Source organism: Pseudomonas sp. LBUM1668, assembly GCF_059695715.1.
The window spans coordinates 1321574-1377045 of the sequence record NZ_CP166787.1; the positions used below are offsets into that span (position 1 = coordinate 1321574).

Below are 55472 nucleotides of genomic sequence, written 5' to 3' on the forward strand. Positions count from 1 at the left end.
TACTCCGTGCGCTTGTCACGCTGGATTTCATCGATGCCGGCCAGGTTCTGTTGCGCACGACCGTTGGATTGCACGTTCATGAACGGGTTGAGCCCGGCAAAACCGTAGCTGAGCCAGTCCCGGGTCACGCTGTCCGGCAGGTTGCCGAGCGCGAAGACGTTGACCACGTTCGCGCCGACGCCACCGACCACCGCTACCGCACCCAGCGGAATCTCGTAGACCTCGCGCCAGGGTTGGTAAGGCGTGTAACGATCGTAACGGCGGGTGACTTCGAACTCGGTGACTTCGAAAGTCTTCTGCTCGTTGATCTTCACGCGTCGCTGCGGCAGCTCAAGCACCTTGGGCTCACCGACATCAATCTGCAGGCGGTGATCGAGCAGTTTTCGCTCGACCCGCTCTTCGTGCTCACTGCGTTGTGACATGTGATTGGCACAGCCGCTGACCAGCAGGGCACCGCACAAGGCGGTGCCTCCGAGGCCCAAGGTGTTTCGCTTGAACATGACGTCTCTATCTGGTTTCAGCGGCGGATACGGGCCTGAAGGAAGGACAATACGTCAGCCACCGGCAGCGCTTGCGCCTCGCCCTCGGTACGGCTCTTGTATTCCAGGTTACCTTCGGCGAGGCCGCGGTCACTGACCACGATCCGGTGTGGAATGCCGATCAGTTCCATGTCTGCGAACTTGATGCCCGGGCTGGTTTTCTTGTCGCGATCATCCAGCAGCACTTCGAAACCGGCCGCAGTCAGTTCTGCGTACAGCTTGTCGGTGGCTTCGCGCACCTGCTCGGTTTCATAGCGCAGCGGTACCAGAGCGATCTGGAACGGTGCCAGTGTGTCGCTCCAGATGATGCCGTTGGCGTCGTTGTTCTGCTCGATGGCCGCAGCCACCACGCGGGACACGCCAATACCGTAGCAACCCATTTCCAGGGTGACAGGCTTGCCGTTCTCGCCCAGCACTTCGCACTTCATCGCTTTGCTGTACTTGTTGCCCAGCTGGAAGATGTGCCCGACTTCGATGCCGCGCGCGATTGCCAGGGTGCCTTTGCCGTCCGGGCTTGGGTCGCCTGCAACCACGTTGCGCAGGTCGGCAACGGTTGGAACCGGCAGATCGCGCTCCCAGTTCACGCCGAAGTAGTGCTTGTCGTCGATATTGGCACCGATACCGAAGTCGCTCATCAGTTCGACCGAGCGGTCGATGATGATCGGCAGTGGCAGGTTCAGCGGGCCGAGCGAACCGGCGCCGGCGCCAATCGCGTCACGCAGTTCGGCGTCGGTGGCCATGACCAGCGGGCTGGCAACGCCAGGTTGCTGGGCAGCCTTGATCTCGTTGAGTTCGTGGTCGCCACGAATCACCAGAGCGATCAGCTTGCCTTCTTCTTCGGCGCGCACGATCAGCGTCTTGATGGTCTTCTCAATCGGCAGATTGAATTTTTCCACCAGCGCGGCAATGGTCTTGGTGTCTGGCGTATCGACCAGGCGCAGCTCTTCGCTCGCAGCCGGGCGCGAAGTTTCGCGTGGCACTGCCTCGGCCTTCTCGATGTTCGCCGCGTAGTCGGAACCGTTACTGAAAGCGATATCGTCTTCGCCAGACTCGGCCAGTACGTGGAACTCGTGGGAACCGGCGCCACCGATCGAGCCGTTGTCGGCCTCAACCGGGCGGAATTTCAGGCCCAGGCGAGTGAAGATGTTGCAATACGCCTGGTGCATGCGGTCATAAGTGACCTGCAGCGACGGCTGATCGGCGTGGAAGGAATACGCGTCCTTCATGATGAATTCACGGCCGCGCATCAAACCGAAGCGTGGGCGGATTTCGTCACGGAATTTGGTCTGGATCTGGTACAGGTTGATTGGCAGCTGCTTATAGCTGCTCAACTCGTTGCGCATCAGATCGGTGATCACTTCTTCGTGGGTCGGGCCCGCGCAGAAGTCACGACCGTGGCGGTCTTTGAAGCGCAGCAACTCAGGGCCGTATTCTTCCCAGCGCCCCGATTCCTGCCACAGCTCGGCCGGTTGGGTGCTCGGCATCAACACTTCCAGAGAGCCGGCGGCGTTCATTTCTTCGCGAACGATGGCTTCAACCTTGCGCATTACCCGCAAGCCCATGGGCAGCCAGGTGTACAGGCCCGAGGCGAGTTTGCGGATCATGCCGGCACGCAGCATCAGCTGGTGGCTGATGACGACCGCATCGGAAGGCGTTTCTTTCTGTGTGGCGAGCAAAAATTGACTGGTGCGCATGGTTGGCCGTTGTCGGTTGCTATGACTGGAAATGACGGAGCAGTGTACCGGCGAGTTTTGCTGACGTACAGAAGTGCGGCCGGCAGTGAGGTTCAACGGCGGGATTCCTCCCGCCGTTGGCGAAACGTCTTACGATTCTTCCGCAAGCGGCGTCGGCGCAGGCTCGGGCGTTGGCGTCGGGCCTTCGCGGCGGCTTTCCTGGAACCAGTGCACCGCGATCAGCACCAGGGTCGGCACGCCGAGCAGTGCAGTGATCAGGAAGAAGTTGTGGTAACCGAATTTCTCGACCATTACCCCGGAATAGCCGCCGATCAGGCGCGGCAGCAGGAGCATGATCGAACTGAGCAGCGCGTATTGCGTCGCGGAGAACTTCAGGTTGGTCAGGCTCGACAGATAAGCGACAAATGCAGACGTCGCCAAGCCGGAGCTGAAGTTGTCCAGGGAAATGGTCACCATCAGCATCTGCAGGTTCGGGCCCATGTCGGCGAGCATCAGGAACAGCAGGTTGGTGCCCGCCGACGCTGCGCCGCCGATGAGCAGGATCGGCAGAATGCCGAAACGCACAATCAGCAATCCGCCCATGCCGGCGCCGACGAGGGTCATGATCAAGCCGAATATCTTGCTGACACTGGCAATCTGATCCTTGGTGAACCCCTGGTCGATATAGAACACGTTGGCCATCACGCCCATCACCGTGTCTGACATTCGATAGGTGGCAATCAGCCCGAGCAGCAGCAGCGCTTGCCAGCGGTAGCGCAGGATGAAGTCGTTGACCGGCGTCAGCACCGGTGCCAGCCCGCGACGCCCCATGGCCGACAGGCACAATGCGGTGAGCAGCGTATAGAGGATGGCGCGCAGGAAGGCACGGTCTTCCAGCAGCAGGTCAAGCAGGCTGGCGCCTTCGAACAGCACGCTGGCGAAATCGGTGTTGTAGAGCTGGGTGAACATCGCTGGCACGGACACCAGCAAGACGATCAACACGAACACGGACATCAGCTGATGCATAAAGGTGTAGCGCCCGGCCTGCAACTGCGTGCGCAACGGTACAGGCGGTTCGCGCATGAACAGCGTTGTCAGCAGGGCAGGGACCATTAGCGCGCCAAACAGCAAGTAGGTGCCGGCCCAGGCCGAGTGCTGATAGTTGAAACCGGTTGAGCCAAAACCTTCAGCGAAAAACAGTGCGCCGGCAGTCGCCAGCAGCGCTGCTATGCGATAGCCGGACATATAACTGGCAGCGAGTGCGGCTTGCCGGCTGTCATCGGCAATTTCCAGGCGATAGGCGTCGACCGCAATGTCTTGGGTAGCGGAAGCGAAGGCAACGATCACGGCAATGGCGATCAGCCAGGACAGGTGCTTCTGCGGATCGCAGAAACCCATGCCGATCAGGCCCAGGATCACCAGTGACTGCGAAAGCACCAGCCACGAACGTCGACGGCCAAGCTTGCCCAGCAACGGCAAACGCCATTGGTCGAGCAGCGGTGACCAGACCCATTTGAATGCGTAGGCCAGACCGATCAGGCTGGCATAGCCGATGGTTTCACGGGCCACGCCGGCTTCACGCAGCCAGACCGACAGCGTTGAGAACACCAGCATGTACGGCAGGCCGGCGGCGAAACCCAGCAACAACAGCACGAGCGTCGAAGGACTGGCATAGGCGGCGAGCGCGGCGCGCCAGGTTTTACGGGGCATGGGCTGAAGTCTGCCTCAAGATTGCGGGAACAAAGCGCGCACTCTAACCGCTGTGCTCTACCGGACGCCAGCCATGGCGTTGAATATCCACACGATTGTTCAGGACGGTGATGCCCTCCATGCGCAATCGCGCGCGTTGTTCATCGCCCGATGGACTGCCCACCGGCAGGCTGATCCGACCGCCGGCACCGAGAACGCGGTGCCAGGGCAGTTTGGTATCGCCGGGCAATTGGCTGAGCGTGCGGCCGACCCAGCGGGCGGCGCGCCCCAACCCGGCGAGGTCAGCCAATTGACCATAGCTGACGACTTTGCCGGCGGGCACTTGCGCAAGGGTCGAGTAGAGCGCCGTGCGTCGGATTTGCGCCTCGCTGTCGCCTTCGTGGATCGGGTCTGTCACGTACGCAGTTCCTGAACAGGATCGAATTAATGCATGAAGCGTAAACCCTGATCGGCCAGTTGAGAAATGAACTCAATGGAAATAGTCCGGTCAGTCCTTGTCAGGGTCTTATTCCTCCGGATAATGCCGATCCTTTTACGCAAACTTGAGCCCTCGATTCGCTTATGTTTTCCAGAACCTTGCTGTGCCTTGCTGTTTGTAGCGCATCCACGCCCTTGCTTGCCGACACCGTCTGGATGAAGAACGGTGACAAGCTGACCGGCACTATCACTGTGTTCGACGGCGGCAAGCTGTTGATCCAGACCAAATATGCCGGGGCGGTCACGATTGACTGGAAAGAGGTCAAGACCCTGGACAGTGATCAGCATCTGCTGGTCAAGCAGGACGCCTACACGGGTGAAGTCTCGAAGTCGCTGACCGCGGCTGAAGACGGCAAGGTCACCCTGGCCAATGGCGAAGCACCCAAAACCGTGGAACTGGCGAGCATTCAGCAGATTCTCAAGCCGAAGCCGGTGGTCGAGGATCTGGTGTGGAAGGGTAATGTTGATCTGGCGCTGGACTATCAGCGTGCGGAAAAGGACACCGACGATTACGACGTCGGCTTCAAGACCTCGGCGCGTCATGGTCGCTGGCGGCACATCGCCGAAGGCGAATACAACCGTGAAGTGCAGGATGACGTGACCACCACTGACAACTGGCGCGCCGAGTACTCCCTCGACCGCTTCCTGACCGATCAGTGGTTCTGGCAGGGACGTCTGAACTATAAGCGCGATCACATTGAAGAGCTGGCGCGCCAGCGTGTTGTCGGTACCGGTCCGGGCTACCAGTTCTGGGATGATGAATTGGGTGCGTTCTCGCTGGGCTCGCTGCTTAACCGCACTGATTACGAATACAAGGATGGCAGCAAGGACAACTTCTATTCCGTTGCCATGAAATGGGACTACAACCGCTACCTGATCGGCAAGAAGGTCGAGTTCTTCACCAACGGCGAAGTTGGCAAGCCGTTGTCCAACGTGGCCAATTATGCGCTGGATGCCGAGATGGGCTTGCGCTACAAGGTCACCGAGTGGGCCTCGCTGAACCTGAAGGCCGAGCGTGACATCATCAGCGGCACCAATGATGCAGATTTGAACAAGACCCGTTATACCGCTGGGTTTGGCGTGGCCTGGTAACGTAAAGCAAAAGATCGCAGTCTTCGGCAACTCCTGAAGCAGGAGGAGTTGCTGAAGGCTGCGATCTTTTTTTGCGCCTGCAAAACAGACGCCCACAAAAAAGCCCCGCTTTTAAGGGCGGGGCTCTTTTCTAAAAAAGCTACAAGTTAGATAACTTGTACTTCCTCAGCTTGCATGCCTTTCTGACCGCGGGTAGCGATGAAAGAAACCTGTTGGCCTTCTTTCAGGCTTTTGAAGCCGTCGGATTGGATAGCTTTGAAGTGAACGAACAGGTCGTCACCGGATTGTGGAGTGATGAAGCCGAAGCCTTTTTCATCGTTGAACCACTTAACGGTACCGGTTTGGCGATTAGACATGGTGTAACTCCTTGAACAAAGATAACTGCGACGCAGGAATTGCCCTGGCCGAGACTGAGTGCAAAGAGCAGGAAAAATTCTTGTAGATGGTTGGATCGAAATTCAACATATCGTGTAGAGATTCTCAGTGACACAAGCAACACAGTGACGCCACCTTAACCGGTTTTTCGGAACGTGCCAATGTTTCTTGCAAAGGTTTCTGTGATTTCAGGATCAGCGGTTCTGCGGATCGTCGCCACGCCCCGTATTTCCGGGGAGTTCGGCGAGAATTGCTCGACGGACTTTGAACGCGGCGGCGCGCCCGGTAAGATGCCGGACAGAATTTTTCCACCTCGCTATTCAGGACACCCGCCATGAGCATCAAATCGGACAAGTGGATTCGCCGCATGGCGCAGGAACACGGCATGATCGAACCGTTCGTCGAGCGCCAGGTGCGCGGCAACGATGACAACCGTGTGATTTCCTACGGTGTGTCGAGCTACGGTTACGACGTGCGTTGCACCAACCACTTCAAGGTGTTCACCAACATCAACTCGGCCATCGTCGATCCGAAAAACTTCGACGCCGGCAGCTTCGTCGACATCCACAGTGACGTTTGCATCATTCCGCCGAACTCCTTCGCCTTGGCCAGCACCGTCGAATACTTCCGTATTCCACGCAATGTACTGACCATCTGCCTGGGTAAAAGCACCTACGCGCGTTGCGGCATTATCGTCAACGTCACCCCGCTCGAGCCTGAGTGGGAAGGCCACGTGACTCTGGAATTCTCCAACACCACCAATCTGCCGGCAAAAATCTACGCCAACGAAGGCGTGGCGCAGATGCTCTTTCTTGAGTCTGACGAGGAATGTGAAGTTTCCTACAAGGATCGCGGCGGCAAGTATCAGGGCCAGCGTGGCGTGACTCTGCCGCGGACCTGATTCGTCCATCCGGCGGATGTCGGGAATTCTTTGGCGGGCAGACACTCTATGGGGTGTACTGCCCGTTTTTGTTTCTGGCAAAACGGGCCTTCGCCGAGGAGTGCCCCATGAAGATCGATCCGCATATCAGTGCCGAACTGGCAAGGCTTGAGCCCAATCAGATTGGCGTTTTGGCCTGGTCCTTGTTGGCACATCCGCCCATTAGCATGGCCGGCGGGATTCCTGGTCAGCCTGATCCTGATACCCCCAACGAACAACCGACCGAGCCGGGCGAACCGACCCTTCCGGATGAGCCGCCACCCGCACCTGTCGCCTGACTTGCATTAAAAAACGCGCTAAATGACGCGCTGAATGAATGGTCAGTCAGTAGGGGTCTATCAAGACTTCAACTGACTGGCCATATTTCGTTGTCACCAATGACAAAGATCCTGCAGCTCTCGTCGCGTTCGACCCGATAACCACCGGTAAACGCACCGAACGCTGGCATCAGGCTGATGCGTTCGCCCAGTTTGAAACAGGCCAGGCGCAAGCTCTGCCGGCCTTTGCCGTGTAGCCGATAGACCGGGTGCACGTGTCCGGCCAGCACATGTCTTTCGGCGTGGGGATCGGGTTCGTGTTGTAAGGCGAACGGGCCGAGCAACAGTGGCTCCGGCACGACGCGAATGTTCAACGATGCGGGCGGGTCACCTGCGCGTTTGTCGTGATTGCCACGAATCAGCGTCATCGGCAGATCAGCGTGGCGCGCCCGCCAATCGGCCAGCGCAGCTAAAGTGCCCACCGCGTGAGAGCCGGGCCCATGCAAAAAATCGCCAAGAAAGATCAGTTGTCGGCAGGGCAGTTTCGCCAACAGTCGATCAATCACGGCGATGTTGCTCGCCGTCGTGCCCTGCGGGACCGGCTGGCCAAGGCTGCGATAGGCGGCAGCCTTGCCGAAATGCACGTCGGCGATCAACAGCGCTTGTTGCTCCGGCCAATACAGAGCCTTTTCCGGTAACAACCAGAGTTCCTCACCAGCCAGACGAACCGGGTAGGGCGCATTCATTAGGCCTTGCCCTTGTCGGCTGATTGCTCCAGATCACCGACCATCCGTCTGATTCGGTCAGCGAGTTTTTCCGAACTCATGCTCTCGCGCATGCGCTCCACCAGCAGCGGAAACCCCAAGGGTGTAGGACGTTTGATCAGGTGTACGTCGAGTTTCATGCGATTGATGTGCTCCAGCGTCTGTTCAAGCCTGTGAATATCCAGTTCCTCTCGTAGGACTTCTTCCCCGGCCTGCGCCAGCAGCAGGTTGTCGGCGTCATATTGTTTGAAGACCTCGAAAAACAAACCGCTGGAGGCCTGCACCTGGCGAGTACTTTTTGGCGCGCCGGGGTAGCCGGCGAACACCAGCCCGGCAATTCGGGCGATTTCGCGAAAGCGCCGCAGAGCCAATTCGCCGGCGTTGAGGCTGGCCAGAACATCGCGCAGCAGATGTTCGGGGCTGAACAGTTCGGCATCGAGTTGCTGCGACCAATCAACCGGTGTGGCGCTGAGCAACTCCAGACCGTAATCGTTGACCGCAATCGAAAACGTCACCGGCTGGCGCTGACTGGCACGCCACGCGAGCAGGCTGGCAAGCCCCAAATGCACTTGGCGACCGGCAAACGGATAGAGGAAAAGGTGCCAGCCTTCGCGGGATTTCAGCACCTCGACCAGTAAGTTGTTCGTCGTGGGCAGGCCAGACCAGCGCGCCTGGGTTTCCAGCAAAGGGCGCAGGGCCTGCATTTCCGGCCCGACAAAATCACCCTGTGCAGCGGCGGTGAAGCGTGTCACTACTGCCTCGGCCAATTCATTGGAAAGCGGCATGCGCCCGCCATTCCAGCGTGGTACAGCGGCTTTTTTCGCGGTGCTGCGTTTGACGTAAGCGGTCATGTTCTCCACGCGTACCAGCTCCAGCAAACGTCCGGCAAACAGAAAGCCATCGCCTGGCTTGAGCCGCGCAATAAAACCTTCTTCGACGCTGCCCAACTGCTTGCCACCGCCACCCTTGCTCCAGAACTTCAGCTGAATGCTCGCGTCGCTGACGATGGTGCCAATGCTCATGCGGTGCCGCCGCGCCAGCCGCGCATCTGGCACGCGCCAGACGCCGTGCTCATCCGGTTCGACTCGTCGGTAATCCGGATACGCCGTCAGAGACATTCCGCCATGGCGTACGAAAGCCAGCGCCCACGCCCAATCCGCTAGTGTCAGGTCGCGATAAGCCCAGGCGCCGCGGACTTCTTCGTACAGCGCCTCGGGTATAAATCCGCCCCCCAGCGCCATGCTGACCAAATGTTGTACCAGCACATCCAGTGGTTTGTGCGGTGAGCGTCGCGGTTCGATACGCCGTTGCGCCACGGCATCGCGGGCAGCGACGGCTTCGATCAGCTCAAGGCTGTGGGTCGGCACCAGCGTCACCCGCGAGGTGCGTCCCGGTGCATGGCCGGAGCGCCCGGCGCGCTGCATCAGGCGGGCGACTCCCTTGGCCGAACCGATTTGCAGCACGCGCTCCACCGGCAAAAAATCCACGCCCAGGTCCAGACTGGACGTGCAGACCACTGCCTTCAAATGGCCGTCCTTCAACGCCTGTTCCACCCAGTCGCGGGTGTCGCGGGACAGCGAGCTGTGATGCAAGGCGATCAACCCGGCCCAGTCCGGCCGCGCTTCAAGCAGCGCCTGGTACCAGATTTCCGACTGCGCCCGGGTGTTGGTGAACACCAGGCTGCTGGCGCAGGCGTCGAGTTCGGCGACTACTTGCGGCAGCATCTTCAGACCGATGTGTCCGGCCCAGGGAAAACGCTCGATGGTCGGTGGGAGGAGGGTGTCGACCTTGAGGGATTTATCACTCTGGCCCTGAATGCTGACGCCACCGCCCTGTGGGATCAGCACCTGCTCGGCGTGGGATTGATTACCGAGCGTGGCGGAGACGCCCCAGACGATCAGGTCTGGCTGCCAGTAACGCAGGCGGGCGAGGGCCAGTTGCAGTTGCACGCCGCGTTTATTGCCGAGCAATTCGTGCCATTCGTCCACGACGATCATGCGCAGGGTCGACAGTGCGCTTTGTGCGTCGGCGCGGGCGAGCAGCAGCGTCAGGCTTTCCGGAGTGGTAATCAGCGCGGTCGGCAGACGTCGGCTCTGGCGCGCACGTTCGCTGCTGCTGGTATCGCCGGTGCGCAGGCCGATGCTCCACGGGATCTGCAGATCGGTCACCGGCGTTTGCAAAGCGCGGGCGGTGTCGGCAGCGAGGGCGCGCATCGGCGTAATCCACAGCACGGTCAGCGGTTCGGCAACGGGTTTGCGTTTGCGCACAATTTCAACAATAGGCGCGGATCGAGCAAAACGGTTGAGCGCGGCAAACCACACCGCATAGGTTTTACCGGCGCCGGTGCTGGCGTGGAGCAGTCCGGATTGGCCGTTTTTTACCGCGGCCCAGACCTGTTTCTGAAAGACGAAGGGCTTCCAGGCGCGGTTGCTGAACCAGATTTTTGCAAGGTCGGGGGATTTCGCCATGCCGGCTGCGCGCGCTCTGGAGGTGTTCTTCCAGTGACCGCGCGGAGATGGCAAAGGTTTAATAACAGCGCAAATCCCCTGTAGGAGCTGCCGAAGGCTGCGATCTTTTGATGTTGATATTTAAAAACAAGATCAAAAGATCGCAGCCTTCGGCAGCTCCTACGGGGGGGATACCGTAGGTACGGGGGTTATTTGAGGTTGCCGCTAAGAAATTGCTTCAGGCGTTCGCTTTTTGGATTGCCGAGTACGTCTTCCGGGGCGCCTTCCTCTTCCACCAATCCCTGATGCAGAAACAACACCTGGCTGGACACCTTGCGGGCAAAACTCATCTCGTGCGTCACCATGATCATCGTCCGGCCTTCTTCTGCCAGGCCCTGAATCACCTTGAGTACTTCACCCACCAACTCCGGATCGAGCGCCGAGGTCGGTTCGTCGAACAGCATGACTTCCGGCTCCATCGCCAACGCTCGGGCAATTGCCACGCGCTGTTGCTGGCCACCGGAAAGAAACGCCGGGTACTGATCCGCCACGCGCGCCGGCAAGCCGACCTTGTCCAGATAGCGCCGCGCGCGATCCTCGGCTTCCTGTTTGCTGCAACCCAGCACCCGGCGCGGGGCCATGGTGATGTTTTCCAGCACGGTCATGTGGCTCCACAGATTGAAGTGCTGAAACACCATCGCCAGTCGCGTGCGCAGGCGTTGCAGCTCATTTGCGTCAGCGACGTGCATGCCGTGATGGTCGGTGACCATGCGGATGGCCTGGTCATCAAGGCTCATGGCGCCGGCGTTGGGTTGTTCGAGAAAGTTGATGCAACGTAAAAACGTGCTTTTGCCCGAGCCGCTGGCGCCGATCAGGCTGATCACGTCGCCGGTCCTGGCCTTGAGCGAGACGCCTTTGAGCACCTGATGGTCGCCATAGCTTTTGTGCAGGCCTTCAACGGTCAGTTTGTACATGGGACAGACATCCTCAAGGCGAAAGTAGGTAGCCGCTGCGATAGGCTTCGGCGCCCGCGACGTGGGCGATCACCATGCCGGCCGTGGCCATGCGCCGTAGCGAACGGGCGTACATCAGGCCGGCAGTGGTGCAATGAACGGGGGTGATGCGATCGTGGATCGGGTCGATGATTTCGGCAATCTGTTGGCCTGCCTCCAGGTATTGCCCCGCCGTGGCGGTGTACACCAGCAGGCCGCCGACCGGCGTGGTCACCGGTTCCACCCCGGCCAGTGGCGTGGCGGGGTACGGCAATGGTGGCTGCGGTTTTGTCTCACCGACGATGGCATCGGACTGGATCAGATAGTCAATCAGTGCCTGACAGTCGCGGCTGGCCATGGGGTGATTGACATCGCCCTGGCCGCGCAACTCGACCGTCACTGAAAAACTGCCCAGCGGAATCTCGAACTGTTCGCCGAAACGTTCCCGCAGTTGCCACCACAGCAGGGTGAAACACTCATCGAACGACTGTCCGCCGGAGTCAGTGGCCAACAGACTGGCCTGCGACCCCAAGTAACGCGCCAGCGGCTCGACCTGCGGCCACGCTTCGGGCGTGGTGTAGAGGTGAACCACAGATTCGAAATCGCAGTGCAAGTCCAGCACCATGTCGGCATCGCAGGCCAGCCTTTGCAGGGTCAGGCGCTGTGATTGCAGTTGTGTGCTGGCGGTCTGGCGGGCGAGGGCGTGGCGCAGGCTGGTGCGGATAAGTTCGAGGTTGCGTTGCGGGTCATCGCCAAGCTTGCCCTCGATGGCATTGCCGATTTCTTCGCTGAGGTCGACGAACCAGCGATTGAAGTTCTGCCCGCTCTCCAGTTCGTAGCGGCCCAGTGGCACGTCCATCAGCACTTGTTCGAGGCCGATCGGGTTGGCCACCGGTACCAGCACGATCTCGCTGCGCAGACGGCCGGCCGCCTCCAGTTCCGCCAGGCGCTGCTTGAGATGCCAGGCCACGAGCATGCCGGGCAATTCATCGGCATGCAGCGAGGACTGGATGTAGACCTTGCCTCTGGCCTGTTCCGGGCCAAAGTGGAAACTGTGAATCTGTCGTGCGGTCCCCGGCAGCGGGGCCAGCAGGTCATGTATCTGGTGTCGCATGTTCTTTCTCTTTAATCCTGAAAGCGGGGCTTAGTGAGTCGGCCCGAGGAAGGCCAGCCATCGGCGTTCGGCGAGGCGAAACAGACCGACCAGCGCAAAAGTAATGGTCAGGTAAATCAGCGCGGCGATACCGAACGATTGAAAAGTCAGGAAGGTCGCCGAGTTGGCGTCCCGGGCGACTTTCAGGATGTCGGGGATGGTCGCGGTGAAGGCCACGGTGGTCGAGTGCAGCATCAGGATCACTTCGTTGCTGTAGTAAGGCAACGAACGACGTAGGGCCGAGGGCATGATCACGTAGGCATACAGCTTCCACCCCGTCAGACCGTAGGCCTTGGCCGCTTCGACTTCGCCGTGGTTCATGCTGCGGATCGACCCGGCGAAAATCTCCGTGGTGTAGGCGCAGGTGTTCAGGGCAAACGCGAGAATCGTGCAGTTCATCGCATCGCGAAAGAAGCTGTCGAGAATCGGCTGTTCGCGTACGGCGGCGAGGCTGTAGATGCCGGTGTAGCAAATCAGCAGTTGAATGTAGAGCGGCGTGCCACGAAACAGGTAGGTGTAGAACTGCACTGGCCAGCGGATATAGAAGTGCGGGGAAACCCGAGCGATCGACAGCGGAATCGACACAATGAAACCGATGAAGATCGACGCACTGAGCAGCCACATCGTCATCGCCAGCCCGGTGATGTTCTGGCCGTCGGTATAAAGGAAGGCTTTCCAGTATTCCTGCAGGAGTTCGATCATCGTACGGCCTCCCGGGAACCGGCGGCATAACGGCGTTCGAGCCAGCGCAGGATGAAATTCGAGGCACTGGTGATCAGCAGATAGATCAACGCGGCGAGGACCAGGAAGTAGAACAGTTGATAGGTGCTTTTACCGGCGTCCTGCGCGGCTTTGACCAGATCGGCCAGACCGATGATCGACACCAGCGCCGTGGCCTTGAGCATCACCATCCAGTTGTTGCCGATGCCCGGCAGGGCAAAACGCATCATTTGCGGGAACACCACGAAGCGAAAGCGCTGGCCGCGTTTGAGGCCATACGCCGTGGCGGCTTCAACCTGCCCGCGCGGTACGGCGAGGATCGCACCACGAAAGGTCTCGGTGAAATACGCGCCATAAATGAAGCCCAGGGTCAGCACGCCGGCGCTGAACGGGTCGATCTCGATGTATTCCCATTCCATGTAATCGGTCAGCGACGTCAGCCAGGTTTGCAGGCTGTAGAAGATCAGCAGCATCAGCACCAGGTCCGGCACCCCGCGGATCAGCGTGGTGTAGAGCTGGGCGGGCAGACGCACCAGTTTGACTTTTGACAGCTTGGCACTGGCGCCGAGCAGGCCGAGCAACACGGCCACCAGCAGCGACATCGCCGATAATTTGATGGTCATCCAGGTGCCTTGCAACAGCAACGGGCCGAAACCCTGAAGGCTGAACGCGGAGAGCCCCAGATTTTGTAAGAGGTTTTCGAACATAAATCAGCAACCTGAGCGGATGGAAAAGGCGCCCATCGAGGATGGGCGCCGGGGCATTATTTGCCGCTGTACAGATTCAGATCGCCAAAGTGTTTCTTTTGAATCTCGGCGTATTTGCCGTCGTCGTGTAACGCTTTGATACCTTTATCCAAAAGCGCTTTCAGCTCAGTGTTACCTTTCTTAATACCGACAGCAGTTTTGGCCGGCAGCAATTCACTGTCGACTGGCTTGCTGACTTCGTAGCCTTCGCCTTTTGGCGACTTCAGGAAGCCCAGTTCGGCTTGCAGCATGTCCTGAATCGCGGCATCGAGACGACCGGAAGTCAGGTCGGAGTAAACCTGGTCCTGGTTCTGATAGGCCTGAGTCTTCACGCCAGCCTTGTCCAGCACGGCTTTGGCGTAGGCTTCCTGAATGGTGCCTTGCTCGTAGCCGACGGTTTTGCCCTTGAGGGACGCAACGTCTTCGCTCAGGCCGGAACCTTTCTTGAATACGTAAGCGGTCGGGCCGGAGAACAGTTCGCTGGAGAAATCGATGACTTTTTCGCGGGCCGGGGTCACGGTCATCGACGAGATCACACCGTCGAATTTGTTGGCCTTGAGGCCCGGAATCATGCCGTCGAAGTCACTTTCGACCCACTTGCACTTGACCTTCAGTTCGGCACAGATCGCGTTGCCCAGATCAATGTCGAAGCCCACCAGGCTGCCGTCGGCCGCTTTCGACTCAAACGGTGCGTACGAAGGGTCAACGCCAAAGCGCAGCTCTTTGTATTCCTTGGCCAGCGCGGAGCCAGCGGCCATGCACAACGCCAGTGCAGAAAGGGTCAGCAATGCTTTTTTCATTATTCAATCCCTAAGAACCAATATGAGCGCTTGTGGCGCAGAATTATTGTTACTGGAACGCGTACGACCTATAGAAAGTAGCAATTTCCGAACCAGAGTCCCGAACAAGTGTTTTAAAAGGTTGGGATTGATCGAAGAGGCGGGGATTGGTGCACGGAAATGGGCGGCGTAAAAACCCTGCACCATTTCAGTTCGTGACTAGAGATTGAGGGCACTTGTGGTGAGGGGATTTATCCCCGATGGGCAGCGAAGCTGCCCCAGCATTCCCTCAAGCGGACCGCATACTCGGATTTTGCGACTGCTGCGCAGCCGATCGGGGATAAATCCCCTCGCCACAAATGGCTGTCACTCCAGATAAAGCAATGGATAGTAGGCTTTAACTGTCGTTGAATATGGGGTCAGGCCAGCAGATCCTGCAACGTCGCCAGGCTATCCGCCTCGTCCACAGTCTTGTCCTGCCGCCAGCGCAGCATCCGTGGGAAGCGCACGGCGATTCCGCTCTTGTGCCGGCGCGAGAGGGCGATGCCTTCGAACCCCAGCTCAAATACCAGGCTCGGTTTCACACTGCTGACCGGGCCGAATTTTTCCACAGTGGTCTTGCGCACGATGCTGTCGACCTGACGCATTTCCGCATCCGTCAGCCCTGAATAGGCCTTGGCGAACGGCACCAATGCGCGCTGACTGGACTCGGGCGGGCCGTCCCACACGGCGAATGTGTAATCGCTGTACAGGCTGGCACGGCGGCCATGACCGCGTTGTGCATAAATCAAAACCGCGTCGACGCTGAAGGGGTCGACCTTCCATTTCCACCACACACCCATGTCCTTGGTGCGACCGACGCCGTACATCGCATCGCGCGCCTTCAGCATCATGCCTTCGACGCCCAGGCGCCGGGAGGCTTCGCGCTGACGGGCGAGGTCGAACCAGTCCGTGCCGGTCAAAACTGGCGAGGGCAGCAGAACCGGGCTGTTGCAACGGGCGATGACATCTTCCAGTTGCGCGCGGCGCCGGGCTTGCGGCTGATTGCGCCAGTCTTCGCCTTGCCATTCCAGCAAGTCGTAAGCGAGCACCACCACCGGTATGTCTTCGAGGATTTTCTTGTCGAGGGTCTTGCGCCCGATTCGCTGTTGCAGCTGGGCGAACGGTTGCACCGCGGGCGGCTCGGTCGATTGCGGATCAAAGGCATCTTCGGTGTGCGGACGGGTGCTTTTCCACACCACGATTTCGCCGTCGATCACCGTGCCATCGGGCAAGCCGTGCACCAGCACATCCAGTTCGGGGAAGCGCTCGGTCACCAGTTCTTCGCCGCGCGACCACACCCACAAGCGGCCATCACGCTTGACCACTTGCGCGCGAATGCCATCCCACTTCCATTCCACCTGCCAGTTGCTCGCCGGGCCGATCAGCGCTTCGAACTCTTCAACGGGTTGCGCCAAGGCATGCGCGAGGAAAAACGGGTACGGCTGGCCGCCGCGCTGGGAATGCTCGTCGGCAGATTCCGCGGCGATCAATTTGAGATAACTGGCGGCGTTCGGCCGATTGGACAGATCGGTGTAACCCACCAGACGCTGGGCCACGCGTTTACTGTCGAGCCCGGCCATCGACGCCAGTGCGCGGGTCACCAGCAGTTTCGACACGCCAACGCGGAAACTGCCGGTGATCAGTTTTATGCACAGCATCAGGCTCGCCCGATCCAGTTGCGCCCACAGCGCAGGCAACTGCCGGGACAGGAACTCCGGGGTTTCACCGCGCAGGGGTAATAATTTGTCCTCGATCCATTCGGCGAGGCCGGCGTCGGAGCTGTGCGGGTTTTCCGGCAGCACCAGCGAAATGGTTTCCGCAAGGTCGCCGACCGATTGGTAGCTCTCCTCGAACAGCCATGGCGTCAGCCCGGAGACCGCGACCGCCAGTTCGCGCAAGATCCGCACCGGTACCAGTTGCCGCGGCCGGCCGCCGGACAAGAAGTACACCGCCCACGCCGCATCCTGCGGTTCGGCCTGGGCGAAATAGGCCTGCATGGCTGCCAGTTTGGCGTTGCTGGACGTGGTGGCGTCGAGTTCTGCGTACAACTCGGCGAAGGCTTTCATGCGGATATCTCGGAAATGGTCGGTGTGGCAGCGCTTTCTTCTTCGTCATCGCCGTATTCGGTGTTGAAGCCTTGGGCATCGAGACCTTGCTCGCGCAGATGGCGCACGAGTACGCCAATCGAGCCGTGGGTGACCATCACCCGTTCGGCGCCGGTCTGGTTGATCGCCCACAGCAAGCCGGGCCAGTCGGCGTGGTCGGACAGCACGAAACCGCGGTCGACCCCGCGCCGCCGCCGCGTGCCGCGCAGGCGCATCCAGCCACTGGCGAACGCGTCGCTGAAGTCACCGAAGCGCCTCATCCAGGTGCTACCGCCCGCTGAAGGCGGGGCGATGACCAGGGCCTGGCGCATGATCGGATCGCTTTTTTTCACATCGCCGGCGTAGATCGTCGGCGGCAGGTACACGCCGGCGTCGCGATAAACCCGGTTCAACGGTTCGACGGCGCCGTGGCTGAGGATCGGCCCTAGGCTTTCGTCGATGCCGTGGAGGATTCGCTGGGCTTTGCCGAAGGAATAGCAGAACAACACGCTGGCCTTGCCGGCGGCGATATTGGCTTTCCACCATTCGTTTATTTCGCTGAACACCTGCGCCTGCGGCTGCCAGCGATAGATCGGCAGGCCAAAGGTCGATTCGGTGATGAAGGTGTGGCAGCGCACCGGTTCGAACGGCGTGCAGGTGCCGTCCGGCTCGATCTTGTAATCCCCTGAGGCGACCCAGACTTCACCGCCGTATTCCAGACGCACTTGCGCCGAGCCGAGCACGTGACCGGCCGGGTGAAAGCTCAAGGTGACGCCGTGGTGTGTCAGGCGTTGGCCGTACGCGAGGGTTTGCAGGTTGATGTCCTGTCCCAGGCGCGCGCGCAGAATCCCTTCGCTGGCGCTGCTGGCCAGATAATGCTGGTTGCCGGTGCGGGCGTGATCGCCGTGGGCATGGGTGATCACCGAACGCTCGACGGGGCGCCAGGGGTCGATATAGAAATCCCCGGCGGGACAGTACAAACCTTCCGGGCGCGCGATAACAAGGTCCATGTCGTTACCAGAATGGGGGGCTTGTTAGCTATGAGGTTGGTGCGAGGGTGGAAGTTCTATTGGATTTTCAGGGGTGAAAATCAAAAGATCGCAGCCTTCGGCAGCTCCTACACAGACAAATGTAGGAGCTGCCGAAGGCTGCGATCTCTTGATCTTTCCGTTACTTGCCCGGTGTCAGGGTCAGACGCGCCTTCCCATAAACCCGATCAAAGTTCTGCGGCTGCATCGGCAATCCGATGTACTGCCCCTTCAACCACTGATCGATGCCATTGAGGTAGTTCGGGCTAAGCGGATTCCCCGACTGCCCGGTGCCGTTCTGCCCCATCAGCGGTTCGGCCTGACCGAAGTCGACGATAAAACGCATCGACGGCGCACGGGTGGTAGCAAAGTCTTGGCCCCACGCAAATGCCGAAGTATTCAAAGTCGTGTGATCACCACCCGCGGCCAGCGGCCCGCGAACGGTCTGGCCATTGGCGTTCTTCCACGCATAGCTGTGCAATTTGCCCCACTGCCAGGCCTTGTGATCGCCGCCCAACTGACTGTCGCCAGCGGTAATCGCCGCCGCGAAGCTGCGGGCGAGTATCACGGCTTTGTCTTCTTTTTGCGGCGTGCGCAGGTCATCCCAGAACGGACTGTCCTCACGCTCCAGCAAATGATCGGCCTGCGCCGCATAGGACAAGTCGCCGTTGGCGATAAACGCTTTCCACGCCGGGCTCGACTCGGGGCCGAGTTCGTCGAGGAAGATCTGCTTCATGCTTTCTTGCAGGAACAGTTCATAGATCGCCGCATCGGCCGATGTCGGGCTGAGTTTGCCGTCGAACGCCATCAACCGCGTGAACGCCTCACGCGCCTTGCTGCGATCAGCTTCCGGCAGGGCATCAATCGCCTGTTTCAGCGGCTGTTTCATGCCTGGCGCTTCGAAGACTTTCTTCAGTTTGGCGGCGAATGTTGTGCTCTGGTCGTATTGCATGGCGATCACGCTGCGGCTGTCGTGCTTGCCGCTGCCGGCCAGTTCTGCCAGGCGCTCGCCGCGTTCCGGCGCAGCCCAGGAGTTGGACAACTGCATGCCGTAACCATGCGGGATCACGCGCTGGTTGGCGGTGCCGAGCCAGCCTTGCGCCGGGTCCTGATCGTAGGGGTGCAGCATCGGGTCGGCGTAACCGTCCCAGTCGTAGCGACCTTCCCAACCCGGCGATGGCAGCAAGCCTTCGCCTTCACGGCGATTGGGGAAACGCCCGGTGACTTGCCAGCCGATGTTGCTGGCGTCGGCGAACACCAGATTCAACGCGATGGCGCGGATTTCCCGGCTGGCGTCCGAGGCGCGTTCAACGTTCTGCGCACGGCTCAGGTCAAAAAAAGCGTCCAGCGATTTATCGTCGGTGAAACTTGGTGTCTGCAAGGCCAGACCGTAGCCGTTGCCTTGCGCCGCAGCCTGGGCACTGTTGAGCAGTGCGCCGTGACGGGTTTCGTACACCGCTTCACGAATCGGCCGCTGGCCTTTGACGAAGTAGGTTTCGTTGCGCACGCCCAGTGGCTGCCATTTGCCATTGACCTCGTAGGTCAGGCTGCTGCCCTGGCGACGGATTTTTTCCAGGAACAGATCCTGGTTGTCACCGAGCACGCTGCTCATGCTCCACGCCACTTTGCCGTTGAAACCACCGAGCACCATCGGCAGACCGGCTACGGTCACGCCGGCAGCCTGATATTTCGGCGCGCGGATCTGCACGAAACTCCACAGCGACGGCGCGGCCAATGGGCCATGACTGTCACTGGCCAAAAGACTTTTGCCGCTGCGGCTGCGTTGCGGGGCGATGGCCCAGTTGTTCGAAGACGTGGCGCCCAGCAGGTTCAACGTCGACAGCTGCTGGCTGGCGCTGCTCAATTCGCTCAGGCCGGGGATCTGCCCGTTGAGCTTGAGGCCTTGCAGCTTGTCGGCTTCGCCCAGCGGCAGGTTTTCGTCGGGCGCCGAAGGGGTCAGCCACGCGAGTTTGTCGGTGGTGACGGTCTGTGCCAGCACCAGCGAAGCGATTTCTTCCGGCAGGTTGGCCGACTGGCTGAAGTTCAGCAGGGCGAAAATCAGCGCTGAATCTTCCGGTTTCCAGTATTCAGGCTTATAGCCGCTGGAGGCGAGGTCGCCCGGCAGCTTGTCGGCGTAGCGGAACAGGTAGGCGTTGACGCCCCGCGCATAGACTTCGAAGAAGCGCTTGAGCCGCGGTGACGAGGCTTTGTACAGCTCACCGGCGCTCTTCTTCAGATTGACCGCGCGCATGTAGCGGTCGGCGTCGAGCATCGACGCGCCGGACATTTCCGCGAGACGGCCCTGAGCCAACAGACGCAGGGTGACCATCTGATTGATGCGGTCGCTGGCGTGGACATAGCCGAGGGCGAACAGCGCGTCGTGGAAGCTGTTGCTTTCGATCAACGGCATGCCCATGGCATTGCGGCGCACTGAAACGTTCTGCGCCAGACCCTTGAGCGGTTGCACGCCGGAGGTGGGCGGGAGGGTGTCCTGAGCGTTCCAGGTCTGACAACCGGTCAGGCTCAAAACACCGGTCACTGCTGCGGCAACGCCGAACCGGGGAAGAAAATGTGTGAGGGCTGGCGAGGCCATGGCAAAGCTCCTGCGGGGGGTAGCGTCAGTAAAGGCGCTACGTTAGTGAGCAGGAGGATGCCGCGCAAGCGGGGCGAGTGGTTATTTCTTGCCACTGATCGATGATCGTTTCATGGCTTGCCTGGTTGAAGGCAGGGATGTTGAAGTACGGGAACTCAAATGACGCTTATGAGAAGACCACCATGGAGCTTCAGGCCAACGCTGCACTGATCATCATCGACCAGCAAAAAGGCATCCTGCATCCGCGTCTGGGGCGGCGCAATAATCCGCAGGCCGAAGAGCGCATTCTTGATCTGCTTGGGTTCTGGCGGGATAGCGCAAGGCCGGTGATTCATGTGCAACACCTGTCGCGCTCGCCGGATTCAGTGTTCTGGCCCGAGCAGGAAGGGGTGGAGTTTCAGCAAAGATTTTTGCCCGGTGATGGCGAATGGCTGATTCAGAAGCAAGTGCCGGATGCGTTTTGTGCCACTGGACTGCAAGCGCGGTTGCGTGAGGCGGGGATCGGGCAGTTGATCATCGTGGGCGTCGCGACCAACAACTCGGTGGAATCCACGGCGCGCACGGCGGGAAACCTGGGGTTTGAGGCGTGGGTGGCGGAGGATGCGTGCTTCACCTTCGACAAGGCCGATTATTTCGGCACACCGCGTTCAGCTGAAGAGGTGCATGGGATGTCGCTGGGGAACCTGCATGGGGAGTATGCGACGGTGATTAGCGTTGCGCAGATTCTGGCGGCCGGCTGACGCCGTTATCGCGAGCAGGCTGCTGCGGTTTACTCGACACGCAGCCCTGTAGGAGCATTCGAGTGCAACGAGGCTGCGATCTTTTGATCCGGTTTTTTTACCATCAAGGTCAAAAGATCGCAGCGTGCCGCAGCTCCTACAGTTGATCGCATGCTATCTGGATAAATTCGATCAACTGTGGGAGCTAGCTTGCTCGCGAAGGCGATCTGTCAGGCGAAGAAGCTCTTCGCCCAGATCATCACGCCCCGTGGCACTTCTTGAATTTCTTGCCGTTGCCGCAAGGGCAAGGGTCGTTGCGGCCGACGTCTTTCAGGGCGTTGCGCACCGGTTCCTGGTGGGCGTGGCCGCAGTTCGGACCGTGGACATGGCCGTGATCGTGGTCGTGATGATGGTCATGATCATGATCGTGGTTGCAATCAGGGCCATGGACATGAGGTTGTTGGGTCATCGGTGTTGCTCCGGAATTAAATCGGCGGGGATTATCACGCCATTGCGCTCAAGGTGCACGTAGTGAGCGATGAATAAACCGGTTTCCATTTCCCCCTGCAATCGATAGGGAATCTGCTGCTTCGAGTTTTTCAGCATTTTCACTACGTCCTTTACCTTCGGCCACAGGTTGGTTCGGATCGGCACTTTGAAGTACGCGCTGTGTTTGGGGCCGACGGTAAACCAGTGCTCGTGCTCGCCTTCAGTCAGCAGCATGTCAGCCAGATGAATACGGTATTCCAGACCGCGCACGGTCAGGTCGCTGTCGTTGGGATTGTCGACGCGAAAGTGCAGGATGAACTTTTGCTCGAGAAGTTTGGCGCGCACCACTTCTACTTTCACCAGATGCACGGCAGGGTCGCGGGTATCGTCGGCGAACCACGAGACGCAGCCGCCGAGCCCGAGAAACAGGAAAAAGGCGAGGGATTGCAACGCGCGTCGTTGAGCAAACATGGAGTAGCTCCTTTTGTTGCTCAGTCTAGCCCTAAAAGATCGCAGCCTGCGGCAGCTCCTACATGGGATTGCATTTCACCCTGTAGGAGCTGCCGCAGGCTGCGATCTTTTGATCTTTCAAATCAAGCGCCAAAATACCCCGCACAGCATTTCTTGAACTTCTGCCCGCTGGCGCACGGGCAACTGTCGTTGCGCCCCAGTTTCAACTGCACCGTGGGGTCGATGAAATACCAACGCCCGGCATTTTGCACAAATGAAGAGCGTTCGCGGTGGCTGTGTTCGCCCTGGCTGTCGTGCCAGCGCGCGGTGAAGGTGACAAAAGCATGTTCCGGCTGGCCGCCGAAGACTTCCGAGCTTTCGACGTCAAGGCCCAACCAGGTGCTTTGCGCGCTCCAGGCGCTGATCGATTGTCGATCCAGCCCCGCCTGCTGGGCGGGAAGGGTGGTGGCCACCAGATAGTCGATCAGCCCCAGCACGTAGGCGCTGTAGCGCGAGCGCATCAAGGCTTCGGCGCACGGGGCCGGGAGGCCTTCGTGATAATGACCGCAGCAGGCATCCAGCAGATTGCCGCTGCCGCAAGGGCAAATGGCTGTACTCATCGCATTACCACCAGTATTTCCCGAAGTTTTCCGGATTGGCCCAGAACCGTGAGTTGAGCCAGTCGGGGACTTGTTTGTAGTCAAGCAGGTCATAGGTGAACAGGGTCAGAACCTGCTCGTCGCGGGCAAAACGTTCGCTGGCTTGCAGCGCCAGCGAATAGAAATCGGTTTCCTGCCAGCCACTGGCTGACAGATCCGCCAGCACCGCAATGCGACTGGCGTTGAGATTACGAATGCCGCCCAGCAGATTCAGGCCGTCGCGCTTGGGTAGATGTTCCAGGCAATCGACGACAAGGGCCAGATCGAAACGCCGCGCCGCCAGTTCAGCAGGCAAGGCGCCGGGGGCGGCATGGGCCACGCAAGTATCCGGGTGGGCTGCTTTAAAAGCGGCCAATGCCGGGAATTCACTGGCGCCGATCAGCAGCAGACGCGCCGGGGCATAGCGATCCAGCAAAGCGGCTAACGCCTGTTGGGGCGTGCGGGAAGAAATGACGGCGTTCATCGAAGCTCCTCAATCAGACCGCCAAGACTAGCCTGCCTGACTGCGGCGGCAAAGAGCCCTGTCTCGCAGAGTTTCCAGCAAAAGCGCCAAAGTCCTGTGAACACTATCGCAAACAGCAGTGGCCTATCGCTGGCGGAGATTAAAACTCCGGTCTTTACTCCCTGAATCGGTTTTAAGCCGATCCCTCAGGAGAAAACTAGATGAGCATAGTTCGGACAGCATTACCCTTGGTTCTGCTAACCAGTGTGTTGACTGGTTGCGCAGGTTTGCAGAAAACCGACTGGCCGACCTGTGCGGGGGTCGGAGGTGTCATCGGTGCCGGCCTCGGCGCGACCGAGAGTTCGGCGTGGGCGGGCTACGGCGCGCTGATTGTTGGTGGTACGGCGGCGGCGTATTGCTGGGTTCATGGTGATGGCGACGAAGATGGCGATGGCGTGCCGGACAGCCGCGACAAGTGCCCGGGCACCCCGAAAGGCGTGCAGGTCGATGCTAACGGTTGCCCTCCACCTGTCCCTGAGCCGGTGGTTGAAGAAGCGGTAGTGGTCAAAGAAGAAACCATCGTCATCCGCGATGTTCACTTCCAGTTCGACAAAGCCACGCTGACCGGCGCTGACAAAATGGTGCTCGACAAGGTCGCCACGCGCCTGAAACAGGAATCCTCGACAGCTCAGCTGACCGTCACCGGTCACACCGACAGCGTGGGCAGCGATGCCTATAACCAGAAACTGTCGGACCGTCGCGCGCATTCAGTGGTCAAGTACCTGGTCGAGAGCGGCATACCGCAAGGCAGCTTCGTTTCTGTGACCGGTGCCGGTGAAAGCCAGCCAGTTGCGGATAACAAAACCGCTGACGGTCGTGCACAGAACCGTCGTACTGAAATCAAAATCAACCGCTAGTCCTCTTGCATCCGCGGCTTGTGCAGTCGCGGATGCGGGTCTTTACTCCTGTGTAACCGGTATGGGCCGGTGACACAGGAGCTTTCACAATGACTGTTTTCTCAAGGTCCGTCTTGCCGGTGCTGCTGCTTGGCAGTTTGCTTACCGGTTGCGCCACGCACAGCGATGGCACTGCACCCCTCAATCAACGTACGTGGCCGATCTGCAGCCTTCTTGGCGGGCTAGTCGGTGGCGGACTCGGCGCTATTGAAAGCGCTGGCTGGGCCGGTGGCGGCGCAGCACTGGGGATTTTAACCGGCGGACTGATCTGTTATGCCCAGGACGGCGATGAAGACGAAGACGGCGTATTCGACCGTCGTGACCGTTGCCCTGATACCCCGGCCAACACACCGGTCGATCACCGTGGTTGCCCGCTGCCGCAATATCCGGTCGTTGAAAAACCGGTCGAACCGGTCCCGCAGACCGAAGTCGTCACCTTGAGCGATGCCGGCGACGTGTTGTTCGCATTCGACAAGTCCGACCTGACCCCAGCGGCGACAGCCCAGCTAGATACGCTGATGGACAAACTGCGCAACGCCGACGTGGTGAGCATCAAGGTGATCGGACATACCGACAGTAAAGGCTCCGATGCCTATAACCAGGCATTGTCGGAACGGCGCGCCAGCAGTGTGGCGGCTTACCTGCTGAGTCAGGGGCTTTCACCGAACAAACTCACCAGTGAAGGGCGTGGCGAGGGTGAGCCAGTGGCTGACAATGCAACGGATGAAGGGCGCGCGCAAAACCGTCGCGTGGAGTTACATATCAATCGTTAGGATGGGTCTGTAGTCCGCAAGCTAGAGCTGCCGGACGGCGATCAGCGTCGATCCGGCAGCCATTTGGCGGCTGCGTAATGATTTTTCATTTTTGCCTCTGGCTTATCCCCCGCAGAAGCCGTTACTGTGCGCCCAAAGAATAATTCGCAACACGGGGGAGCGTATGAAAGTGTTCTGGGGGCTGGGGCGATTATTGACCCTGCTGTTCTGCTGCGTGGTGCTGGCTAATCAACTGGCGCCGTTCGTACATCCGCTGCACCTGTTGGTCAATCTGGCCGGCGGTCTGCTGTTGCTGATCCATGTGCTCGAAATGCTGCTGTGCAATCGCAGTCTCAAGGGGCGCCCGCACCCTTGGCGTGATCGTGGCCGCATTCTGTTGTTCGGCGTATTCCACCTGCAAACCATCCCGGCCCCGGCCGCTCCGGAGGCTTCTTCCCATGCGTAAACTTTGTCTGCTCGCTGCATTTATCAGCCCCTTGGCCTGTGCCCAGGTGGTCAGTGTCGAAACCAATTCCCTGATGCGCCTGCCCAACACCGCCGGCACCTTGCAACTGGAAAAACTGGAAGTGGCCGATTACGGCACCTTGCTGATTCCCGCCAATGTGACTGAACTGAGTGTCGGTGAGTTGCGCCTCGGCCATGAAGCGCGGATCGCTATCGTGCCGGGTGAGCAGGCGCTGGACATGAAAGTCAATCGCGCAGAACTGAGCGAAGGCAGCCGGATCACCGCTCGCGGTGCCCCGGGCACTTATGAAAAAGCCGCCCGCGCAGGGCGCAATCTGAACCTGCAATTCAAGGCATTGAACGCACCGCAGCTGCAAGTCGATGCGCGCGGTGGCACGGGCGCGCCGGGGTTTGTCGGGCTCGATGGCGGCAACGGTGAAGATCCAGGCTGCACCTATGGCTCGGCCGGGCACGGTGCCGATGGCAGTGACGGCAGCGATGGTCAGCCAGGTGCTCCGGGTGCGCTGGTGCGTCTTGAAGTGCCGCGCGAGTTTCCGGTCGAGCTGATCAAGGTCAATGTGGCTGGCGGCGCCGGTGGCCCGGCGGGTGTTGGCGGCAAGGCGGGGAAGGGTGGCAAGTCCAAGGGCTGTGTCGTGTACCGCGCCGATGGCGGCAAGAGCGGCAAGGCTGGGGCTGATGGTCAGCCGGGGCCTGTGGGGGCGGCGGGTGCTGTGACTGTGCAACGCCTCTAAAGAACACCGAGATTCAATTTGTGGTGAGGGGATTTATACCCGATGAGCCGCGAAGCGGCCCCTGCTTTTCAATCTAAAAGCGGGACTGCTGCGCAGTCCATCGGGGATAAATCCCCTCGCCACAACAGTGTTCACAGTGCAAAAAAAGTGTGGAGCAGGTCACATCATCGGCCGAGCCGCCGCAATCGCCACCAGCACCAGCCCGACAATCAGATTAAGTCCCACCACCCGCCGAATCCGCCCCAGCACCGCCGCTCCCGCCGGCCAGTCCTTCGCCTCGACCGCTTTGCGCAACTCGGGCAGCATCAACCCCTGAATGCGGATAAACAGCGCGGTCATCACCACGTACAACCCGATCATCACCTGCACGTATTTCGGCGCGGTCTCGAACCCGACTTGCTGCAGATGCAGCATACCCACGCCGCTGATCGGCAGAACGATCACCGCAACCCAGACCCAGCGGAAAAAACCTTGAAACACTTCCACCCACAGGGTCAGTCGGTTGGGTCCGTCCAGAGCCTTCACAGCCGCGGGGCGCAAGACCATCCAGGCGAAAAACATGCCGCCGACCCAGACTAAAGCGGCCAATACATGCAGGGGATAAACGAGGCTAAAAGGTGTCATTGGGGCACTCCGTTCTGCGCGGGATTAATTAGCGGGGTATGATAGCCGCCATCCGAAACCACTGAAAATTTATCCAGCGTTTTTTGCGCCCGACAATTCATGATCAGCACTGAACTCAAAACCACGATCCAGGGCGCCTACTCGCGTTTTCTAGAGGCCAAGAGCCTCAAGCCGCGTTACGGCCAGCGCCTGATGATCGCTGAAATCGCCAAAGTCCTCGGGGATATCGACACCGACGACGAAGGCCGGCGCAGTGGCGACCCCGCGATTGTCGCGGTGGAAGCCGGCACCGGTACCGGCAAAACCGTGGCCTACAGCCTGGCGGCGATTCCGACGGCGAAAGCTGCCGGCAAACGCCTGGTGATCGCCACCGCGACCGTGGCCCTGCAAGAGCAGATCGTCTACAAGGACTTGCCTGACCTGATGCGCAACAGCGGGCTGAATTTCAGCTTCGCGCTGGCCAAGGGCCGGGGCCGCTATATGTGCCTGTCCAAACTCGACATGCTGTTGCAGGAAGGCCACGCGCAAACTGCCACCGCGCAGCTGTTCGAAGAGGAAGGTTTCAAGATCGAGGTCGATGAGGCCAGTCAGAAGCTGTTCACCAGCATGATCGAGAAACTCGCCGGCAATAAATGGGACGGCGACCGCGACAGTTGGTCGACCGCGCTCGAAGACGCCGATTGGGCGCGACTGACCACCGATCACAGCCAATGCACCAACCGCCATTGCCCGAATTTCGGCCAGTGCGCCTTTTACAAGGCGCGCGAAGGTATGGGCAAAGTCGATGTCATCGTCACCAACCACGACATGGTCCTTGCTGACCTGGCGTTGGGCGGCGGCGCGGTGCTGCCCGACCCCCGCGACACCATCTACGTATTCGACGAAGGCCATCACCTGCCGGACAAGGCTATCGGCCATTTCGCCCATTACACGCGCCTGCGTTCCACCGCCGACTGGCTGGAAACCACCGCCAAGAACCTCACCAAACTGTTGGCCCAACACCCACTGCCGGGCGATCTTGGCAAGCTGATCGAGCAAGTGCCGGAGCTGGCGCGTGAGATCAAGGCCCAGCAGCAGTTCATGTTCAGCGCCTGCGAGCAAGTTGCCGATTTCAAACCCGGCGAAGACGTCGAAGGCCGTGAGCGGCCGCGCCATCGCTTTGTCGCCGGGGTCATTCCCGAGCACATGCGTGAAATGGGCATCGAGCTGAAAAAAGGCTTCTCCCGTCTCAATGACCTGTTCACGCGCCTGACCGACCTGCTCAAGGAAGGCATGGATGGCGAGGTCAACATCGGCATAGCCAGCAATCAGGCCGAAGAATGGTATCCACTGTTCGGCAGCCTGTTGTCGCGGGCGTCCGGCAATTGGGAACTGTGGACCGCGTTCACCGCCGAAGACCCGGAAGACAGCCCGCCCATGGCGCGTTGGCTGACCCTGGCCGAAAGCGGTTCGCTGTTTGATATCGAGGTCAACGCCAGCCCGATTCTCGCCGCTGAAACCTTGCGCCGCAGTCTGTGGAATGTCGCCTATGGTTGCCTGGTCACCTCGGCAACCCTGACCGCACTCGGCACGTTCGACCGCTTCCGCATGCGCGCCGGTCTGCCGAAGAAAGCCGTCACCGCCGTGGTGCCGAGCCCGTTCCATCACGCCGATGCCGGCGTATTGCGCGTGCCGGACCTGAAGGCCGATCCACGCGACGCTCCCGCCCACACAGCGGCGATCATCCGTGATTTGCCGGACCTGGTCGAAGGCTCACGCGGCACGCTGGTGCTGTTTTCTTCGCGCAAACAGATGCAGGACGTGTTCGACGGTCTCGACCGCGACTGGCGCAAGCAAGTGTTCATTCAAGGCAACCTGTCGAAACAGGAAACCCTGAACAAGCACAAGGCGCGGGTCGATGGCGGCGATTCCAGCGTGCTGTTTGGTCTGGCCAGTTTTGCCGAGGGTGTGGACTTGCCGGGTGCCTATTGCGAGCACGTGGTGATCGCCAAGATCCCGTTCTCGGTGCCGGACGATCCGGTCGAGGCGGCACTGGCGGAGTGGATCGAAGCCCGGGGCGGCAATCCGTTCATGGAAATCTCGGTGCCCGATGCCTCGCTGAAACTGGTTCAGGCCTGCGGTCGTCTGCTGCGTACCGAAGAAGACCGCGGCACCATCACCTTGCTCGATCGGCGGCTGGTCACCCAGCGCTACGGCAAGGCGATCCTCAATGCGTTGCCTCCTTTCCGTCGTGAAATATCCTGAGACATCGGTGGGCAGTTTTGCCCGCCGCGTTGTCTATCTCTCTGCCATCGCTTTTCCATTGGCCATTTGGTCGTTAGGGAGAACTTCGTTCTTATGATCCGCCGTTCGTTGCCTGCCGTATTTGCCTTGATCTTTGCTGCTCCGTTGCTGGCGGCGCCTGCTGGCCAGCAGACGTTGTTCAACTTTGTCCGTCCCGCCGACGTGGTGAAGATCGCCACGGAAAACGCCGACCTGCCGCAAGCCAACGCCGAGCAAACCGCTGAAGGTGAAGTGCTGCGCCGGGTGACGTTCAACGCCGCGGCGCGTCCGACGTTGCGTCTGACCCCGCAAACCGGCGCCTGGGACTGGTCGCAGTCCGGGATGATGAGCCTGCGCATTCAGAGCGCGATGAACTGGGCCGTGACGGTCTACGTGCAGATTCAAAGCAACAACGGCCAGACGCTGACCAGTCGCGTCGATCTGCCGGCGGGCCCGGCGCAAACCTTGCTGGTGCCGTTGGTGGCAAGTTCTCCACTGAGCCAGGGCATGAAGGCCGGCCCACCGATGCCGACGACCATAGATGGCCAGCGCATTCTGCTGGCCAGCAGCAGCGGTGAGATTGATCGCAGCCAAGTGGTATCGGTGAGCCTGTCGATGGATCAGCCGAAAGTTGCCCAGAGCCTGCTGCTCGAGCGCTTTGGCGTGCAGGACGGCGAGGGGATCACGCAAGCGGTGTACGGCAATCTGGTCGACGCTTACGGTCAATCGACCCGCAGCAAATGGCCAGAAAAAGTCACCAGCGACGAACAACTCAAATCCGCCGCCGCCAAGGAACAGCAACAGCTGAAAACCTGGCTCGCCGAGCGTGAAAAGTCCTCAGTGGACAAGTTCGGTGGCTGGAGCAAAGGTCCTGCGTTCAAGGCCAGCGGTTTCTTCCGCACCGAAAAACGTGACGGCCGCTGGTACCTGGTGACGCCTGAAGGGCATCCGTTCTACTCCCTCGGCGTCAACACCGTCAGCCCTGAGGTCAATCAGACCTACGTGGCCGGTCGCGAGTGGATGTTCGAATCCCTGCCCAAACCCGGCGAACCTCTCGCCGGCCATTTCGGCGAAGGCGATAACCGTGGCGGCAACGGCGCCGATCAGGGACGAGGCTACGGCAGCGGGCGCTGGTACGATTTCTACGGCGCCAACCTGCAACGCTTGAATGGCGAACCGTGCAAACCCGACAGCGACGCCAAGGCCGGTGTGGCCGAAGCGGCCAAGGCTGGCGCGGTTGAGGAAACCGCCGTCAATGCTGCAGAACCGATTGCCACCTCTGAGCAACCCAAGGCTGGCGTCGCTGAGGCGGCCAAAGCGGAATCGGTTGCGCCAGCTGCCCAACCGCCCGCTGCCACGCCGTGTACTGCCACGATCGACGAGCAGAAGTGGGCCAGCCATACCCTCGATCGTCTGCAAGCCTGGGGTTTCAACACCCTCGGCAACTGGAGTGCAGACGCCGTGGTCAATGCCGAGCGCGTGCCGTACACATTGCCGCTGTCGATTGTCGGCGATTACACCAGCATCAGCACTGGCAACGACTGGTGGGGCGCGATGCCCGATCCGTTCGACCCGCGTTTTGCCATGGCGACCGAGCGTGCCGTGGCCATCGCTGCCCGCGATCATCGCGACGATCCGTGGCTGATCGGCTACTTCGCCGACAACGAACTGGCGTGGGCCGGTCCCGGCGACGATGCGCAATCGCGTTACGCGCTGGCTTACGGCACGTTGAAAATGACCACCGACGTACCGGCCAAACGCGCGTTCCTCAAGCAGTTACGCGACAAGTACCGCAATCAGGCAGGGCTGTCGAAGGCATGGGGCATCGATCTGCCGGCGTGGGAATTGATGGAAGATCCGGGTTTCGTGCCGCCCGTGCCGAACCCTGAGCATCCGGAAATCGAAGCCGATTTCAAATACTTCCAGAAAGTCTTCGCTGACACTTATTTCAAGACGATCTCCGACTCGCTGAAATGGCACGCCCCGAATCAATTGCTGCTCGGCGGCCGTTTCGCAGTCACTACCCCGGAAGCAGTGGCGTCGTGCGCGCAGTATTGCGATGTGTTGAGCTTCAACATGTACACCCTCAAGCCACAGGACGGTTATGACTTTGCCGCGCTGGGCGCTTTGGACAAGCCGGTATTGATCACCGAGTTCAACTTTGGCTCGACCGATCGCGGCCCGTTCTGGGGCGGCGTGACGCAACTGGCCAAGGAAGAGGATCGCGGCGCGGCGTACGCCAATTTCCTCAAACAAGCGCTGAACGAGCCGTCGATTGTCGGCGTTCACTGGTTCCAGTTTCTCGATCAACCAGTGACCGGGCGTTTGCTGGACGGCGAGAACGGGCATTTCGGTCTGGTCGGTGTGACGGATCTGTCGTATCAGGGATTTGTCGACGCGGTGCGCAAAGGCAATTTGCAGGCTGTCGATCAGATGGGCAAAGAGGCCGCGAAACCGGCGGCTGCAGCGGTTCATGAGGCTGAAGGCGGTCGTAAGGGTGAGGCGGGTAAAGGGCCAGGGGCTGGACACTCGGGCGGGCATTCCGGAAATGGCCACTGAGTTTTAGATAGCCAGGATCGCAGCCTGCGGCAGCTCCTGCATGAGAATGCGTTCTGTAGGATCTGCCGCAGGCTGCGATCTTTTGATCTTCGGTTAGAGATGACCACCCAGCCCACAGCTGTTCCCAAATCCCTCAAGGGCTGGAACAATGCGGGCCACTTTGTAGAGCGTTTTCGCGGGGGAGTTGCGGGTGCAGATTCAGGGACATTACGAGCTTCAATTCGAAGCGGTGCGCGAGGCTTTCGCCGCACTGTTCGACGATCCCCAGGAACGCGGCGCAGCCTTGTGTATTCAGGTCGGCGGAGAAACCGTCGTCGATCTCTGGGCCGGTACGTCCGATAAGGATGGCGCCGAGGCCTGGCACAGCGACACCATCGCCAACCTGTTCTCCTGCACCAAAACCTTCACTGCCGTCACCGCGTTGCAACTGGTTGCCGAAGGCAAACTGCAACTGGATGTGCCGGTCGCACGCTACTGGCCGGAATTCGCCGCCGCCGGCAAAGAATCCGTCACGCTGCGCCAATTGCTTTGCCATCAGGCGGGTCTGCCGGCCCTGCGCGAACTGCTCGCGCCCGAAGCGCTTTATGAATGGCAAACCATGGTTGACGCCCTTGCGGCTGAAGCGCCGTGGTGGACGCCGGGCACCGGTCACGGTTACGCCGCGATCACGTACGGTTGGCTGGTCGGCGAATTGCTCCGCCGTGCCGACGGTCGTGGGCCGGGTGAATCGATCGTCGCTCGTGTCGCCAAGCCATTGGGTCTGGATTTCCATGTCGGTCTGGCGGATGAAGAGTTTTATCGCGTGGCCCATATCGCTCGCGGCAAGGGCAACGCTGGCGACGCCGCCGCTCAGCGTCTGCTGCAAACGACGATGCGTGAACCCACCGCGATGACCACTCGCGCTTTCACCAATCCGCCGTCGGTACTCACCAGCACCAACAAACCGGAATGGCGCCGGATGCAGCAACCGGCGGCTAATGGCCACGGCAATGCGCGCAGTCTGGCCGGGTTCTACGCGGGGCTGCTTGATGGCAGCCTGCTCGAAAGCGACATGCTGCAAGAGCTGACCCGCGAACACAGCCTGGGCGAAGACAAGACGCTGTTGACCCGCACCCGTTTTGGTCTGGGCTGTATGCTCGATCAACCGGACGTGCCCAACGCCACCTACGGCCTCGGCCCACGGGCGTTTGGTCATCCGGGGGCGGGCGGTTCGATCGGCTTTGCTGACCCGGAGCACGATGTCGCGTTTGGTTTTGTGACAAATACTCTTGGACCGTACGTCTTGATGGATCCGCGTGCGCAGAAGCTCGCGCGGGTGCTTGCCACTTGTCTGTAAAGTATCACCCGGGGTTCCAGGGCCGGAACCTCGAAAGGTTTTTCGATTCAAAGCGTCTGTTTATCCGGGCGAAAGTGCTCTGATTTTTCATTACTTCATTTTGTGGATTTTCAATGTCAGCTAAAACGACTCTCGCCCTGGCCCTGTGTGTTGCGATCACCGGTTGTGCACAGACTCCTAAAAACGACGCGGACGGCGGCACCTGGTGGCCGTTCGGTTCTTCCGACAAAGTGGCGGCCAATGAGCCTGCTCCGACTCCAGCCGCAGCTCCGGCGCCGCTGAAGCCTGCCGCCACCGCGCCGGTTGCCAAGGCTGAAAGCAGCAATCCCTGGTACTGGCCGTTCGGCTCTGATGATGCAGCTGTCAAAGCAGACATGAAGGCCGAAGTAGCACCTGAAGCCAAGAAACCGGTCACCGTAGCCAAGGCTGAAGCTGACGCAGGTGGAAAATGGTGGTGGCCGTTCGGCGGCAAGGATCAGCCTGTGACCAAAGCGGTGCCGATGCCGGATCCGAAAGTCACCCAGGCCTGGCTCGACGACTACGAGCCGCGTCTGCGCACCGCCATCAAGGACAGCAATCTGCAACTCGAGCGCCGTGAAAACGTGCTGGTGGTCACCGCGCCGGTCGAAGGTTCGTTCAACCCGGATCGCCCGGCAATGTTGCTGCCAGTCACCCTCGGCCCGTTCACCCGTGTGGCGAAAATCCTCGAAGCCGACCCGAAAACTGCCGTGCTTGTACTGGGCCACAGCGACACCAGCGGTGCAGCCCCGGCTAACACCAAACTGAGTCAGGAACGTGCCCAGGCCATTGCGGCGATTTTCCGCCTCAGCGGCTTGCAGCGTGATCGCCTGATGCTGCGCGGCATGGGCTCTGAGGCGCCACGTGCCGCCAACGACAGCGTTGAAGGGCGAGCCTTGAACCGTCGTGTTGAACTGCTGGTCACTCCGCAAAACATCATGGTTGCGTTGCTCAGCAAATACAACATGCCGGCGCCGAAGCCAGTGACTATGGTTGCTGCGCAAGAGGTCAAGCCAGTAGCCAAACCAGTAACACCAGCCCCGGCCGCGAAGAAAGCTGCTGTACCAGCCGCCAAAAAGGCCCCAGCCAAGAAAGCTGCCGCCAAGGCACCGGCGAAAAAGGCTCCAGCCAAAGCTCCAGCGAAGAAGACCGCGCCAGCCAAAGCCGCCGCGACCGACAAGAAAGTCGCCGCCACCGATGCCGCCAAGAAGTGATCCGCTAACGAAAAGGAATGCGCCATGACCCAGGCTCTGGCAGATATGCGTCGTGATTACACCCGTGATGGCCTGACCGAGGCGCAAGCCCCGGCCGAGCCGTTTGCGCTGTTTCACCAGTGGTTTGCCGATGCGGTGAAAACCGAGCAGGCGCCGGTGGAAGCCAACGCCATGACCGTGGCCACAGTAGATGCGGACGGGCGTCCGCATTGCCGCATTCTGTTGCTCAAGGGCCTGGACGAGCAGGGTTTCACCTTCTTCACCAACTACGAAAGTGCCAAGGGGCAGCATCTGGCGGCGAATCCGTTTGCGGCCATGACCTTCTTCTGGCCGACCCTTGAGCGCCAGGTGCGTATCGAAGGTCGGGTGGTGAAGGTCACGCCTGCAGAGTCCGATGCGTATTATCAAGTGCGTCCATTGGGCAGCCGTCTCGGTGCCTGGGCGTCGCCGCAGAGCCGGGTGATCGGCGGGCGAGGGGAGCTGGAAGATTTGCTCAAGGCCACCGAGCAGCGCTTCAGCGATACCCAGCCGGATTGCCCGGAACACTGGGGCGGTTATCGCTTGCTGCCCGAGCGAATCGAGTTCTGGCAGGGCCGTCCGAGCCGACTGCACGATCGCCTCAACTACCGTTTGCAAGGCGCCGACTGGATTCTTGAACGTCTGGCACCTTAAGCAGTCTACCGAGCGAGATAGCCTGCCGCTGCGGCCTCCAGCCACATCGGCAGGTCTCTACGCTTGATCTTCAGCGCTTGAGCGCGGGCCAACTGATCGAGCATGAAGGCACGTTTGCCTTCATCCTTGCCGGCCAGTGACAGCGCCAGGTCGCGGTCCATCCAGCGTTTGATCCGCAAGTACAACCACCCGTGGAAGTACAGACCGGCGACGGTGGTAACGACGATGATGAAGTAATCCATGAAAATCCTCGGGGCGGTGGCGCAGGATCGGCCATTTGGCGCTAAGGTAGGGCTTCTGACAGAAGCGCACAGGCGTCTGTACCTTGCCTGAATGAAAGCCAATTTATCCGCACTGTGTCGTGACAGACGTCAAGCTGCGGAGTTTAATGAATAGATGTTCTTTTGGAGTTGATGCTATGCGTAAGTCTGTTCTGCTGATTGCTTCCTTTTCCACGATGGCGATGTTGCTTACCGGCTGCCAATCGAGCCTGACCGGCGACTCCTACTCCCGTGACGAAGCGCGTCGCGTGCAGACGATTCGCATGGGCACCATCGAATCCCTGCGTCCGGTCAAAATCGAAGGCACCAAGACCCCGATCGGCGGCGCAGCAGGCGCTGTGGTCGGCGGTGTTGGTGGCAGCGCTATCGGCGGCGGCAAGGGCAGTATCGTTGCTGCTGTCATCGGTGCGGTGGCGGGTGGTCTGCTCGGTTCCGCAACCGAAGAAGGCCTGACCCGTACGCAAGGCGTGGAAATCACCGTTCGTGAAGACGACGGCAGCATGCGCGCCTACGTGCAGCAGGTTCAGGAGAATGAAGTGTTCCGTGTTGGTGAGCGGGTACGGATTTCGACTGTTGACGGGACTAGCCGCGTTTCGCACTAAGCGGAATTTAGGGTAAAGAAAACCCCGATCAGGTGACTGGTCGGGGTTTTTATATATTTACCGGGTGTTCACGTTACACGTCAGCTGGAAAAAGCACTGATGGTCATGAACTTTTTTGGCGAGTAATTTTTCCAACGCCTCAAGCTGATGCACTTCAAGATCGTAGCCTTCCCAGCCCCATTGTTCTTCCGTCCAACCCATGATGAGTTTTATTTTTTCATCATGTCCGCACGGAAGTTTTTCCTCGAATACGAGAAGGTCAGTCGTTTTGTCGAAGGCCTCAATGATGTAGATCATGTGCAGTACTACCAGTTGTCGCTGTACTCAAAAGCAATTTGATAGTCGTATATGTCCATGGCGATAGGGTGCTGAAAAAAAGGCTGAATAATGTCGACCCAGTGTCCTAGGACATTGAATCCTCCATTGTTGATATTGTTTTCCACTGGGATCCCCAATGCATTTAGTACGGACTCATCGTCGCCTAAATCCTTGGACAATTCCTCGCCTTGCCCAATGGCGGTTCTCTTGTCGTACCACTCCAAAACTATTTTCAGTCCCATCATTACCTCACAAGTATTTTTTTCGGATGCTTCTTTCAGGCTTGGGATCTTCTCGTCGTTCCCCTGTCGCAGGGTCAAACGCTCCCAAATGGGCTCCATCACTTGCACGATATTCTTCCAGTTCACCGTGCATTGAGTCCCATTCGTAAATTCTCTTGCCCTTGGCATCTGTCCATCGTTTTCGAAGTCCTCCACCACCTTGTACCGGATTCATTTTTTTGGCGGTCTTCAGACCGGGGAACGCGGTGATTTCTTCTGTTTTCGGAGGTTGATGATAGCTATGTCCCGCGGTCGCTAAACCTTTACGCGCCTCGTTGATTACGATGTAGAGCGGTTTGACACCCGAACCCACCGGAAACACCAGAATGAAATCCTCGTACTCCGGCGGATAAACCGGATTTACCAGAATCCCATCCGCCGCTTTCGTCGGTGGAAAAACCCAGATATGCGGTGCCTGCGGGGCGGCCTCCAGCGCCGGAATACCGAGGATGTCTGAGCCATCCACGGCCGGGGTCCAGATCAGTTCGACACCTCTATCTTTGTCCAGAACCGCGACGAACTGGCCGTCGCGCACGATGAATTGCACGACATCCACCATTTCCCAATCGCGATTCTTACCGGTATAGAAGGCGTATCCCTTGAGGCGACCGTCGGCCTGCTGTTCGATTCGCAGGCGTACGCGGGTGCGGGCCTGTTTGAGGGCGCGCAGTTGATCGTCGGTGTAGAGAGCGCTGTCGCCAAGGCTTGACGGCATGAATAGCGCGACCAATCCCACCAGGGTGGCCGCTGCGGTACTGGCGGCGACGGCAGGTAACGCTTCGAAGGCAGAGCCGGCCAGAGTAAAACCACCGATCCCCGTTGGGGTGGCGGTCGCGCTGATTTTCTTCAGCGCAACAGCGCCGTTCGCATCAGCCTCACGGGCGCCCAGCAGAATCAGCTCGCCGTAATCCTTCAGGCTATCGGTCGGCACCATCCCGGAAGGGTTGGAGTAATCAATGATCGCGTCTGGCAACTTGCAGGACTTGGCGAATACGCAGCCGGCGCGGATGGGTTCGGGCTTTTTGGCGGCAACTTCAAGGGCTCGCTCAAACGCGTCCTGTCGCGCCAACATGGCGTCATAAGCGTTTTGTCGGGCGTCGCGTTCAGCGAGTTCGCTGGACGTCATATAGCGGTGAGTGACGTGATGGCCGTCACCCGCGGGTGGGTTGGAAACCCGGGGAATGTCCTTGTTGCGAGCCACTGATCGTCCTTGCGTTCATCCATCGACAGTCCCTTGGAAAGGGCTGCACGACGTTAACGAAGCACGGGAGTTGTGGCTGTAGGACGAGTCGCTAATGAGGTGGGGATTGTTCGCTACTTATGTGAAGAGCGCGTAACTTATGGCGAGGGAGCAAGCTCCCTCGCCACAAAAGCCCTTCACAAACGTTTTATGTATTCGGCAAAGCAGTGCTCTTGCGGCTCGCCGCCGCCGTCACTGCATAACCAATCAACGCGGCGAACAGCGAGCCGGTCAGAATGCCCATTCGGTCCATGCCCGCGTACTCACTGGCACCCGGAACGAAGGCTAGCGAACCGACAAACAGGCTCATGGTGAAGCCGATTCCGCAAAGAATCGCGACCCCCAGCACCTGACCCCAATTGGCGCCCTGAGGCAGGGCGGCGATGCCCATCTTCACGGCCAGCCAGGTCAGGCCGAACACACCGACGGTCTTGCCCAGCAACAGGCCCACTGCAATGCCCATGGGTACGTGATGGGTGAAGCTTTCGACGGTGACGCCACTCAGCGACAGGCCAGCGTTGGCGAACGCGAACAGTGGCAAGATGCCGTAGGCGACCCATGGATGCAGCGCGTGTTCGAGGGTCAGCAGCGGCGAAGGCTCGGCGTTTTTCGTGCGCAACGGAATGCAGAAGGCCAGGGTTACGCCGGCCAACGTCGCGTGCACACCGCTCTTGAGTACGCACACCCACAGGATCAGGCCGATGATCATGTACGGGCCAATCTTGACCACGCCGAGGCGGTTCAGCGCCACCAATGCGGCAATGCACGCCGCTGCGAGACCCAGTGACAGGGTTGAGAGATCGCCAGAGTAGAAGATCGCAATGATCACGATGGCGCCGAGGTCATCAATGATCGCCAGCGTCATCAGGAACAGCTTCAACGACACCGGTACGCGTTTGCCAAGCAGGGCCAGCACGCCGAGGGCGAAGGCGATGTCGGTGGCGGTCGGGATCGCCCAGCCGTCGAGGGCAGCAGGGTTGTCGCGGTTGAGGAACCAGTAGATCAGCGCCGGCACCAGCATGCCGCCAATAGCGGCCGCACCGGGCAGGACGAGCTGCGATGGCCTGGACAACTGACCGTCAAGCACCTCGCGCTTCACTTCCAGGCCGATCAGCAGGAAGAACAGCGCCATCAAGCCGTCGTTGATCCACAGCAGCAAGGGTTTAGCGATTTTCAACGCACCGATCTGCGCCACCACCGGGGTGTCGAGCAGGCCCGTGTACAGCCACGACAGCTGTGAGTTGTTGATAATCAAAGCGAGGATGGCCGCAGCGATCAGTAATAGACCGCTGGCAGCTTCCAACTGAAAGAAACGCGTGAAAGTGCTACGCAGAGGCAAGGTCGCTCTCCATCGATAAGTCAAAAAGGTGGAACACCCTAACCCGTACCGTTAGTTGTTAAAACAAAAGTTATATTCTTTTTTGTTATATGTCGTTACAACGCGTCTGCTGCAAAAGCCAAGGTCAGCCTAGCAGTTGCCTGACACATTGAGACTCAGCTGTATCTGTGCGTGATGCAGGAATTTTCCTAAGCTTGCGACAGAGCCTTCGAGGAGGCTGAACTCCTGCCCGATTCGACCGAGAACCCTGACCATGAGCGACAACCGACAGTGGGCCCGCGAAGCCATCCGCATCATTGAAGCGGATTTTCAGCGCAGCGCCGACACCCACCTGATCCCCTTGCCGCTGCCGGGTTTTGCGGACATCGAGTTGTATTTCAAGGACGAATCCAGTCATCCGACCGGCAGCCTCAAGCATCGTCTGGCCCGCTCATTGTTCCTCTATGCACTGTGTAACGGCTGGCTCAAGCCCGGTGCGCCGGTGATTGAGGCGTCCAGCGGTTCGACGGCGATTTCCGAAGCGTATTTCGCGCGCATGCTGGGTCTGCCGTTTATTGCGGTGATGCCGGCGACCACGTCCAAAGAGAAAATTGCCCAGATCGCTTTCTACGGTGGGCAAAGCCACCTGGTGAAAGATCCTACGCAGATTTACGCCGAATCCGAACGCCTGGCTCGCGAGCACGGCGGCCACTTCATCGACCAGTTCACCTATGCCGAGCGCGCCACTGACTGGCGGGCGAACAACAATATCGCCGAATCGATCTTCCAGCAGATGCGCTACGAGCAGCATCCCGAGCCGAGCTGGCTGATTTCCAGCCCCGGCACTGGCGGCACCACCGCTACCCTCGGCCGTTACGTACGCTACCGCCAGCACTGCACCCGCGTGTTGTGTGCGGACGCCGAACGGTCGGTGTTCTTCGATTACTACCAGACTGGCGACGCCAGCCTGCGCCTGGATTGCGGTTCGCGGATCGAAGGCATCGGTCGGCCACGGGTGGAGGCGTCCTTCCTGCCCAAGGTGATCGATGCGATGGTCAAGGTGCCGGACGCCTTGTCACTGGCGGCCATGCATTATCTGGCGCAGCGGCTGGGACGGCACGTCGGTGGGTCGAGCGGGACCAATCTGATTGGCGCACTGATGGCGGCGCAGCAGATGAACGCGGCGGGGGAATCGGGTTCTATCGTGGCGATTCTGTGCGATGGCGGCGAGCGTTATGCCGACACCTACTACGATCCGCAATGGCTCAAGGCTCAGGGGTATGAGCTGGACGGGTTGATCAAGGCAGTGGCGGCGAGTGCCGAGCGTGGTGAGGCGCTGCCGACATCAGTGCTGCGCGCCAACATCTGACACACCGAAAACAAATGTAGGAGTGAGCCTGCTCGCGATGGCGTAATAACATTCAACACAGTTGTTGACTGGAATACCGCGATCGCGAGCAGGCTCACTCCTACAGTTTTTTGTGTTAGTCAGTTAAACCTAGAATATCCCGAGCCACAGCCTCGGCAATCCGAATCCCGTCGACACCCGCCGACAGAATCCCGCCCGCATAACCCGCGCCTTCACCGGCGGGGAACAAGCCCTTCACGTTCATGCTCTGCAGCGTTTCGTTGCGCGTGATGCGCAGTGGCGACGAGGTGCGCGTCTCGATCCCGGTCAACACCGCATCGTGCAGCGAGTAACCGCGAATCTGCTTCTCGAACGCCGGCAAGGCTTCGCGGATCGCTTCAATAGCGAAATCCGGCAGCGCCAGCGACAGATCACCCAACGCGACCCCCGGCTTGTACGACGGTTCGACTTCACCCAGTTCGGTCGAAGGAATGTCGTTGATGAAGTCGCCGACCAGTTGCGCCGGCGCCTTGTAATCGCTGCCGCCGAGGACGAACGCGTGGGATTCGAGGCGTTCCTGCAACTCGATCCCGGCCAGCGGGCCGCCCGGATAATCGACTTCCGGGGTGATGCCGACAACGATGCCGGAGTTGGCATTGCGCTCGTTACGCGAGTATTGGCTCATGCCATTGGTGACCACCCGGTTCGGCTCGGAAGTCGCCGCCACCACGGTGCCGCCCGGGCACATGCAGAAGCTGTAGACCGAACGGCCGTTCTTGGCGTGGTGCACCAGTTTGTAGTCGGCGGCTCCCAACTTGGGGTGGCCGGCGTACTTGCCCAGACGCGCACGGTCGATCAGCGATTGCGGGTGTTCAATACGGAAACCCACCGAGAACGGCTTGGCCTCCATGAACACGCCACGGCTGTGGAGCATGCGGAACGTGTCGCGGGCGCTGTGGCCGAGGGCCAGAACCACATGTCTGGAGTGCAGGGTTTCGCCGCTGGCCAGTTGCACGCCGACCAATTGGCCGTCTTCGATGAGCACGTCGCTGACGCGCTCCTGGAAGCGTACTTCGCCACCCAGCTCGCGGATCTGCTCGCGCATGTTTTCAACCATGCCGGTCAGACGGAACGTACCGATGTGCGGCTTGCTGACGTAAAGGATTTCTTCCGGGGCGCCGGCCTTGACGAACTCGTGCAGAACCTTGCGGCCCAGGAACTTCGGATCCTTGATCTGGCTGTACAGCTTGCCGTCGGAGAATGTGCCCGCGCCGCCTTCGCCGAACTGCACGTTGGACTCAGGGTTAAGCACACTTTTACGCCACAGGCCCCAGGTGTCCTTGGTGCGCTGACGGACTTCGGTGCCGCGTTCCAGAACGATCGGCTTGAAGCCCATTTGCGCCAGCAGCAGGCCGGCGAAGATTCCGCAGGGGCCGAAACCGACCACGATCGGGCGCTGGTTCAGGTCACTCGGCGCCTGGCCGACGAATTTGTAGCTGACATCCGGCGCCACGTTGACGTTACGGTCGTCGGCGAACTTGCCCAACACCTTGGCCTCGTCGCGCACGTTGAGGTCGATGGTGTAGATGAAGCACAGTTCGGAGGACTTTTTGCGCGCGTCGTAGCTGCGCTTGAACAAGGTGAAATCGAGCAGGTCATCGCTGGCGATGCCCAGACGCTGCACGATGGCAACGCGCAGGTCTTCTTCGGGATGGTCGATTGGCAGCTTGAGTTCAGTGATTCGTAACATGGCGAGGATCCGGGTTCGCGGGGCGCACAACTGCGCCAGGGCGTTTGAAGGCCGGGATTATAAGCCGCAAAGGCCGGATCCGGTGAGGCTAAAACACTCAGTCGTTACGCGATCCGCCGAAATACCCGCAGCCGCGCTGCACCTGGCCATCGATACGCAGCTCGGCGCTCATGTGCTGCACGCTGCCAGTGCTGCTGTCGACGCAGCGCTGCGGTGCGACCCACAATTCGATGCGCTGATTGTTGGCTTCACTGCTCAGATTGAAGCGGCCATCGCCCAGTTGCTCTTCAACATAAGGCACGGCGAGTGGTGGCTGACCGTCGCGGTCGATGACCATGCCTTTGCCGCTGACCTTGACGTTCCATTCCGGGCCATGGCCGGCAGCACGCAGGATCAATAGCTTGAAATTGGGGTCATCGCAGGCTGTGCCGGAGCGCTCGACGCGATACAACTGAGTCAGATCGAGTCGGTCGCCGGCGACCTTGCCGCGCACGTCGGCGAACAGCTTGCCTTGTTCATCGGCGAGGGTAGCGGCCTCTTGCAGGACGCTGGTGCCGCCGATGTCGTTGACCACGTATTGACGTTGATCCTGACACGGCTGGAACACCAGTTTGCCGTCGGCTGCGGTCAGTTGCCCCTGCATCCGCGTCTGCCCCACATGCGAGGCACTTTCACGCTGGCCATCGAACAACTGGCACGCGGCGAATAACGGCAACAGGGCAACAAGGACTAACGAACGGGCAACACGCATCTTCGACTCTCCAGACAAGTGCCGCCACGTTACGCAGCCTGTCAGGCAAATGCAAAAAGCGCCTACAGGGAAACGCATAATCTCCTGTAGGAGCTGCCGAAGGCTGCGATCTTTTGATCTTAACCTACGTGAAACGTCTGACCGGTTTGCAGGCCTTCGACACTCTTGGCGTAGGCCAACGCCACATCTGCCGCAGGAACTGGCTTGTAGCCACGGAAATACGGCGCGTAACTGCCCATCGCTTCCAGCAGAACGGTCGGGCTGATCGAGTTCACCCGCAGACCGCGCGGCAGCTCGATGGCGGCAGCACGGACGAAGCTGTCGAGGGCGCCGTTGACCAGCGCAGCGGAGGCGCCGCTGCGGATCGGATCGTGGCTGAGTACGCCAGTGGTGAAAGTGAACGAGGCGCCGTCGTTGGCGAACTCTCGGCCGATCAGCAGCAAGTTGACCTGGCCCATCAGTTTGTCTTTGAGACCCAGTGCAAAGCTGTCCTCACTCATCTCACCCAGCGGGGCGAATGTCACGTTGCCAGCGGCGCAGACCAGTGCATCGAAGTTGCCGGTCTGCTCGAAGAGCTTGCGGATCGACGCGCTGTCGCTGATATCGACGTGGAAATCACCGCTGTTGCGGCCGATTCGGATGACTTCGTGACGTTGCGACAATTCTTTGTCCACGGCCGAACCGATGGTGCCGCCAGCGCCTATCAACAGAATTTTCATCGTGCTGTGCCTCAAGTGATTGAACGAGGTTTCAATTTAGAGTGGTTTTTCCTGTGGATAAACGCGCTAATGGGCAACCTTTGGTTTTCAAATGGAAACAATCCATGAGCGAAATGGATGATCTGGCCGCGTTTGCCGTGTTGATCGAGGCTGGCAGTTTCACCTTGGCAGCGCAGCAACTGGGTTGCAGCAAGGGCCAGTTGTCCAAGCGCATCAGTCAGCTGGAAGCGCGGTTTTCCGTGGTCCTGCTACAGCGTACGACCCGACGTTTGAGCCTGACCGCCGCCGGTGCGGCATTGTTGCCACAGGCGCAGGCACTTGTAGTCCAGGTGGAAAGGGCACGTCAGGCATTGGCGCGGTTGAAGGACGACATGGCCGGCCCGGTGCGTATGACGGTTCCGGTTTCGCTGGGAGAAACCTTCTTCGACGGTCTGCTACTGGATTTTTCGCAGCAATACCCCGAGGTGCAGATCGAGCTGGAACTGAACAACAGCTATCGCGATCTTTCGCGGGATGGTTTTGACCTGGCGATTCGCAGCGAGGTCGCCAATGACGAACGACTGGTGGCCAAACCGCTGCTGGCCTGGCAGGAAATGACGTGTGCCAGTCCTGACTATCTCGAGCGCTTCGGCGAGCCAATGACACCCCAGGCGCTGGCCGAACACCGCTGTTTGCTCAACAGTCACTACAGCGGTCGTGAGGAATGGTTGTACCACCAGCAACACGAATTGCTGCGGGTGCGGGTGTCGGGGCCGTTCGCCAGCAACCATTACAATCTGCTCAAAAAAGCCGCGCTCACCGGCGCCGGCATCGCCCGCTTGCCTTCGTACCTGTTGCAAGCGGAACTGGCTGACGGGCGATTGCGCTGGCTCCTGCGCGACTACCAGACCCGGCGCATGCCGATGTATCTGGTGCATCCGTATCAAGGCGGGTTGCCGAAACGCACGCAGGTATTGGCGGACTATTTGATTGGCTGGTTCAAACGTAGCGGCGAGGCGTTGGATCGCCTGTCTCAATAAAATCGACTCCCCCGTGTAGGAGCTGCCGAAGGCTGCGATCTTTTGACTTTTAAGATCAAAAGATCGCAGCCTTCGGCAGCTCCTACAGGGATCTCAGCGATTCGACGATTTTGGCCATTACAGGGGATTCAGCGGTTGTAGTGTCGGGCAATCAGATGATCAATCGACAGCCTGCCCGGGCCACGGGCCATCAGGAACAGCAACACCGCCGCCCAGGTGCCGTGAGTCGGATAGGCATCCGGATATACAAACAACTGAATGGTCAGGGTCATGCCCAGCAGCGCCAACGCCGAAAAGCGTGTAGCGAAGCCAATCAGGATCAGAACAGGGAAGAAGTGCTCAGCAAACGCTGCCATGTGCGCCGCAATCTCGGGGGAAAGCAGCGGCACGTGGTACTCGCTTTCGAACAGCGGAATCGTCGAATCAGCCAGGCGCGGCCAGCCCAACTGAAAGGTGCCGTCGACCAGATCGATGGCCAGGCCTTCGACCTTGGTCTGGCCTGATTTCCAGAACACCGCTGCAATCGAGAAGCGCGCCAGAAAGGCGATCAGGCTGTGGGGGATTTTTTCCAGCAGCGCGATGGCGCGGATGATCAGGTTATTCATGGCTGTTCCTTGAATTTCAGATGAGTGATGGCGTTGTGCGCGATCAGCAGACCGAGGGTTTGAGCCAGATCGAATGGCGGGCTGTTTTCCGCTGCCGCCAGCAGTGGCTGGCCTTCGATCAAATGGCGAATGAATGTGCTGGCGCCGGGTTCAAGCGCAAACACTTCAACCTCCAGACCGTTGCGCAGTACCAGTGCGTGCTGTTCGCAGGTGAGGTCGATGCCAGCAAGTGTTGCCTCCTGCTGATGCGCCGCCCAGATCGCAACCACTGCATGGGCTGAATCCAGCAGGTGCAGGGACGGATGCAGTTCGAAACGCAGGTCGCTCAACACCTGCGGAGCGTTCAGTGCCTCTGCGATCTGTTCCGGGCGCACGGGCTCGGCATCGGCGGCGTGGTAGGCGCGGGTGCGCAGGTGTTCCAGGCGCGCGATGTCGGCCAGATAGGGCACGCTGGAGGCCGGCTCAAACGCGACTATGAAATCCGCAAAATCTTCGCCGTAACGGCTCATCAGCGGACTTCGCGGCGGCTGGCCCCGGACGAAAATGGCCGCCATGGCACGAAAGAATTCCTCGCCAACCAATTGCATGACCACCGGGTAACTGTCCGCCAGCGCATTGATCAACGAACTCTGCACGTTGTTGCGATACACCGCGAAACGGCTCTCAGGATCGGCGCCGTTGGCACTGCACAAGCCTTCGGGGCAGGGCAATCCAGCGTTGAGCAGCGCGGCGCAGAAGGCGGCGTGAGTGCTCATGACGTACGCCTCGCACGCAGCAACAACTCATCGGCCTGCTGCGCCTCGGCCAGCAACACGTGGAACGGTGGCACCTGATTGTCACGCTCGATCAGCGTCGCCACCGGGCCAATGCGTTCCAGCACTTGGCGGTACAAATCCCAGACCGCTTGATCAATGGGCGCGCCGTGATCGTCGATCAGCAAGCGGTCGCCGAGGCTGTCGGAATCTTCGGCAAAGCCGGCCAGATGAATTTCGCCGACCGCGTGCAACGGCAACGCATCGAGATAAGCTAAGGGATCGCGCTGATGATTGACGCACGACACGTAGACATTGTTGACGTCGAGCAGCAAACCGCAGCCGCTGCGCCGGATCACTTCAGCAATGAAATCCGCTTCGTCGATGGTCGAGCGTTGGAAGGCCAGATAAGACGCCGGATTCTCCAGCAGCATGGGGCGTTTGAGGGTGTTCTGCACTTGGTCGATATGCTCGCAAACACGTTTCAGCGTCGGCTCGTCATACGCCAGCGGCAACAGATCATTGAGGAACACCGGGCCATGGCTGGACCACGCCAGATGTTCGGAAAAGGATTGCGGTTGATAGCGCTCGATCAACTCACCGAGACGCTGCAAATGCTGAACATCCAGCGGCCCTTCAGCACCAATGGACAGTCCGACACCGTGCAACGACAACGGATATTGCTCGCGAATCAAACCCAGGAAATGGTGAAACGGGCCGCCAGCGACCATGTAGTTTTCGGCGTGGACTTCGAAAAAACCGATGTCCGGCCGTGAACCGAGCACTTCGCGAAAGTGCCCGGTCTTGAGCCCCAACCCGGCGCGGGGCGGGAGCGCTGCGCAGGCTGCCTGAGTGCGGGGGAGGGCATGGTCGTGGGTTGTGAACATGATCGTCACTCAGGCAGGCGGCAAGTCAGGATTTGGCTTTGAAGGCGTCCATCTGACCGAAGCCGGTCGGCGAGGTTTTGCTCTCAGTGGTGGCGCAGGTGCCTTCCGGAACGAGTTTCCAGGCGTTGGCCTGGTAATCCATTTTCGAGGTGCCGGCACAGGTGGTGCCAGCGCCCGCCGCGCAATCGTTCTTGCCTTTCAATGCCACGCCGAAGCATTTTTCCATTTTGGTGTCAGCGGCCTGAGCGGTCGAAACGCTAGCGATGCTCAGCGCGGAACCAAGGGCCAGAACCAGGGCGGTGGCGGACAGGGTGCGGGTAGTAGCAGTCATGGTGTTTCTCCAGATTCAGCTTGGGTTGTACAAGCGAAGTGCGCTTGCTTGTCCCTCTAGAGAAACGACACGGCGATGCGTTACAGCCCGTACAAATCTTTTTCAAAAAATACGCTGCCCCTGCGGTAGCTCCTGCATCGACCGAGGCGAGTTGTTGCGCGTGTTCTATAGTCAGTTCAACGGCCATTTCCACAGGCCGATTTACCAGGACGGTATCTCATGACAATGGATCGCTCAGACTCCGGTGTGCTATCGCGTTGGATTCCTTCTTTCGCCCTGGCCTGCACACTGCCTTTACTGTGCACTACGGTTGCCGCCCAGCCGCCGCTTGATCCGCAGGACACGCTCAGGCGAATCAACCACAACTACAACACCCTCAAGCAAGAGTGCCAGGAGCCGGATACCGGTGCCGCGCGTGGTCTCTACTATTGCAGTGGCGTGACCTTGCGCATGGTCAACGACGGGCCCTTCAACCCGTGGGACTACAGCCCTTATGCGGTCAAGATCGGTGCGACTTCCTACTCCTGGATCCGCAAGGATCTGAGCACCCGGATCCTCATTCATCCGGCCGGTTTGATCCTGCGTAACCCGACCGATGCTGCAGCGTTGAATCTGCCGGTCAAGGAGCAGGGCTTCACCTGCATCTACGCGTTCGATGGCGGTACCGGGCCGGAGCGCAAATGGTATGGCTGCGGCTTTTTCGACAGCCGTGAGCCTCCACGTGCGGCCCAAGGCGTGTTGAATAACCGCAATGCCGCTCTGGCCTACGGCACCTGCGCTGAAGCCGGCGTCAGCACCGCCGAGCAGTGGACGCAGAAGTACACCGGGCTGATGAAGGGCCCTATCCAGTACAGCCAGTGTTCCTGGAACGCGGAAAAGCCCAGTGACTGGAACGCCATGATCCGTGTGCACGAATCACGACCGAACACCACCAACAGAGACCCCTTCGCGTTCAGTGGCCAGGTCAACGAGTTCATGTTGAAAAATGCCACGGCGACCAACGACGGCAGCGAAAACATGAAGTACATCGATGCCTTTATCTACAACGTCAACAGCACGCAGAACTTCGCCACCCGTGGTGATCAGGCCGCGCCGAAACCGGAGAACGGTCTGAACAGTGCGCGCAGTTTCCAGAGAAAACTCCAGGCCCAAGGCTACAGCGTGCCGATTCTGCGACTGGACTTCACCAAACCTGCGGAGCAGCGTTTCAGCTATGTCGCGGCTGATCAGGCGATAGACCTGACGGCGGCTGGCGGTGAGCCGTCGACGCCGACGCCGGCTGCGTCTGCACCGAGCTACATCGCTTCGGCCAACTGGATCAAGCGTTACGACCCCGGCACCCGCAAGGATGAATGGAGCTTGAGCGTCGTCCCCACACCAGCAGGGCGCGCGTTGCCAAACGAGCAGCTCGGCGCTTTGTACGACCAGTTACTTGCTCGCAACGGCGCCGACAGCAATTGGCGTGACAATGAAAAATCGGCCGGCAGCATGCGTCAGCAATTGAGCTGTGTTCTGGGTAATTACCGCAACAAAACGCCGTGGAATCTCGAGCCATTCCGACCGGCGTTATCGGACAGCGAAACGCGGGCTGCGGGTTGCAATCCGCTCCAGCGTTGAAGGTGTGTGTTGGCTAATCAAGGAGATGCAAGCCATGAAAAAACGCTTGAACAGAATCGCTCCATTACTCATGTTCCCGCTGTTGGTGCAGGCGACATGGGCCAATGCCGAGTCATGCGACGAGACGCTGAAAAAGGTTGAGTCGTTGTACAACAAAACAGTCGACAGTTGCGGTCAGGATCCCGCCTCGGACTGTTCGGGATTGCTGGTCAGGGGCACGCACCGCGCCGACCCTGCCAAGGGGCAAAAATGGGACGTCTGGAATCCCAGTCCGAAAGCCGTGGAGATAGGCACTTTTGCCGCCTCGTACATGCGGGCCGACGGCATCAGTTATGAAGACCCGGGGATGAGTACTCAGAATGGTTATCTCATTACGCCAAGGGATCTGATACGCGACCCCGAGACACCAGTGCATGTCTATTGCGCTTTTCCCAACGACGCCTGGACTGACTTTCGCAATGACCGCGGCTGTGGTGACAACAAAAACACCGCGCCAACCGAGGCTGTTTGCCAGTCCATGGCGCCGCCCATCCTGAGTCCGAATGCCTGGCTGGCGCACTTCAGCAAATTCAACAATAACCGCCAGCAAGACCAGTTGCAGTGTGGGTTCAACATGCGCAATCCGATGAGCAGCAAGGAACGGGTCGATGCCTTTCGCAACTTCCTGGGGGCGCGCAAAGTCATCAATAGTCGTGAGTTTCAAACCCAGACTGAATTGCGACTGGGCAATCCAAAGACCGATGAGCTACCCATTCTGGCGTTTTTCTACAGCGATCAACGTGGCTTGAACGACGCCATGGCCAATCAGCGCGATTACAAAGCCAAAACAGGCAAGGATCGCAACATCATCAAGATCGATTTCCCCAGAACGCCAGTCGCCAAGGCCTCTTTCTCATGCATTCAGACCTCGACGCCACCGGCACAGCAATTCTGTGGCAAGTACATCGAATCCAGCACCTGGGTACAACGTCCCGATCCGAAACTCGGGCCGAACACCTGGTCGCTTTCGGTGGTACCGACCGCTTGCGGCCGGGCAATCAAGGATGATCAGACCGATCGCATGTTTGCCGAGTTGTACAACAAGCATAAAGACGATCAGCAATGGCGCGAGTACAGCGTCAATGGCGGCTCCCTGCGTCGGCAGATGGTTTGTCATCTGGCAGCCACCTACGACGGCAAGCCTGTCAGGAACAAGCCTGAGTGGAACCTTGAACCGGCACGGCCTTACGTTGATCAGGCGACGGCGATAGCGCAACACTGCAATCCGTACTGAGGCGGATTATCTGACGGCCCGTTGCTCTGTAGGAGCTGCCGAAGGCTGCGATCTCTTGATTGTAAAAAACAGATCAAAAGATCGCAGCCTTCGGCAGCTCCTACAGGGGAATTTGACATGCATGAAAAAACGGCCCGAAGGCCGTTTTTTTATAGGGCGAAACCATCAACCGCCGAGGTACGCCTCGCGTACTTTCGGGTCGGTCAGCAGGGCTTCACCGGTGCCTTGCATGACCACGCGGCCGTTCTCCAGAACGTACGCGCGGTCGGCGATTTTCAGCGCCTGGTTGGCGTTCTGCTCGACCAGGAACACCGTTACACCGTCCTTGCGCAGCTGTTCGATGATGTCGAAGATCTGCTGGATGATGATCGGTGCCAGACCCAGCGACGGCTCGTCGAGCAGCAGCAGTTTCGGCTTGCTCATCAGCGCACGGCCGATGGCGAGCATTTGCTGTTCGCCACCGGACATGGTGCCGCCGCGTTGGGCAAAGCGTTCTTTCAGGCGTGGGAAAAGTCCGAGAACCTTGTCCATCTGTTCCTGATAGTCGCCCTTGTCGGTGAAGAATCCGCCCATGGCGAGGTTTTCTTCAACGGTCAGACGGGCAAACACCCGACGACCTTCCGGGACCACGGCAATGCTCTTGCGCATGATCTGCGACGAGTCCTGGCCGATCAGTTCCTCACCCATGTAGCGGATGCTGCCGCTGTGCGCTTGCGGCGAACCGCACAGCGTCATCAGCAGCGTGGACTTGCCGGCACCGTTGGCGCCGATCAGGGTCACGATCTCGCCCTGACGGACTTCGACGTTGACGCTGTGCAGGGCCTGGATCTTGCCGTAGAAGGTGGAAACGTTTTCGAACTGCAGCATTTACGCTTCCCCCAGGTAGGCTTTGATCACTTCAGGATTGTCGCGGATCTGTTCCGGCGTGCCGTCGGCCAGAGGCGTGCCCTGGTTGATCACAACGATGTGGTCGGAAATGCTCATGACCAGTTTCATGTCGTGCTCGATCAGCAGCACGGTGACGTTGTGCTCTTCACGCAGCATGCTGATCAGCGCTTTGAGGTCTTCGGTTTCCTTCGGGTTCAAGCCCGCGGCTGGTTCGTCGAGCATGAGGATCCGCGGACGGGTCATCATGCAACGGGCGATTTCCAGACGACGTTGCTGACCGTACGCCAGGGTGCCGGCGGTACGGTTGGCGAACTCCTTGAGGTTGACCTTATCCAGCCAGTACTCGGCAAATTCCATCGCCTCGCGCTCGCTTTTGCGGAACGCCGGGGTCTTGAACAGGCCGGACAGGAAGTTGGTGTTCAGGTGACGGTGCTGGGCGATCAACAGGTTCTCGACCGCCGTCATGTCCTTGAACAACCGTACGTTCTGGAAGGTGCGCACCACGCCTTTGAGGGCGATCTTGTGGCCCGGCAGGCCCTGGATCGGCTCGCCGTCGAGCAGGATGCTGCCGCCCGATGGCTGGTAGAAACCGGTCAGGCAGTTGAACACGGTGGTCTTGCCCGCGCCGTTGGGCCCGATCAATGCAACCACCTGTTTTTCCTTCACGGTCAGGGCCACGCCGTTGACCGCCAGCAAGCCGCCGAAGCGCATGCTCAGGTTTTCGACTTTAAGGATCTCGCGGCTCATTTTCGCAACTCCATGTGTGGGCGTTGCATCGGCAGCAGACCTTGTGGACGCCAGATCATCATCAACACCATCAGGGCACCGAACATCAACATGCGGTACTCGCTGAACTCACGCATCATTTCCGGCAACAGGATCATCACCACGGCAGCGAGGATCACGCCCAGCTGCGAGCCCATGCCACCCAACACGACGATGGCGAGAATGATCGCCGACTCGATGAAGGTGAACGACTCAGGTGTCACCAGGCCTTGGCGCGCAGCGAAGAAACTGCCGGCAAAACCGGCGAATGCAGCACCGAGGGTGAACGCGGAAAGCTTGATCACGGTTGGGTTGAGACCCAGCGCGCGGCAAGCGATTTCGTCTTCACGCAGCGCTTCCCACGCACGGCCGATCGGCATGCGCAGCAGGCGGTTGATGACGAACAGTGCCGCCAGCGCCAGCAACAGGGCAACGAGGTAAAGGAAGATTACCTTGTTGATCGAGTTGTACTGCAGGCCGAAATACTCGTGGAAGGTTTGCATTCCTTCTGCGGCTTTGCGTTCGAAGGTCAGACCGAAGAACGTTGGCTTGTCGATGTTGCTGATGCCGTTCGGGCCACCGGTGATGTCGGTCAGGTTACGCAGGAACAGACGGATGATCTCGCCGAAGCCGAGGGTCACGATCGCCAGGTAGTCACCGCGCAAACGCAATACCGGGAAGCCCAGCAGGAAACCGAACGTCGCCGCCATCAGGCCGGCAATCGGCAGGCAGATCCAGAAGCTCAGGCCGTAGTAGTGCGACAGCAGCGCGTAGCTGTAGGCGCCGACGGCGTAGAAGCCGACGTAACCAAGGTCGAGCAGACCGGCCAGACCGACGACGATATTCAGGCCCAGGCCGAGCATCACGTAGATCAGGATCAGCGTGGCAATGTCCACCGCGCCACGGGAGCCGAAGAACGGCCACACCAGCGCCAGCAGGATCAGCGCAATGATGAAATAGCGCTGGGTGGTCGGCAGGGTCAGGAAGTTGCTGGCCTTGGCCGGGATCAGCGGCATGCCCGGCGAGGAACGCCAGGCCTTGCTGATCTGCTGGTTGAACAGCACGCGCAGGAACATCAGCACCGAGCAGATGGCGATAGTCGCCAGAACAGCCGTGCTGGTGTTGTGCACTTCCAGATTGATGCCGACGATGGTCAGTTTCAGACCGAGTACCGGGTAGGCCACGGCCCACACCAGCAAGGCACTGAACAGTGCCTGTTTAAGATTCCTAGTCATACTTTCTCAACCTCCGGACGGCCCAGAATGCCGGTCGGACGGAACAACAGCACCAGAACCAACAAGCCGAAAGCCACGACGTCCTTGTACTGGTCGCCGAAGATATCGGCACCGAAAGCTTCCGCCACCCCAAGCACCAACCCGCCGAGCATGGCGCCGGGGATGCTGCCGATGCCGCCCAGTACCGCGGCGGTGAAGGCTTTGAGGCCGACGAGGAAACCGGCGTTCGGGTTGATCACCCCGTATTGCATGCTCAGCAGCACAGCCGCGACGGCCGCCAGCGCAGCACCAATGACGAAGGTCAGGGCGATGATGTTGTTGGTGTTGATGCCGAGCAGGTTGGCCATCTTGATGTCTTCGGCACAGGCGCGGCAGGCGCGGCCCAGACGAGAGCGAGAGATGAACAGTGTCAGGCCGAGCATGGCGATCAACGTGACTACAAACACCACGATCTGCATGTAGGAAATCAGCACTTCTTGTGCGCCACCTGGCCCGAAGACAATGTTGCCCGGAATCAGGTTGGGGATAGCTTTGTCCTTGGAGTCTTGCGCCAGCAGAACGGTGTTCTGCAGGAAGATCGACATACCGATGGCGGAAATCAGCGGGATCAGACGGTTGCTGCCGCGCAGAGGGCGGTAGGCGATCCGTTCGATGCTGTAACCGTAGGAACTGGTCACGACGATGCTGGCGATGAACGCCGCCGTCATCAACAGCGGGACACTGTCGAGTCCCATCATGGTGAGCCCGGCGATGGCGATGAACGCCACGTAGGAGCCAATCATGTACACCTCGCCGTGGGCGAAGTTGATCATTCCAATGATGCCGTAAACCATCGTGTAGCCGATGGCGATCAGGGCATACATGCTGCCAACGTTCAGGCCGTTAACCAGCTGTTGGAAGAAGTGATAGATGTCAGGCATTACAGCGCTCCTAAAAACCTGATACGCATTTCACTGGTGGAGTCATTTTCCCGCCCGGCCCCGTGGATCTTTATCCACTTCGAATCCGGGTTTTGCCAGCGAACCGCTGATGACGGTTTTGAGATTTTCAGGTGGGGAGACTGGCGGATCACGCCAGCGCGGCCCTATACATTCGTAAAACAAAGCCCACGGCACGCCGTGGGCTTTATTGGCAGTCAGTTTGGCAATGCCTTACTGAGGCGAAACCTCGGTTTTAGGTTTGCCGTTGTGCCACTCGTAAACTACGAATTTGAAGTCCTTCAGGTCGCCCTTGGCGTCGTAGCTCAGGTCGCCAGTCGGGGTCTTGAAGGTGCCGGCGTGAATGGCTTCAGCCACTTTGGTCGGGTCTTCGGACTTGGCAGCCTTGATGCCTTCGGCAATCAGGGTCACGGCCGAGTAGGACGGGAACACGAACGGGCCGCTCGGATCCTCTTTCTTCGCCTTGAATGCATCAGCCAGGGCGATGTTGGCAGGGTCCTGGTCGAAGGATTTCGGCAGGGTCACCAGCAGGCCTTCGGCAGCATCTTTGGCGATCTGGGTGATCGAGTCGTTACCCACGCCTTCCGGACCCATGAACTTGGCTTTCAGGCCTTTTTCCTGAGCCTGGCGCAGGATCAGACCCAGCTCCGGGTGGTAGCCGCCGTAGTAAACGAAGTCGACGTTGGCTTGCTTGAGTTTGGCAATGATGGCCGAGAAGTCCTTGTCGCCGGCGTTGACGCCTTCGAACACGGCAACTTTGGTGCCTTTCTTCTCAAGGGTGGATTTGACGGCAGTGGCGATGCCTTCACCGTACTGCTGCTTGTCGTGCAGCACGCCGACGATTTTCGGTTTGACGTGGTCGGCGATGTAGTTACCGGCGGCAGGGCCCTGGGCGCTGTCCAGACCGATAGTACGGAAGATCATTTTGTAACCACGGGCGGTGATGTCCGGGCTGGTGGCAGCCGGGGTGATCATGATCACGCCTTCGTCTTCGTAGATGTCCGAAGCCGGTTGAGTGGAGCTGGAGCACAGGTGACCGACCACGAACTTGACGCCGTCGTTGACGACCTTGTTCGCAACCGCTACCGCTTGTTTTGGATCGCAGGCATCGTCGTATTCAACGGCTTGAAGTTGCTTGCCGTCGACGCCGCCCTTGGCGTTGATCTGTTCGATGGCCATTTTCGCGCCACTGAACTGCATGTCGCCATATTGGGCTACTGGACCGGTCTTGGGACCGGCGATACCGATCTTGATGGTGTCAGCTGCGAACGAATGGCTGGCAACCCCGGCCAGAACCATAGCGGCAAACAGTTTGGAAATCTGCTTAGTAGCCTTAGTCATAGTGCTCCACTCTTACTGTTGTAATTTTTTTTTGAGTTCTGGCGCCGTAGCAGCAGAACCGGGTCAGATATCTTTGCGATACCCTCCGGAAATACCCTCGGCAACTGTACCGGTACAGTGTAGAGCGCCGGTTGTTGGCCTGGGAAGCAGGCGCCGAGGGACAAAACTTGAGGGTGTCGCATTTTTGAATGAAAAAGACAGAATTGCGGCGGGGCGTTCGACGGCATATATCCCAATCAACAGCATTCCTTGGCCTTCCTGCTCTTTTCGTTCGGTTCAGCTTTTTGCAACCGGGTTTTTCTGGCGGACCACCGACGTTATTATTCGCGTCGATTTCTTTTCCGGACAGTTCCCATGAATCAAGAACCTAGCACCCTCTATGCCAAGCTGCTTGGTGAAACCGCATCTATTACCTGGAAAGAGCTGGAGCCGT

At 59.5% G+C, this 55472-nt stretch carries 56 protein-coding genes (2 of these 56 running past the window's edge); 19 read left to right on the forward strand and 37 right to left on the reverse strand.

Annotation, left to right across the window (positions count from 1 at the left end):
• The 4 genes from ACA061_RS05830 to ACA061_RS05845 form a co-directional block, all read right to left on the reverse strand.
• Nucleotides 1-500, reverse strand: the 5' portion of a protein-coding gene (locus tag ACA061_RS05830) for a hypothetical protein (protein WP_042557944.1). 454 nt of this gene lie to the left of the window's left edge; only the first 500 of its 954 coding nucleotides appear in the window; it begins with the start codon at nucleotides 498-500; the stop codon falls past the left edge of the window.
• 17 nt (nucleotides 501-517) lie between these two features.
• Nucleotides 518-2233 carry a proline--tRNA ligase gene (locus ACA061_RS05835; protein WP_150618056.1) on the reverse strand — a complete coding sequence of 572 codons (1716 nt, stop codon included), beginning with the start codon at nucleotides 2231-2233 and terminating at the stop codon, nucleotides 518-520.
• Nucleotides 2234-2362: 129 nt separating this feature from the next.
• On the reverse strand, nucleotides 2363-3922 hold the full coding sequence (locus ACA061_RS05840) for an AmpG family muropeptide MFS transporter (RefSeq protein ID WP_210553844.1): 1560 nt from the start codon (nucleotides 3920-3922) through the stop codon (nucleotides 2363-2365).
• Nucleotides 3923-3965: 43 nt separating this feature from the next.
• Nucleotides 3966-4319 (reverse strand): MGMT family protein, encoded by a 354-nt coding sequence (locus ACA061_RS05845; protein ID WP_210553843.1) that lies wholly within the window; start codon nucleotides 4317-4319, stop codon nucleotides 3966-3968.
• A gap of 164 nt (nucleotides 4320-4483) precedes the next feature.
• On the opposite strand from ACA061_RS05845, the gene ACA061_RS05850 reads away from it, so the two are divergent.
• A complete protein-coding gene (locus tag ACA061_RS05850) occupies nucleotides 4484-5491 on the forward strand; it encodes a DUF481 domain-containing protein (protein ID WP_150618053.1) in 1008 nt (335 codons plus the stop codon).
• A 146-nt stretch (nucleotides 5492-5637) separates the two neighbouring features.
• Here ACA061_RS05850 and ACA061_RS05855 read toward each other — a convergent pair whose 3' ends face one another.
• Nucleotides 5638-5847, reverse strand: a complete 210-nt coding sequence (locus ACA061_RS05855; RefSeq protein WP_002554837.1) for a cold-shock protein — start codon at nucleotides 5845-5847, stop codon at nucleotides 5638-5640.
• A 353-nt stretch (nucleotides 5848-6200) separates the two neighbouring features.
• Here ACA061_RS05855 and dcd point away from each other — a divergent pair, with 353 nt between their 5' ends.
• Together dcd and ACA061_RS05865 are read left to right on the forward strand one after the other, a co-directional pair.
• Entirely contained in the window at nucleotides 6201-6767 is a 567-nt protein-coding gene (gene dcd, locus ACA061_RS05860; protein ID WP_150604965.1) for a dCTP deaminase, read from the forward strand.
• Nucleotides 6768-6874: 107 nt separating this feature from the next.
• Complete coding sequence (locus ACA061_RS05865) at nucleotides 6875-7084, forward strand: hypothetical protein (RefSeq protein ID WP_042557949.1); 210 nt, start codon at nucleotides 6875-6877, stop codon at nucleotides 7082-7084.
• Nucleotides 7085-7152: 68 nt separating this feature from the next.
• On the opposite strand, the gene pdeM is transcribed toward ACA061_RS05865, so the two are convergent.
• From pdeM to ACA061_RS05915, 10 genes are all read right to left on the reverse strand, one after another.
• Complete coding sequence (pdeM, locus tag ACA061_RS05870) at nucleotides 7153-7809, reverse strand: ligase-associated DNA damage response endonuclease PdeM (protein WP_150604964.1); 657 nt, start codon at nucleotides 7807-7809, stop codon at nucleotides 7153-7155.
• The gene (locus ACA061_RS05875; protein ID WP_210700998.1) at nucleotides 7809-10295 is read right to left on the reverse strand and encodes a ligase-associated DNA damage response DEXH box helicase; all 2487 of its coding nucleotides are present in this window, start codon (nucleotides 10293-10295) and stop codon (nucleotides 7809-7811) included. The genes pdeM and ACA061_RS05875 overlap by 1 nt, the downstream gene beginning before the upstream one ends.
• A 188-nt stretch (nucleotides 10296-10483) precedes the next feature.
• On the reverse strand, nucleotides 10484-11248 hold the full coding sequence (locus tag ACA061_RS05880; protein WP_150604961.1) for an ABC transporter ATP-binding protein: 765 nt from the start codon (nucleotides 11246-11248) through the stop codon (nucleotides 10484-10486).
• Between the two features lie 13 nt (nucleotides 11249-11261).
• A complete protein-coding gene (locus ACA061_RS05885) occupies nucleotides 11262-12380 on the reverse strand; it encodes a succinylglutamate desuccinylase/aspartoacylase family protein (protein WP_497300800.1) in 1119 nt (372 codons plus the stop codon).
• 30 nt (nucleotides 12381-12410) lie between these two features.
• On the reverse strand, nucleotides 12411-13121 hold the full coding sequence (locus tag ACA061_RS05890) for an ABC transporter permease (protein WP_047300003.1): 711 nt from the start codon (nucleotides 13119-13121) through the stop codon (nucleotides 12411-12413).
• A complete protein-coding gene (locus ACA061_RS05895; protein ID WP_150604959.1) occupies nucleotides 13118-13846 on the reverse strand; it encodes an ABC transporter permease in 729 nt (242 codons plus the stop codon). The genes ACA061_RS05890 and ACA061_RS05895 overlap by 4 nt, the downstream gene beginning before the upstream one ends.
• 56 nt (nucleotides 13847-13902) lie before the next feature.
• A complete protein-coding gene (locus tag ACA061_RS05900) occupies nucleotides 13903-14685 on the reverse strand; it encodes a transporter substrate-binding domain-containing protein (protein WP_042557957.1) in 783 nt (260 codons plus the stop codon).
• 398 nt (nucleotides 14686-15083) lie between these two features.
• Nucleotides 15084-16772: an ATP-dependent DNA ligase gene (locus ACA061_RS05905; protein ID WP_210553840.1), complete on the reverse strand. Its 1689-nt coding sequence runs from the start codon at nucleotides 16770-16772 to the stop codon at nucleotides 15084-15086.
• Nucleotides 16769-17800 (reverse strand): ligase-associated DNA damage response exonuclease, encoded by a 1032-nt coding sequence (locus tag ACA061_RS05910; protein WP_497300801.1) that lies wholly within the window; start codon nucleotides 17798-17800, stop codon nucleotides 16769-16771. The genes ACA061_RS05905 and ACA061_RS05910 overlap by 4 nt, the downstream gene beginning before the upstream one ends.
• 160 nt (nucleotides 17801-17960) lie before the next feature.
• On the reverse strand, nucleotides 17961-20411 hold the full coding sequence (locus ACA061_RS05915) for a penicillin acylase family protein (protein WP_497300802.1): 2451 nt from the start codon (nucleotides 20409-20411) through the stop codon (nucleotides 17961-17963).
• Nucleotides 20412-20593: 182 nt separating this feature from the next.
• Here ACA061_RS05915 and ACA061_RS05920 point away from each other — a divergent pair, with 182 nt between their 5' ends.
• Nucleotides 20594-21151 (forward strand): cysteine hydrolase family protein, encoded by a 558-nt coding sequence (locus tag ACA061_RS05920; RefSeq protein WP_497301913.1) that lies wholly within the window; start codon nucleotides 20594-20596, stop codon nucleotides 21149-21151.
• Between the two features lie 238 nt (nucleotides 21152-21389).
• Here ACA061_RS05920 and ACA061_RS05925 read toward each other — a convergent pair whose 3' ends face one another.
• The 4 genes from ACA061_RS05925 to ACA061_RS05940 all read right to left on the reverse strand — a co-directional run bounded on the left by ACA061_RS05925 (nucleotide 21390) and on the right by ACA061_RS05940 (nucleotide 23191).
• Nucleotides 21390-21599 (reverse strand): SEC-C metal-binding domain-containing protein, encoded by a 210-nt coding sequence (locus tag ACA061_RS05925; protein ID WP_008083915.1) that lies wholly within the window; start codon nucleotides 21597-21599, stop codon nucleotides 21390-21392.
• Nucleotides 21596-22090, reverse strand: coding sequence for an LEA/WHy family protein (locus ACA061_RS05930; protein WP_150618046.1), 495 nt, complete (start codon nucleotides 22088-22090; stop codon nucleotides 21596-21598). The genes ACA061_RS05925 and ACA061_RS05930 overlap by 4 nt, the downstream gene beginning before the upstream one ends.
• 122 nt (nucleotides 22091-22212) lie before the next feature.
• A complete protein-coding gene (locus tag ACA061_RS05935; protein ID WP_210700995.1) occupies nucleotides 22213-22689 on the reverse strand; it encodes a YchJ family protein in 477 nt (158 codons plus the stop codon).
• 4 nt (nucleotides 22690-22693) lie between these two features.
• Nucleotides 22694-23191, reverse strand: a complete 498-nt coding sequence (locus tag ACA061_RS05940; protein ID WP_150597365.1) for a DUF6231 family protein — start codon at nucleotides 23189-23191, stop codon at nucleotides 22694-22696.
• Nucleotides 23192-23391: 200 nt separating this feature from the next.
• Between ACA061_RS05940 and ACA061_RS05945 the strand changes: the two genes are divergently transcribed.
• The 4 genes from ACA061_RS05945 to ACA061_RS05960 all read left to right on the forward strand — a co-directional run bounded on the left by ACA061_RS05945 (nucleotide 23392) and on the right by ACA061_RS05960 (nucleotide 26095).
• Entirely contained in the window at nucleotides 23392-24087 is a 696-nt protein-coding gene (locus tag ACA061_RS05945) for a PA1041 family peptidoglycan-binding anchor lipoprotein (protein WP_150618044.1), read from the forward strand.
• A gap of 89 nt (nucleotides 24088-24176) precedes the next feature.
• Complete coding sequence (locus ACA061_RS05950; RefSeq protein WP_497300803.1) at nucleotides 24177-24899, forward strand: PA1041 family peptidoglycan-binding anchor lipoprotein; 723 nt, start codon at nucleotides 24177-24179, stop codon at nucleotides 24897-24899.
• A 163-nt stretch (nucleotides 24900-25062) separates the two neighbouring features.
• Nucleotides 25063-25344, forward strand: a complete 282-nt coding sequence (locus tag ACA061_RS05955) for a DUF1145 domain-containing protein (protein ID WP_497300804.1) — start codon at nucleotides 25063-25065, stop codon at nucleotides 25342-25344.
• Nucleotides 25337-26095: a collagen-like protein gene (locus ACA061_RS05960; protein ID WP_210553827.1), complete on the forward strand. Its 759-nt coding sequence runs from the start codon at nucleotides 25337-25339 to the stop codon at nucleotides 26093-26095. Before ACA061_RS05955 ends, ACA061_RS05960 begins: the two co-directional genes overlap by 8 nt.
• A 159-nt stretch (nucleotides 26096-26254) precedes the next feature.
• On the opposite strand, the gene ACA061_RS05965 is transcribed toward ACA061_RS05960, so the two are convergent.
• Nucleotides 26255-26719, reverse strand: coding sequence for a CopD family protein (locus tag ACA061_RS05965; protein ID WP_497300806.1), 465 nt, complete (start codon nucleotides 26717-26719; stop codon nucleotides 26255-26257).
• A 99-nt stretch (nucleotides 26720-26818) separates the two neighbouring features.
• Here ACA061_RS05965 and dinG point away from each other — a divergent pair, with 99 nt between their 5' ends.
• From dinG to pdxH, 5 genes are all read left to right on the forward strand, one after another.
• Nucleotides 26819-28963 (forward strand): ATP-dependent DNA helicase DinG, encoded by a 2145-nt coding sequence (gene dinG / locus ACA061_RS05970; RefSeq protein ID WP_042557969.1) that lies wholly within the window; start codon nucleotides 26819-26821, stop codon nucleotides 28961-28963.
• Nucleotides 28964-29056: 93 nt separating this feature from the next.
• Nucleotides 29057-31540, forward strand: a complete 2484-nt coding sequence (locus tag ACA061_RS05975) for a beta-galactosidase (RefSeq protein WP_497300808.1) — start codon at nucleotides 29057-29059, stop codon at nucleotides 31538-31540.
• 190 nt (nucleotides 31541-31730) lie between these two features.
• Nucleotides 31731-32876 carry a serine hydrolase domain-containing protein gene (locus tag ACA061_RS05980; RefSeq protein WP_497300810.1) on the forward strand — a complete coding sequence of 382 codons (1146 nt, stop codon included), beginning with the start codon at nucleotides 31731-31733 and terminating at the stop codon, nucleotides 32874-32876.
• 113 nt (nucleotides 32877-32989) lie between these two features.
• Nucleotides 32990-34108, forward strand: a complete 1119-nt coding sequence (locus ACA061_RS05985) for an OmpA family protein (protein WP_497300811.1) — start codon at nucleotides 32990-32992, stop codon at nucleotides 34106-34108.
• A gap of 24 nt (nucleotides 34109-34132) precedes the next feature.
• Entirely contained in the window at nucleotides 34133-34780 is a 648-nt protein-coding gene (gene pdxH / locus ACA061_RS05990; protein ID WP_150618036.1) for a pyridoxamine 5'-phosphate oxidase, read from the forward strand.
• 5 nt (nucleotides 34781-34785) lie between these two features.
• Here pdxH and ACA061_RS05995 read toward each other — a convergent pair whose 3' ends face one another.
• Entirely contained in the window at nucleotides 34786-35022 is a 237-nt protein-coding gene (locus ACA061_RS05995; protein WP_047300016.1) for a hypothetical protein, read from the reverse strand.
• A 176-nt stretch (nucleotides 35023-35198) separates the two neighbouring features.
• Between ACA061_RS05995 and ACA061_RS06000 the strand changes: the two genes are divergently transcribed.
• Entirely contained in the window at nucleotides 35199-35663 is a 465-nt protein-coding gene (locus tag ACA061_RS06000; protein ID WP_150604944.1) for an outer membrane lipoprotein, read from the forward strand.
• A 57-nt stretch (nucleotides 35664-35720) separates the two neighbouring features.
• Here ACA061_RS06000 and ACA061_RS06005 read toward each other — a convergent pair whose 3' ends face one another.
• The 4 genes from ACA061_RS06005 to nhaA form a co-directional block, all read right to left on the reverse strand.
• The gene (locus tag ACA061_RS06005) at nucleotides 35721-35960 is read right to left on the reverse strand and encodes a DUF7683 domain-containing protein (RefSeq protein WP_210553822.1); all 240 of its coding nucleotides are present in this window, start codon (nucleotides 35958-35960) and stop codon (nucleotides 35721-35723) included.
• An 8-nt stretch (nucleotides 35961-35968) separates the two neighbouring features.
• Complete coding sequence (locus ACA061_RS06010) at nucleotides 35969-36226, reverse strand: colicin E3-like toxin immunity protein (RefSeq protein WP_395602003.1); 258 nt, start codon at nucleotides 36224-36226, stop codon at nucleotides 35969-35971.
• A 4-nt stretch (nucleotides 36227-36230) separates the two neighbouring features.
• Nucleotides 36231-37463 carry a colicin E3/pyocin S6 family cytotoxin gene (locus tag ACA061_RS06015; protein ID WP_497300813.1) on the reverse strand — a complete coding sequence of 411 codons (1233 nt, stop codon included), beginning with the start codon at nucleotides 37461-37463 and terminating at the stop codon, nucleotides 36231-36233.
• Nucleotides 37464-37650: 187 nt separating this feature from the next.
• A complete protein-coding gene (nhaA, locus tag ACA061_RS06020; RefSeq protein WP_210553820.1) occupies nucleotides 37651-38841 on the reverse strand; it encodes a Na+/H+ antiporter NhaA in 1191 nt (396 codons plus the stop codon).
• Between the two features lie 253 nt (nucleotides 38842-39094).
• Between nhaA and ACA061_RS06025 the strand changes: the two genes are divergently transcribed.
• Nucleotides 39095-40189: a PLP-dependent cysteine synthase family protein gene (locus ACA061_RS06025; protein ID WP_497300814.1), complete on the forward strand. Its 1095-nt coding sequence runs from the start codon at nucleotides 39095-39097 to the stop codon at nucleotides 40187-40189.
• Between the two features lie 115 nt (nucleotides 40190-40304).
• Here the strand turns inward: ACA061_RS06025 and ACA061_RS06030 are convergent, their stop codons facing one another.
• The 3 genes from ACA061_RS06030 to ACA061_RS06040 all read right to left on the reverse strand — a co-directional run bounded on the left by ACA061_RS06030 (nucleotide 40305) and on the right by ACA061_RS06040 (nucleotide 43388).
• The gene (locus ACA061_RS06030) at nucleotides 40305-41918 is read right to left on the reverse strand and encodes an NAD(P)/FAD-dependent oxidoreductase (protein ID WP_497300816.1); all 1614 of its coding nucleotides are present in this window, start codon (nucleotides 41916-41918) and stop codon (nucleotides 40305-40307) included.
• Nucleotides 41919-42015: 97 nt separating this feature from the next.
• Nucleotides 42016-42669, reverse strand: coding sequence for a COG3650 family protein (locus ACA061_RS06035; protein WP_042557980.1), 654 nt, complete (start codon nucleotides 42667-42669; stop codon nucleotides 42016-42018).
• Nucleotides 42670-42788: 119 nt separating this feature from the next.
• Nucleotides 42789-43388 (reverse strand): short chain dehydrogenase, encoded by a 600-nt coding sequence (locus ACA061_RS06040; protein WP_497300817.1) that lies wholly within the window; start codon nucleotides 43386-43388, stop codon nucleotides 42789-42791.
• A gap of 104 nt (nucleotides 43389-43492) precedes the next feature.
• Between ACA061_RS06040 and ACA061_RS06045 the strand changes: the two genes are divergently transcribed.
• On the forward strand, nucleotides 43493-44407 hold the full coding sequence (locus ACA061_RS06045) for a LysR family transcriptional regulator (RefSeq protein ID WP_150618030.1): 915 nt from the start codon (nucleotides 43493-43495) through the stop codon (nucleotides 44405-44407).
• 128 nt (nucleotides 44408-44535) lie between these two features.
• Here ACA061_RS06045 and ACA061_RS06050 read toward each other — a convergent pair whose 3' ends face one another.
• The 4 genes from ACA061_RS06050 to ACA061_RS06065 are packed head-to-tail and all read right to left on the reverse strand — an operon-like array spanning nucleotide 44536 to nucleotide 46982.
• Nucleotides 44536-45012, reverse strand: coding sequence for a DoxX family protein (locus tag ACA061_RS06050; protein ID WP_497300818.1), 477 nt, complete (start codon nucleotides 45010-45012; stop codon nucleotides 44536-44538).
• The gene (locus ACA061_RS06055) at nucleotides 45009-45767 is read right to left on the reverse strand and encodes an HvfC/BufC N-terminal domain-containing protein (protein ID WP_497300819.1); all 759 of its coding nucleotides are present in this window, start codon (nucleotides 45765-45767) and stop codon (nucleotides 45009-45011) included. Before ACA061_RS06055 ends, ACA061_RS06050 begins: the two co-directional genes overlap by 4 nt.
• Entirely contained in the window at nucleotides 45764-46651 is an 888-nt protein-coding gene (gene bufB / locus ACA061_RS06060) for an MNIO family bufferin maturase (RefSeq protein ID WP_497300821.1), read from the reverse strand. The genes ACA061_RS06055 and bufB overlap by 4 nt, the downstream gene beginning before the upstream one ends.
• A 25-nt stretch (nucleotides 46652-46676) precedes the next feature.
• A complete protein-coding gene (locus ACA061_RS06065; protein ID WP_150604929.1) occupies nucleotides 46677-46982 on the reverse strand; it encodes a BufA1 family periplasmic bufferin-type metallophore in 306 nt (101 codons plus the stop codon).
• A gap of 219 nt (nucleotides 46983-47201) precedes the next feature.
• Here ACA061_RS06065 and ACA061_RS06070 point away from each other — a divergent pair, with 219 nt between their 5' ends.
• Nucleotides 47202-48599, forward strand: a complete 1398-nt coding sequence (locus tag ACA061_RS06070) for a DUF2599 domain-containing protein (protein WP_497300822.1) — start codon at nucleotides 47202-47204, stop codon at nucleotides 48597-48599.
• A gap of 34 nt (nucleotides 48600-48633) precedes the next feature.
• Nucleotides 48634-49872, forward strand: a complete 1239-nt coding sequence (locus tag ACA061_RS06075) for a DUF2599 domain-containing protein (RefSeq protein ID WP_497300824.1) — start codon at nucleotides 48634-48636, stop codon at nucleotides 49870-49872.
• A gap of 165 nt (nucleotides 49873-50037) precedes the next feature.
• On the opposite strand, the gene ACA061_RS06080 is transcribed toward ACA061_RS06075, so the two are convergent.
• The 5 genes from ACA061_RS06080 to ACA061_RS06100 all read right to left on the reverse strand — a co-directional run bounded on the left by ACA061_RS06080 (nucleotide 50038) and on the right by ACA061_RS06100 (nucleotide 55039).
• Entirely contained in the window at nucleotides 50038-50739 is a 702-nt protein-coding gene (locus ACA061_RS06080) for an ABC transporter ATP-binding protein (RefSeq protein ID WP_042557988.1), read from the reverse strand.
• Nucleotides 50740-51507 carry a high-affinity branched-chain amino acid ABC transporter ATP-binding protein LivG gene (gene livG / locus ACA061_RS06085; RefSeq protein ID WP_042557989.1) on the reverse strand — a complete coding sequence of 256 codons (768 nt, stop codon included), beginning with the start codon at nucleotides 51505-51507 and terminating at the stop codon, nucleotides 50740-50742. It lies immediately after the preceding gene.
• The gene (locus tag ACA061_RS06090; protein WP_042557990.1) at nucleotides 51504-52760 is read right to left on the reverse strand and encodes a high-affinity branched-chain amino acid ABC transporter permease LivM; all 1257 of its coding nucleotides are present in this window, start codon (nucleotides 52758-52760) and stop codon (nucleotides 51504-51506) included. Before ACA061_RS06090 ends, livG begins: the two co-directional genes overlap by 4 nt.
• Nucleotides 52757-53680 carry a high-affinity branched-chain amino acid ABC transporter permease LivH gene (livH, locus tag ACA061_RS06095; RefSeq protein ID WP_042557991.1) on the reverse strand — a complete coding sequence of 308 codons (924 nt, stop codon included), beginning with the start codon at nucleotides 53678-53680 and terminating at the stop codon, nucleotides 52757-52759. The genes ACA061_RS06090 and livH overlap by 4 nt, the downstream gene beginning before the upstream one ends.
• 231 nt (nucleotides 53681-53911) lie before the next feature.
• Nucleotides 53912-55039 carry a branched-chain amino acid ABC transporter substrate-binding protein gene (locus tag ACA061_RS06100; RefSeq protein WP_150604927.1) on the reverse strand — a complete coding sequence of 376 codons (1128 nt, stop codon included), beginning with the start codon at nucleotides 55037-55039 and terminating at the stop codon, nucleotides 53912-53914.
• 354 nt (nucleotides 55040-55393) lie between these two features.
• Between ACA061_RS06100 and ACA061_RS06105 the strand changes: the two genes are divergently transcribed.
• Nucleotides 55394-55472: the beginning of a DUF2288 domain-containing protein gene (locus tag ACA061_RS06105; protein ID WP_150618025.1), read on the forward strand. It continues 227 nt past the right edge of the window; only the first 79 of its 306 coding nucleotides appear in the window; its start codon is at nucleotides 55394-55396; the stop codon falls past the right edge of the window.

What these genes read in the sequence shown, in the direction of transcription:
- ACA061_RS06045 (WP_150618030.1), top strand. Translation starts at nt 43,493, where the DNA reads ATGAGCGAAATGGATGATCTGGCCGCGTTTGCCGTGTTGATCGAGGCT.
- ACA061_RS06075 (WP_497300824.1), top strand. Translation starts at nt 48,634, where the DNA reads ATGAAAAAACGCTTGAACAGAATCGCTCCATTACTCATGTTCCCGCTG.
- ACA061_RS06100 (WP_150604927.1), bottom strand. Translation starts at nt 55,039, where the DNA reads ATGACTAAGGCTACTAAGCAGATTTCCAAACTGTTTGCCGCTATGGTT.
- pdxH (WP_150618036.1), top strand. Translation starts at nt 34,133, where the DNA reads ATGACCCAGGCTCTGGCAGATATGCGTCGTGATTACACCCGTGATGGC.
- ACA061_RS06065 (WP_150604929.1), bottom strand. Translation starts at nt 46,982, where the DNA reads ATGACTGCTACTACCCGCACCCTGTCCGCCACCGCCCTGGTTCTGGCC.
- ACA061_RS06070 (WP_497300822.1), top strand. Translation starts at nt 47,202, where the DNA reads ATGACAATGGATCGCTCAGACTCCGGTGTGCTATCGCGTTGGATTCCT.
- dcd (WP_150604965.1), top strand. Translation starts at nt 6,201, where the DNA reads ATGAGCATCAAATCGGACAAGTGGATTCGCCGCATGGCGCAGGAACAC.
- ACA061_RS06050 (WP_497300818.1), bottom strand. Translation starts at nt 45,012, where the DNA reads ATGAATAACCTGATCATCCGCGCCATCGCGCTGCTGGAAAAAATCCCC.
- ACA061_RS05865 (WP_042557949.1), top strand. Translation starts at nt 6,875, where the DNA reads ATGAAGATCGATCCGCATATCAGTGCCGAACTGGCAAGGCTTGAGCCC.
- ACA061_RS05855 (WP_002554837.1), bottom strand. Translation starts at nt 5,847, where the DNA reads ATGTCTAATCGCCAAACCGGTACCGTTAAGTGGTTCAACGATGAAAAA.
- dinG (WP_042557969.1), top strand. Translation starts at nt 26,819, where the DNA reads ATGATCAGCACTGAACTCAAAACCACGATCCAGGGCGCCTACTCGCGT.
- ACA061_RS05955 (WP_497300804.1), top strand. Translation starts at nt 25,063, where the DNA reads ATGAAAGTGTTCTGGGGGCTGGGGCGATTATTGACCCTGCTGTTCTGC.
- ACA061_RS06005 (WP_210553822.1), bottom strand. Translation starts at nt 35,960, where the DNA reads ATGATCTACATCATTGAGGCCTTCGACAAAACGACTGACCTTCTCGTA.
- ACA061_RS05850 (WP_150618053.1), top strand. Translation starts at nt 4,484, where the DNA reads ATGTTTTCCAGAACCTTGCTGTGCCTTGCTGTTTGTAGCGCATCCACG.
- ACA061_RS05835 (WP_150618056.1), bottom strand. Translation starts at nt 2,233, where the DNA reads ATGCGCACCAGTCAATTTTTGCTCGCCACACAGAAAGAAACGCCTTCC.
- ACA061_RS05950 (WP_497300803.1), top strand. Translation starts at nt 24,177, where the DNA reads ATGACTGTTTTCTCAAGGTCCGTCTTGCCGGTGCTGCTGCTTGGCAGT.
- ACA061_RS05910 (WP_497300801.1), bottom strand. Translation starts at nt 17,800, where the DNA reads ATGGACCTTGTTATCGCGCGCCCGGAAGGTTTGTACTGTCCCGCCGGG.
- ACA061_RS05930 (WP_150618046.1), bottom strand. Translation starts at nt 22,090, where the DNA reads ATGTTTGCTCAACGACGCGCGTTGCAATCCCTCGCCTTTTTCCTGTTT.
- ACA061_RS05940 (WP_150597365.1), bottom strand. Translation starts at nt 23,191, where the DNA reads ATGAACGCCGTCATTTCTTCCCGCACGCCCCAACAGGCGTTAGCCGCT.
- ACA061_RS05960 (WP_210553827.1), top strand. Translation starts at nt 25,337, where the DNA reads ATGCGTAAACTTTGTCTGCTCGCTGCATTTATCAGCCCCTTGGCCTGT.
- ACA061_RS05905 (WP_210553840.1), bottom strand. Translation starts at nt 16,772, where the DNA reads ATGAAAGCCTTCGCCGAGTTGTACGCAGAACTCGACGCCACCACGTCC.
- ACA061_RS05895 (WP_150604959.1), bottom strand. Translation starts at nt 13,846, where the DNA reads ATGTTCGAAAACCTCTTACAAAATCTGGGGCTCTCCGCGTTCAGCCTT.
- ACA061_RS05975 (WP_497300808.1), top strand. Translation starts at nt 29,057, where the DNA reads ATGATCCGCCGTTCGTTGCCTGCCGTATTTGCCTTGATCTTTGCTGCT.
- ACA061_RS05900 (WP_042557957.1), bottom strand. Translation starts at nt 14,685, where the DNA reads ATGAAAAAAGCATTGCTGACCCTTTCTGCACTGGCGTTGTGCATGGCC.
- ACA061_RS05920 (WP_497301913.1), top strand. Translation starts at nt 20,594, where the DNA reads ATGGAGCTTCAGGCCAACGCTGCACTGATCATCATCGACCAGCAAAAA.
- livH (WP_042557991.1), bottom strand. Translation starts at nt 53,680, where the DNA reads ATGCCTGACATCTATCACTTCTTCCAACAGCTGGTTAACGGCCTGAAC.
- ACA061_RS06080 (WP_042557988.1), bottom strand. Translation starts at nt 50,739, where the DNA reads ATGCTGCAGTTCGAAAACGTTTCCACCTTCTACGGCAAGATCCAGGCC.
- livG (WP_042557989.1), bottom strand. Translation starts at nt 51,507, where the DNA reads ATGAGCCGCGAGATCCTTAAAGTCGAAAACCTGAGCATGCGCTTCGGC.
- ACA061_RS06030 (WP_497300816.1), bottom strand. Translation starts at nt 41,918, where the DNA reads ATGTTACGAATCACTGAACTCAAGCTGCCAATCGACCATCCCGAAGAA.
- ACA061_RS05935 (WP_210700995.1), bottom strand. Translation starts at nt 22,689, where the DNA reads ATGAGTACAGCCATTTGCCCTTGCGGCAGCGGCAATCTGCTGGATGCC.
- ACA061_RS06040 (WP_497300817.1), bottom strand. Translation starts at nt 43,388, where the DNA reads ATGAAAATTCTGTTGATAGGCGCTGGCGGCACCATCGGTTCGGCCGTG.
- ACA061_RS05890 (WP_047300003.1), bottom strand. Translation starts at nt 13,121, where the DNA reads ATGATCGAACTCCTGCAGGAATACTGGAAAGCCTTCCTTTATACCGAC.
- ACA061_RS06035 (WP_042557980.1), bottom strand. Translation starts at nt 42,669, where the DNA reads ATGCGTGTTGCCCGTTCGTTAGTCCTTGTTGCCCTGTTGCCGTTATTC.
- ACA061_RS05985 (WP_497300811.1), top strand. Translation starts at nt 32,990, where the DNA reads ATGTCAGCTAAAACGACTCTCGCCCTGGCCCTGTGTGTTGCGATCACC.
- ACA061_RS05885 (WP_497300800.1), bottom strand. Translation starts at nt 12,380, where the DNA reads ATGCGACACCAGATACATGACCTGCTGGCCCCGCTGCCGGGGACCGCA.
- ACA061_RS06090 (WP_042557990.1), bottom strand. Translation starts at nt 52,760, where the DNA reads ATGACTAGGAATCTTAAACAGGCACTGTTCAGTGCCTTGCTGGTGTGG.
- ACA061_RS05840 (WP_210553844.1), bottom strand. Translation starts at nt 3,922, where the DNA reads ATGCCCCGTAAAACCTGGCGCGCCGCGCTCGCCGCCTATGCCAGTCCT.
- ACA061_RS05925 (WP_008083915.1), bottom strand. Translation starts at nt 21,599, where the DNA reads ATGACCCAACAACCTCATGTCCATGGCCCTGATTGCAACCACGATCAT.
- ACA061_RS05995 (WP_047300016.1), bottom strand. Translation starts at nt 35,022, where the DNA reads ATGGATTACTTCATCATCGTCGTTACCACCGTCGCCGGTCTGTACTTC.
- ACA061_RS05965 (WP_497300806.1), bottom strand. Translation starts at nt 26,719, where the DNA reads ATGACACCTTTTAGCCTCGTTTATCCCCTGCATGTATTGGCCGCTTTA.
- ACA061_RS06000 (WP_150604944.1), top strand. Translation starts at nt 35,199, where the DNA reads ATGCGTAAGTCTGTTCTGCTGATTGCTTCCTTTTCCACGATGGCGATG.
- ACA061_RS05945 (WP_150618044.1), top strand. Translation starts at nt 23,392, where the DNA reads ATGAGCATAGTTCGGACAGCATTACCCTTGGTTCTGCTAACCAGTGTG.
- pdeM (WP_150604964.1), bottom strand. Translation starts at nt 7,809, where the DNA reads ATGAATGCGCCCTACCCGGTTCGTCTGGCTGGTGAGGAACTCTGGTTG.
- bufB (WP_497300821.1), bottom strand. Translation starts at nt 46,651, where the DNA reads ATGTTCACAACCCACGACCATGCCCTCCCCCGCACTCAGGCAGCCTGC.
- ACA061_RS06025 (WP_497300814.1), top strand. Translation starts at nt 39,095, where the DNA reads ATGAGCGACAACCGACAGTGGGCCCGCGAAGCCATCCGCATCATTGAA.
- ACA061_RS05880 (WP_150604961.1), bottom strand. Translation starts at nt 11,248, where the DNA reads ATGTACAAACTGACCGTTGAAGGCCTGCACAAAAGCTATGGCGACCAT.
- ACA061_RS05875 (WP_210700998.1), bottom strand. Translation starts at nt 10,295, where the DNA reads ATGGCGAAATCCCCCGACCTTGCAAAAATCTGGTTCAGCAACCGCGCC.
- ACA061_RS05915 (WP_497300802.1), bottom strand. Translation starts at nt 20,411, where the DNA reads ATGGCCTCGCCAGCCCTCACACATTTTCTTCCCCGGTTCGGCGTTGCC.
- ACA061_RS06010 (WP_395602003.1), bottom strand. Translation starts at nt 36,226, where the DNA reads ATGATGGGACTGAAAATAGTTTTGGAGTGGTACGACAAGAGAACCGCC.
- ACA061_RS06055 (WP_497300819.1), bottom strand. Translation starts at nt 45,767, where the DNA reads ATGAGCACTCACGCCGCCTTCTGCGCCGCGCTGCTCAACGCTGGATTG.